Consider the following 57,671-nt stretch of genomic DNA (forward strand, 5'->3'; position numbering starts at 1 on the left):
CAATGATTAGAGGGTATTCATATGGAGATTCGTCAGATGGAAAATTTCATTACGGTATGTGAAGAGCTTCATTTTACACGAGCAGCTGAAAAACTTGGTATTTCACAACCTACATTGAGTCAACAAATACGTGCGTTGGAGGATGAACTCGCTGTTCCCTTATTTGACCGAGTCGGCAAAAAGATTGTGATGACCCAGGCAGGAAATCTGTTCCTGGAGCACTGTGTACAGATGATTCGGCATTTACAAAATACCCAGGATGCGTTAGCTGAATTCCGCAATGATCAACGAGGTAAGTTGGTGATTGGTGTTCTCCCTTCCGATCTGGACTACAGGCTCACCCCATTGCTCGTGAATTTTCATACACGATTTCCCAAGGTACAGCTGAAGGTTGTCTCCTCGATCTATGTCTTGAATCAAGTGCTGGATAATGAAGTAGACATCGGCATCGAGATCACGTCTGCTCCTGATGATCGGCTAGTACGCATTCCATTGTGCAGTGAAGAATATGTACTCGTCGTTTCCGAGAATCATGATTGGGCTGAACGAAGCACGATCGGAATCCAGGATCTGCGTAATATCCAAACCGTGATGTTCCCCGAAGGATTTACAGGCAGAGAATTGGTTGATGGCTATTGCCGTAAATATGGATTCAGTTTAAATACGATCATGGAGACCAGTTCAGCTACTTCCATTATTAGCTTGGTTAAAGCCAACGTCGGAGGAACATTGCTGCCATATCGTTTGATCCAAGCGATGAATGAACCAACTCTGCGCTGCATCCGAATTACAGACGATCCGCCATACCGTCACTTTGAGATCATTCATCGGTCCGAGCGTTTCCTCACAAAATCGGCCAAGGCATTTATTGAGAAAACTATCGAGTATTTCAATAAAGGGTGAGTTGCGATAGAGAGAAGTTACTAAGGAAACCGCATAATGCTTGACAGAAATGTCACTGCGAATTCTTTTGTAAGATTCGCTTCTGCTGCCAGAAGTAGAGTATAGTTGGAGTGGGTAAAAATATATTCCAGGAGGCAACAGCCATGTCACAAGAGATCTGGATTAACCTTCCAGTTAAAGATGTTGAGAGGTCAACTGCCTTTTTCAATGAGATTGGATTCCATGCAGTGAGCGTTGGTAATGAGAGAGCCAAGCTTGACATAGGCCAAACAACGATTCTGCTATTCCCGGATGCGGCGTTCGAGAAATTCACAGGTTCTAAAACCGCAGATACTTCCCATAGCGCAGAAGTAATATTTTCCATTGGAGCTAAAAGCCGAGAAGAAGTAGATGCCTTTATTCAAAAAGCAGAGTCTGCCGGAGGAAACATCTTTGGCAAGCCGAGTGAAATTGACGGCTGGATGTACGGCGCAGGATTTGCCGACCTGGACGGTCACCGCTGGAACCTGCTGTACATGGATGAGAGTAGAATGCCGAAACGCTAATATAAAAACGCCGGTCACCAGCTTAAGGGTACCGGCGTTTTTTTTTACCCACTATTTCATATCAGTAATTCAATTCAAAATCGTTGATTAGAAGGAAAAATTCGAGGGTTAAACTTATACAAGTCACCTGGGTTAGCCCAAACGCATATTTGAACTAACATGCCTGATCATTGAACAAACTACTCCCAGTAAGGAGTACCACTAAAAAGAAATTCTTCTTTATTTACATCGCTTAAATTCCCGTCTTGCTAATTTACTAATGTGACTGGGTAACCACTCATTAGCTTCAGGCAGCCCAAGCCAAAAATTCATTGTTTCGAGTTGGGCTGCTACAAAGAAGCCTTCCAAACGTTGAACATAGTTATGAGGCAGGTCGAATTGTTGTGTGTAAGATTCTAGCAACTGGTCTCTGAATGCTGGGTGGATATAAGAAAGTGTCCAACCTAAATCGAATAAATAATATCCGAACCCACAAGCTCCAAAATCAATAGCTCTAGCTTCTTGTTCATGAAACACAAAATTACTTGGTATCAAATCTGCGTTATCTTAGTAACGTATTCACCAATGTTATTTTTTATAGGTGATGGCAACACCAGATCTGTATCATTTGTTAATGATTCCAGCCAAATCATTTCTGAATGGATGACTTTTTCATCAGACCAAATACTTTCGATCGAATCATTTTTTGATAGATGTATTCGCAAACTATAGCAGTTACTTTCCTTATCTGTCACTTTATAGATGGTGTTTGCATTTTGGCCAATATGAGCTATTGATTGATAAGTAATTGAATAACAAGTTAATGCTTCTATAGCAATATCCTGAGTATCTAGCACGGTATCTTCCCTCCCCTTGAAACGACCGAATAAGGACATCGAACCATAATATTTTCTAATAATTTGAGAGAGAGCTCTTATATTTATATTTTATCCATTACTTAGTTTATAAAGGTAACCTGCTCATCAATGTGTATTGTTCAACTATCTTTCCTGTTACCTTAAAAACCTAAATCGAACTGAATGCAAACATTATTTCAGATTCGCATACCAATTCATTATTTACTGTGGCGACTCCCTTTCCTTTGACGATTTGTCCCTTAATTCGAATTACTTCAAATTCAAGAAGGAGTTGGTCTCCTGGTTTTACTTGTCGTTTAAAACGACAACTATCAATACCCGTCAGTAAGCCTATTTTATGATTGTTGCTCTCAACGTTGGACATTGCGATTCCACCGACCTGTGCCAGTGCTTCTACAATTAAGACTCCAGGCATTACGGGATAGTCAGGGAAATGACCGAGAAAATAAGGTTCATTAATGGTTACATTTTTAATTCCAACAGCTCTCTTCCCCTCATTAATCTCCAATATTCTATCGACCAAGAGAAATGGATTTCGATGAGGAATAATCTCTTTAATTCTTTCAATATCAAGCATGGATTTGCCTCCTAATCGGTTTAATATCATTTTATCGCCTTTGAGTTAAACCAGCCCGAAAATAACTCAACGTAACTCTAGTTAAACTAACCTATCCGTTAGCGTAATAACTGCTCCAAATCAATAACAGGGTATATACTCTCCATTAAAATGATAATGATAGCTGTTATCTATTCGGACATATCCGAGTATACAATGATCTCTATCCCTGTATGAGACACTAGAGTAGTTTTTATTGTCTTTATTGCCTTCAGCAATTAAAATTTCATTGTCATCACAAGCTAAAACAATGCCGATATGATCGTGAGAATGATCGGAGAGAAGCTTATCAAAAATAACAATATCACCACGTGCCGGATTAAATTCTTCTTGTTTAGCGTCATAGAAAAATCTTGTATCGGGCAGCTGAGCCCAATCCAACCACGCACCAACCCCAGCTAGCCGATACATTCGGTTAGGATATCTAATTGGAAGAAGTATTCCAACCTGCATACAGCAGTAGTATACAAATGCAGCACACCAATTACCTTCTAGTACTTTATAGATATCAGAGTCCGGCCAATACTTGCAAATTTCCCGATAACGTTCATCTTCCGGTACCCCGATTATGTTTTGCCCTGCGAGCTTTTCCGCAAAATCAGCCAGCATAAGTCGCCTGTCTTTAGTTTCTCTATTGAATGCTTCCACATCTACGTTAAATTCCGTATCTACATTTCCCTCCGGAATCCCTAATTCAATAAATACTTTTTGTAGTCTATGTATATCGGTCTTAAGCATATTATTACCTGTATTTTGAAAGTACATCTGCAATAAAATAGCGTCTTTAATAACTTCCTCATCTGGTCCATGAACCCGATGTCTATCTTCTTGATGAAAGATTGATCTAAGAATTACTGACATCTCTTCGTCGGTAAAGATTTGGGTGCTACGTATTATAGGTCTTACCGCGTCTGCACTGTTGTGACCAGGAAAGGTATTTATTCCAGTTTTATAGAAATAAAAATCGTGTAGCACCCCCGCGATCGCAGCGATTTCCGAATCTAGTCCTCTTCTCATAGCGAGCATCGAAGCGAAGGTAGACACTCCTGAAAGATGAGCCCAAGCTTTCTGATTTTTGAAGTTGCTCTGCTTTTCAGAAACATGGAATCGAACAACTTCAAGTCGCTTAGATTTCTTCTCACATATCATAATTAATTCCCCAATCCCTGAACTAACTCAGGACAGAAACCTATCGAACGTTCTACTGCTACGTTTTGGAAAAGTATTTTATCCGCCTTTTCCAAAAGTGTGCCACCGATGCCCATTCTTCTGTATTCTTCGTTAACAAACATCGACGTCAACGCGCTTCTCTTAAAACCACCAAAAGAGAGAAAACCTTCCGTCAAGTCGTTGTAACGAGCAACAAATATATCATCTGAGAGCATTTCGTTACTCTGTTGAGACACATTAAACTGTTCATTTTTACACAACATGGCTGTGATTGAAGCTTCGTCCCTTTCGGGTTTATAGGGTTCAATAATTAGTTGTTCCATCGGCAGTTCACCTTTCAAATTAGGCATTTAATACTGTAACATTTTACCACAATATTCACATATAAGCGTTACACGTACTACCCAAGATTCGAATATGACTGGGGCAATAAAACCGAGAATTGTAAATGTTGATTGCAAAGCAGTTCTCCAATGTTCTATCCCTACTAAGCCCATCACACTTAATAAAAAACGATAATCGACGTACTCAAAATTGTGTAATGTCGATTAAACATGTTCTTGTAGTCTGACATCGGAGGAAATATATCGTTATTAATGCTTATTAATGCGAAAAACATGCTAAACTTAGGATCACCAAAAATCCCCTCGACCTGAGGGGATTTTTCCTATTGCGATGCATTACGTCTCTCCTAACATTTCCTACAAACGCTAATGATAGATGAAGATGACGGAGAGAACGGAGTCTTATCCCAGTCAGCATATTGATGTTCGACGCGAAAGCCGTGAAGGGTTAATAAAGATTGCAGCGTAGCCTGATCTGTGAACCGACAAGCAATTCGGGAATTCGTTCGTTTATCCCCCCAATCACGCATCGTGACCCAATGCATGATATGCTGGCTAGCATCGTAACTTTGTGTACCTGATACCTTGACGTTTTTCCCCTCCTTATCAATAAATGATCCCCATTCTGTCTCCTCTTGATCAGATAAATCCGTTCCCTCCGGATTACGGGTCTCGAATGCAAAGATTCCATGGGCTTGTAAATGTTTGTGAACGGTAGTAAGCAAATCGTTTTGATCTTGATCACGTAAGAATGCCTGAAATGCATTGCCAGTCAAATAAATCATTGAAAATCGCTTGTCCGATTCAAAGGTACGTGCATCGCCTTCCATAAAAGTAGCAGTCAACCCTTCCGCCTTCAACTGCGCATATGCAATCATCGCTGAAGAGATATCTACACCGGTCATCTTTATACCGGCTTTCGACAGGGGTATAGTTGTTAATCCTGTACCACAAGCAAGTTCTAACACTTCACCAGGACTCGATCTAGCAAGCTCAAGATAAAACTGATATTTGTCCATTTCACCGTCAAATTCAAGATCATAATTTACCGGATCCAGATATTCTTCAAGATTGCTATGTTCAATCAACGCCATCCCCTTCTTTCATTTCAATGTTACATTGGAGAAAAATAATTTTCATAAGAAAAACATGTGCTTAGTTAGACGCAGAAAGGATAATCTAAAAAATAAAAAGCCTATCGACATTCGTGCTTAACATTATTTTACTGTTTTTTTTATAAACCGTTTGGTAATTCATAGTTATAATCAATTTTTATCGCACCTTAAATAACTACTCTTTAAGTTGATAATCATTACTTTATTCTGCCTGTTGCCTTACAATCAGTAGTTTGTGTACTGAGAAGAAAAACAAATAATTTTCACTTCGAAAACCAACAGGTTCTAAAGAAGTGCTTCTTTGGAAATTTGTCAGTTCTTTCTTATGGACACACTTTTCAAAATCGGAGCTATCAGGGTTTGTCCAAAGTAAAGCAAGTAAGACTATACCCACCACAAGAATCAGCAGTCTCAAACTGAGCCCCCCTACTAGAAAGATCAGTTATAATATGTATGTCGATCACAATATGGAGATGACTTGTTTTCTCATTCCATATTGGTATTTAAATTCATCTAAACTACCCGTTAGTTGAATAAAGGCAGCTGATCGCATTGATTACCGGGCTGCCAAATTGTATTTGAGCTAACGTTACCCAATAGCTTAACCGTTATTTATTTTATGATACGGTTCTCCGCGCTGTCTGTAACGGCAAGTTTTAGGGCCATCCTTTTGTGGGATGGCCCTTTCATTTTTTTCATTATGTTGAACTATGTTCCCCGTTAACGAGCCGCCTCATAAAAACAGAGCATCTGAGGTCGCGCATCAGATGCTCTGTTTTTAGTATTGTTTTATGACCTTGTTCAAATTTATAAATCTTCTACACCGGTGGGTCGGTTTTTACTCGATACATTTGGCTTCGTGTACATTTTATTGAGAATGGTCGTTTGCACGATAATGAATATACCGCCAACCGCCCAATATAATGGTAATGCGGCGGGCATCTGAAAAGAAAACACACCCATCATGATAGGTGACAACAATCCGATGAAAGCCATTTGGTTATTTGAATTTTGCTGAACCTGCGCTGAAACGGATTGAGACACGCGGAATTGAAAGTAATACACCGCAGCAGCAATAAGCGGCAAAATCATATCAGTTTTCCCCAAGCTAAACCACAGAAAATTGTCAGCTGCAATCTCTGGGGTACGACGAATGGCGTAGTAAAATGCGAGGGTGATCGGCCATTGGAGAAGCATCGGTAAACACCCCATGTTTAAGGGATTAAATTGATGCTTCTGATAGAGCTGCATCATCTCGACTTGCTCTTGTTTTTTTGCATCCGCACTGAAGTCGTTCTTATACTTCTCCTTAAGTGCAGTTAACTCCGGCTGGAGGACGACCATCTTTTCTTTCATATCCATTTGTTTCTTGGTTTGATTCATCATGAGCGGCATGATCGCAAGTCTGATGATGAAAGTCATCAGCACGATCGATAATCCGTAGTTTCCATGAAATGTATTCGCAAAGAATTTGATCAAGATCGAAAATGGATAAATAAAAAAGTGGTTAAATATCCCTGATGAATCGGCATTAATCGAGTTTGATTGGGATGCTGTCGAACACCCGCTGAGCACAATGATCGGAATAACTCCAATCAACATGACGAGAATGGGCTTCGCCCATTTTTGAAGCAATAAAATCTTTTTCATCATTGTCCTCCCTAATTGAAAGTATGGAATATCAATGTGGGGAAGGACCATTGTCGTCTTCATCAGGTGCTTCTCTTCGTCTGGCGTTACGTACTATCCACCGCTGAATGCTGCTCGGTTGCGACAGTCTGACAGACACAAACCAAGTTGAAACGGCTGGAGCAATTTCATAACCCCAGTGTATCTCTTGTAAAGAAATATAGGTGAATGGAATTGACACTAAGGAATAGATGAGAGCGATCGAAAATGCCAATTGAACCAAGTCATAAAAATGCTCCAGTCAAGTTCACCTCCGCATGAGCCATGTTGGAAAAATTTGAATAATGATTATACGTTAGAGAAAACGGTGTGGTTTCACTAACCTGCCCATGGGACTTGATCCGAACACTATAATGTCCACCCCTACTTGTCATGACCATGATTGAGGCTGGTTGGGACGTGAGATCCCGTATAACAAGCGATACTATGGAGCAACAAAAAAGAAATCATAGGGGCTACCAGTAAATCTAAATTAGGAAGGTGCATTGAATGAATTCAATGATTGGTCAGCGTGGTAAACCGTACAAAGGAACGTTTAAATTCGAACATATAGTTCTTAGAGGAGCATGCTGATGCCTATCTATTGAGAGAGTTGTACTACAATGAAGAATTTGAGCCCTTTAAAAAATAGGTGTTCAACTGCTTAATCTGCGTTATCCAAAGCGACAATACGAGTCTCTTTCAAAGAGAGTGCGAGTTAAGCGTCTATTAAACGCGAAAAAAAAATCCTTTTCAGCAGACTATGTACTCTAGTCACTTGGTTAACCTGAGAGTTTTGATTTCGCTCATTCTTCAGTACCAAGAGCATCTATCTCGATTGGAAAAGAACATAGATGCTCTCGCTGAAGAAATGGAAGAATATGATTTAATTCAGTCGATTCCCGGTATTGGTCCTAAAATTGCTGCAACCATTTTATCGAAAATTGGAGAAGTAGACCGTTTTGATCATCCAAAGAAACTAGTAGCCTTTGCAGGCATAGACCAGATTGTATTCGCATCCGGAGAGTTTGCGGCAACACGAAATCGAATTACCAAACGTGGTTCTCGGCAACTTCGTTATGCGCTAATTATGGCCGTCCATGTGGACTCATCCGTTCTTCATCCATCTCATAAAATATTCGAGAAACGCTTGAACTATCCTGCCTATTAGCTTAGTCGTGTCCCTTTTGTAAGATCCAGATTGTTACTATCTCTTAACCTGATCACTTTCTCATTGTATCTATTCAACTTGGCATCAAAACTGTTTCTACTTTGTTCAAAATCCCTCGTCCATTTGTACATCATCTTCAACATCATGATATCTGGTTTATAGTGACACTTTTCAATCCCAAGTTTCTGCTTGATAAATCGTGTTAAGATTCTGACCCTTCGCTTCCACAATGGAGTATCAAGGAATATGATCGTATCTGCCATTTGATACAAACATTGATAGGAATCTCTATCTGTTCCTTCGAATATCCACGCTCCTTTAATATCGATCTCCTTTATAATTTCGAATTGTTCTTCTGCGGAACGTTTGTACCGTCCCGTAGCTGTATTATGATGGACTATGGAATCAAGTTCATACCAGGGTAGACTGAATTTCTGGGATAATCGTTTAGCGAATGTCGTTTTACCACTAGCAACAATTCCAATAATGAGGATTTTTTTCATTCCTGTTCAAGCTCCCTAGATCGGCGAAATGTTTGACTAATTATCTATTCGCAATAGTCGCAGATTCCCCTTTTGCTGTCCTTCGTTTTAACATTACTTATTAAAGTAGCCTGCCCGTTAGTTGAATAAAGGTACTTGATCGCGTTAACTGAACGGCTGCCTTATCGTGTTTATTGAGCTATTGCCTCACGTTAGATTAATTCCGAATTCCCTCGAGCTATCTAGGAAACACAAACATTTCTTTTACTTAATTTTTTAAATGCGAGATATTCCTTATTGGACTTAATAAAACTTAATGTCTTTTCGGCACACTCTATTGGATTCATCTTTTCTGTATTTACTTTGAGATCATATTCATCAATGCAATATACTGTATTGAACTGTGAAGCTGCTAATCCAATCTTTCTATCTCCTCTTATTTGCTCTCTTCTTATGAGTTCTTCTTTCGAGCATATTATACCTATAGATAATGTAGGCTGATCAAAAAATACATCAAGACACTCATTAAACCACTTGTCATTTTCGATTGCGGTATCTACTATTACATTCAAACCCATTTTTGAAAACAATTTAACTGTCGAATAGTACATTGAGACTAAGGAATCAAACATTATTTGTGCGATAACATGCTCATCTACTTCTCTTGTAGGTTCAATATCTGAAAATTTATGTTTAAAAAAGTTCTTGATAAAAACATCTATTGATAAATGATGAAATAGAATCTCTTTCTGATTTATCAGTTCATTAGAAATACTAGTCTTTCTATCACCCTCACCTATAAGTTTTGCGTATCTTTCAGATAACGTTATATTCATAAATTTTATAAAATTATCCAACTCAGATAATATTCGAGAAGCAATTGAACTATCCTGCCTATCGTATTACGTTCAACATCCGCCTCTGATTTCACAAAATCATAATAAACAGCGACATCACAATGTAGGTCATTCCTTTCCTTCACAACAAAAAACCTCCCCAAACCCCTAAGGGTGAGGAAGGCTTAAACGCGTCACTTCCGAAAACATAGCCAGCTATATTTTCAGCTCAACAACTGCTTGTAAACGGCCTTTAAATAGAAGATGATAATTGACTATCATTTCCCATTAATTCACCGATAAAAGTTCCTATTTATATTTTATAAAATATACTTTCACCATTAAGAAATGGACGACAATACTCTGCGCATAATTTAGGCATTTTTTCACGCATCCAGGCATGGACATGTTCATTCTCCAACTGGAAGACGTAATACCCGATAATAGCGACCAGCATAAAACCTTCCAGCTGCAGTAGATCATTCGCTGTATTTTCGTGCTCTCTGTAATATCCCTTAAGGAAAGTATCTCTTCGATCGGATGGCAGCATCATAGCTCCCATGGCTACATCAAGCAAGGCATACCCGGTTCCGAAAAAGCCAAAATCAATAAAGCGCGCCTCTCCTTCGGTTGTGATGATGATGTTCCCCATACACAAGTCCCCATGAATAAGATCAGGGCCAGCCTCCCCGCCATGGTCAACCAACCGGAAGTTAATCAATTGCAGCGTTTGTTCAATGACATTGGCATCAGAAGACGTAAATAGATTCTTTTTCACACCCGAATGGATCACACGGATCATCCGTTCATTATAGGCTCTGCCTTGACTCGGACGAATCTTTATATCTGAATATTTGTACTGCCGAAAAAAAGTATGCAGCTCTGCTAATTGCAATCCCAGTTTTTTTACCAGTTCAAGATTGTTAACATCATTCTTAATCATGTCTCTTCCATCCAGCCAGGTTAGGACAGAGCAGTTCAAAAGCTCACCTTCGTATTCGACGATCGTAATTAATTCACCATCTTTGTTTCTTATAGGAGTCTGTATTTCGTTGATGCTCCAGCTTCCCAGCTCCTCAAGCATTTGCAATTCTCCAAGAATGCCGTCGTATGTATGCTGCAGACCTTTCATGTCATCTATAAAAGGGTCATGAATGCGAAGTAAATATGATTTTCCCATTCTGTCATTAACACGATATGTTCTGTTCTCGTTATGCCTTAAAAAAATAATCTCAGGTTGTTGGATATCGTCGTATCTACCTAGTAAGTCCAAAAGTTTCTCGTTCATCATAAGGACTCCTTTAAAAAAGAAGGATTTTTTATTCAATTTTGGTATAAAGTATAAAAGAGATATCTTTCTTTTCATTTCAAGTCTCCTTGGAGATATTATACGCGTCAGTTGAATCGATGTTGTACCAAGGTTCTGTTCCCCATACGGATTCTCGGGCAACATATACTAGCTCTTTATCCTTACAAATAAAAATATCTTTTGGAATATCCTTATACGAATCAAACAGGTGATCAGGTAAAATTGCAGCATCAAATGCCCAAAGTCCCTCTTGCTGACCTGACACTAACGCCTCCCAAGGCGCTCCATCCATAGCTTCATTTGTGAAAAACACTCCAGTTTGTCTAAACTCCTCAGAGAACTTAGTCATAATCCGTCAAATCAAGGATTGATATTGACTTCGTACTTGTCCTATTCTCCAATCGTGTTCTATCTCTTCTGTCCAAAACAAGATACTAATTTCCAGATATGATTCTTTTAATTCCTCAATAACTTTAGGTGTCCAGCCTAGTACATATGGCCGTAAATGGAGTTGGAACCCGTTATTTTGGTACAACTGAGGCTCAGCATCGCCACCAACGTACATAAAACCATTTTCTGAAACTTCCCATTCCAGCTCACTATTAAAGTATCTAGAATCAAGTCCCAGCGAGTTTATTACTCCTGAAAAGAGCCTGATAACGTCTTGGAAATTGAATTGATCACATATTATATAAGTTTGGATTTGAGAATATTCTGGCATGAGAACACACCTCTTGGGATCAATGGTCTTTATTACCATTATACTCCATTGTGTTCGCCTTCGGCACTGCTAAACTGCCCATTAGTTGAATAGCCGCAGATTTCTAAAAAGGGATTTACCGCAATAATATGCTAAAAAATCGTCGATACATTTCTCTCTTGCTCTCGCCGCGGAGTTGTGCGTTTATTTGCGTGTTTGAGGCTTTCTCATGATTCAGCATACCTTGATGAAATCCAATGAGGCACCGTTATCAAGGAGTTTACACACATAGGTATGTCGAATGCGATGCCCTAGACTGCTTGGCTTCAAACGATCTGCTTGTTTCATCAAATATTCCTTCAGTATAGTCAACGTAATCTCCATTATCTCGGTATCGCCTAGTTCCGTCATTAGCATTTTTGTTCTGAAGAGTGTAGGCGTTCAATGTTCTCGGACTATAGCGTGTCCCTTTAGTTCAATCATATCAACTCTGAGATAAACATTGGTGTAGCTCCATCCTCTGTATTAAAGCCAAATTTATTATAGAAATCCACTGCATGAGGATATGAAATTAATACTTTTGTTTTACATCCTTTATATCTTTCAAGCATTATCTTCATCATTTCCTTACCTATACCTATACTCTGATAACTCGGATTAATAAGCATATAATGAAAATATACCGTTAAAACACCATCTGACAAAGCATTTATTAAACCGACAAGCTTTCCTCCTTCCCAAGCAGTAACAAGTGAATGAGACCCTCGTATTGCTTGTAAAAGCTCGTTTGGATACTTGCCAGACTCCCATTCTACCGAAAGAAATAACTCTTGGAGTGCATCCTTAGTGATATCCTCTTTGCTTGAAGCGTAATAAATACTCACCCCTATACCTTCCTTTCATAAAACTAACTACGGCACAACATCTGTTTTAAACTCCCATATTTCGATGGTTTTGCAATCCTTACGAAGCCATAAAATAAAACCGACAAAGCAATTTCGGATTTCTCAAAATGAACAATCACTTTATTTACCTCAATATACTATTAAAAATATGTATAGAAAATGGATTAACTGAAGTGGAATTTGCATTTAATTACATTAGAGAATTCATGAGAATACTTCTTTTACTTAAGCATAAGAGGCTTATATCGTTAATTTTCCCGTTAGTTGAACAAAAGGCAGACTGTCGTGTTTGAGCTATCGTTCCCGTTAGCGTAATTGACAGCTATACGCTCAACGCTTTAAGTGGTTTGTCTAAATACTTGTAAATTCCTTACTCCATTCTTCGAATGTCGTTAATCGAGTCTTCCTTTATTTCGGCTGAGGTCCCATCCCCGTTAACCTCCCGTTAGCTTAATAGAAAAGAAGAGCTACCTTATAGGAAGCTCCTCCACTAACGTTCTCCGTAAGCTCAATGACTTATCTAAAATCGGAATAAAATGCTGCTAACGTTACAAATATCAGAATTGGTGGACTCCGCCTCTACCGGAAATTCTCTACACACTCATGTAGAAAGGCGTCTAGCGTTCGTGGCTCTCTGCCGAGCAAGCGCTTCACAGTGTCATTTGGACTTTCTGGCACCATCCTAGACATAGTTTGAATTTCCACAACGTGGTTCGCGAGCCAAGGAGGCATATTCCCGTGCTCGATAAGATTACGGAGCAGTACTTGGGGTTCCATGTTGATGTAACTTATCGGTCGATTAAGCAGGGCCGATAGTCGACTCGCAATCTGGGGATAACTGAAAATCTCCGAACCAGTAAGAGTATATATATGGCCTGATACCTCGTGGTTGGTCAGAACTTCTGCAGCAACGTCTGCAATATCGCGACAGTCAATGAAGTTACATGGTGAATCACCCATGGAGCCGAAGAAAATATTTTGGGTTGTGATCGTTGGTGCAAAGCGCATTAAATTTTGCATGAACGCATAGGGGCGCAATACGGTGTGGGTGAGACCCGATTCTCTCAGCGTTTTCTCAATTTCTTGATGCCAGCCCGCTACGGCCACTGGAGAGCTCTGCTCAAAGGTTGGACTTGATATTTTTACGATGTGTTTGATTCCAGATTCGACGGCAATCTGAATGATTGAATTTTCCAATTCAATTTGTCTTGGACTGTTGGACATGGCAAGGAAGAGCTGGGTAGCATCATTAAACGCACGGCGCAGCGATGTGGGGTCGGAAGCATCCACCCTTGCGACCTCGGTAGTCGATCGGCCTTTTTCTCCGATCTGATCGCGCAACTTCTCTGGCTCTCTGCTTAGAGCCCTCACAGGTATGCCAAGATCAACCAAACGTTCCAAAAGTGCACTACCTATCGTACCTGTTGCTCCCATAATAACTATCATTTCTCACTTCTCCTTTTAGATGAAAAATTAGTTGTGACTGCAAGTCGCCACCGCCATGTCACTATCGTGCTTGCTATGAATCCTGACAACGGGAAATCGATCCAGACACGATTTACCCAGGCCAAGTGATTACTCGGAATCATACTTTCAACAGAAACAGATGTCACCCATGCAGCGTATAGTCCAAATGAGGACCCGGCCATTGCGAATACCCCTACCACAACCAAGTGAGGTGCACCGATGACCCATTTCAAATGGCCCACTCGGCTACGCAACAAAAGGCCAATCATCAAGGCCATCAAAGCTGATGCACCACCAATAGTGGTCAATGCCGCTATTTGAAGCCCCCTATCTGCAGTAACCAATCCCCCGATACCTGCCATAATAGCGGGAGCCATATAGGCCATTACAACTTCACGCCATAGTACAAAAGTCTTTTTCTTGGAACCGACAGCCTTGATGTCATAAACACCATCTGTCCGCTTCGGGTATTTCATCTGGTTCATTTACTTGCTCCTTTCTTCTTTGAAGTAGTCCAACGATTACGTTCAGCGAGATATAATTAGGCACCTAACTATATAAGAATAAAAATAGGCTAGCTTCACTAGCCCATTCTACTCATTACTGATGTTTCCCTTTGGTTTCGAGCCTAGTTCACCCGTAAGTGCTGAGATGCCTTGTGTAACTCGGTCTAGCAAGTCAAGAAATACGCTGCGCTCTTCGATATTGAGTAAGCCCACCATTGCTTCCAGCCGAGCGAAATGCTCAGGTGCCATTTCGCGTAGCTTTTTCGCTCCTTCTTCCGTTAAAATGACTGATTTCTGACGCCCATCGTCTGAGCTTGATCTCCGAGATACTAGCCCATCTCGTTCAAGAATATCGATAAGACCAGTCACTGTTGCACGTGTAACGCCTAAATGCTCCGCTAATTGCGAAGGCAACTCTTCTCCTTCGTTATCTTCAAGATCAGCCAATAAACGATAACGCCCTGTTGATAAACCAAATCTAGAGAAATGAATTTCCGAGGCGTGTCCAAGCATGGCTCCCGCTGCCATTAGCCTTGACGCGACGAGTATAGCTTGTGCGTCTATGTCTAGGTTATAACGATCAATCTGACGCTTGGATTGTACAAGCGAGGGAATAGCCTCAATGTCACTTACTTTTTTATTATTGTTGTTCATATGTGTAGTATGGTTCCTAACTACTTTTGTGTCAACTCATTTTTTATAACTCATCAACTCTGAAGTTATACCGTTGGATTTGGTTAGAACTCTTTATTTCTCCCAAAGCTCGATCAGTCGACCTTCAGGATCTTCAATCCAAACAAACTTTCCAAATTCACTAATTTCTTTTTTCTTTGCAAATGGTATACCAATATGCTCAAGATGCTTAATAGTCTCGTCTAGATTATGTACTTGGAAATTTAACATCACTTGTTGTTCTGTTGGAAAATAACTGTCATCCTCGGTAAAAAAAGAAAAGATAGTCTCATTTCCTGATTGGGGCTTTATCACAGTCCCATTCCAATGATCTATTTCAATCTTCAAGACCTCACTGTACCATTTTTTATAACTTCAAGATTCTTAGTTCTCCAAAAAATTCCTCCGAAACCATTTATCCTCGTATTTATCTCCTGTCTGTCATCAATTGTTTAGCTATCCGTTCTCAATAAATATTCGAGATTTAAATTTGAGTTCCTTTTTCAGCTATCTTGCCCACTAATTGAACAAATAAAAACTACTACCGTGGCAACCGCTACTCCACTATCGTGTCCCGTTAGCGCAATGAGTCTACTAGATCAAATGGATGCTATATGGAAGATTTGAGGTAGATGTATTCATAGAAAAATGGTACATTATTTGGGAATTAATAGTACGAAAGTCAGGATATTTAGGCTAATATTTTTATATTGGGGGATGGTACTGGCATGGACAAGAATTCTGTTTATAGAACAAATATTATAGGCGCTGGGGAGGTTGGTAGCGCTATCTCGGTCGATATGGACAAGAATGTTATTCATGAAACTAACAGTTTATTTTGGGATACAAAAGGAAATGATATTTTAGGAGCAACCGCACTTCCTTTATATGGAGCATTCGTCTCAGAAGAAAAATGCCAACTTTTTGGCGATATTTCAGGAAAAAAGATGCTAGAGATAGGCTGTGGAAGCGGTCAATCATTGCAATATCTCGGGGAACGTAAAGCATCTGAACTATGGGGTATAGATATATCAGAAAACCAAATCGAAATAACAAGAGAATACTTATCAGATCACGGACTTTCAGCAAAATTAATCTGTTCACCCATGGAAGAAAAATGTGGCTTACCTGAAGATTATTTTGACTTTGTTTATTCGATTTATGCTATAGGCTGGACAACCGACCTTGAGGGTACTTTTAGCAGGATTGCATCTTACCTAAAAAAAGACGGCGTATTTATTTTCAGTTGGTCTCACCCTATACACAAATGTGTTGTTGCAGAAAATGATATGCTTGTTTTTAAAAAATGTTATTTCGATGAATCTTGGTATTCGGTAACTCTTAACGAAAGTACGCTAACATTATCTGACCGTAAACTATCAACCTATGTCAATGCGCTCTCAAAAGCGGGATTTATCATTGAGGAAATGATTGAGCAATCTGATGATGAACTTATTCAACCCCGGAACGATAACGACGATTTTGCGAAAAAAGCAAAGATGCTTCCTGTAACTTTCGTAATTAAAGCAAGAAAACTATAATTAGTAGTTGAAGATAAATGCCCGTTAATTGAATAAAGGCAGCCTTTCATCTTGACTGATTGGCTGCCTTATCGTGTTTATATTGAACTATCGTCGCCTGTCGCCTGTTAGCTTAATTATGATTCCCGAAAGTCCATACATTCATCAAGTACGTCTCGATTCCTTCATTCCTCTAATATTTGCACATTCTTAGCTGTCCTGCGCTGAGAATCAACTATATCCGGAAACTCGAATAGGTCGAATGCAACTTTTTGACCCTCTTTAAGGAACCGAAAGCCGTCCGGTAACCTAATAGGGTCTGGTAGTATTTCGCTGAAGTGTACAAAAACATGGTTATCTTCCTGCCCGTCTAGCATTATCCGTCCGTAGCCTTGATCTTCTTTGTACCATTTGACAATTCCATATCTTCTTTCCGCCATCTAAGCACCTCCTCTGTAACTTTATGGTACAATCCATAATGTGCTCACATCGTGTTGAACAAGTTATCTTATTTGATTTTTTTCGGAAACCCATATACGAAAAGTATCATACTGAGGAACGCAAGGATTGGCACAAAGATATTATCGAAGAAGCTTGTAATTTGAGTACTTTTCCCATCATTCCACTTTACCACATCGTTCCAATTTTTTACATAATATTATTACTTAACCTAATGCTAATAATGGAACGCTATAGCCCCACAAATTGTAAGGATTCTGCTGGCTATTTGAACAATAAAAAACAGCTGCCGAAGCAGCCGCTATTCTACTGTAGTTCTCCGCTAGCTTAATGATTTACTTTGCTTCGGACGAATCATATTGCTCTTTATTGAGAACTTCATGAATTATATTTGTTATGTCGTTAATTTTGCGGGAACAATATTTCAAAATAGGGTTAGCCCAATATTCGGGTCCAGTTTCTTCATCACCTATTTTCACTAAATTCAATGTATACGCACCCTCTGAACGCATAGCTGGATACCATCCTAAATCCAAAATCAAACCTGTCTTTTCATTTCTAAAATAGAATATATCCTCATGTAGCTCCCATACATAAGGAAATGAGTCGTCATGAAAGTCATCGGGATTAATTTCATAAAAATGATTCCATACGACAGTCCAATCTGATGGAATATTTAATGGCACCAATTGTAGACTAATTTTAATAACACATCCCTTAACAATCTTCATATTCAAATCTCCGTGACTTGTCCAAGTTATCCTGCCCGTTACTTCAATGAAAACAGCAGGCTACCGTAGCGGCTGCTCTTTAATGTGTATCATTCAGCTAAAGTTCCCCGTTACTTCAATAGTCTTATGTTTTAATTAGAGTCGCTGCTTATAGTTGTGAGGCTTGCCGAACACCTAATGCAGTGACGTCCCGACGGGCTTAGGGGGCTGGATGTGGTCACTCACTTCTCAGAGTTACCCGGAGCGTCAATATGGTGTTAGCCGAAGGAAGTTCTGGAAGCAGCCATTGCATTTAATGCGTTCTCAAAATAGCTATATACTTCATCTGCAATTCCCAGAAACTCTTCAACAAGTACATTACTATCCAAGTAACAAGCATACAGATAATTAACTAAAGCGGAGTCAATCTCACAATAGTTTAATATGGCATTCTTCATCTTAATAATGTCATCTTGCCATACACCTGTATCTTCTAAAACCAAAGAGTATAATGCACGAATTAATCTCTTAGAGTAACCTTTAATATATCTAGTTTTCATTGTGTTCTCATTAGCATTAGAAAGTAAACTATGTATACGATCTACTTCCTCCTTGGTCTCTGTATTTAAGTCTAAAATGAATTCAGGAGAAATAATTATCGGTGGTACTTTTTCACCAACGTCATGACCATATATGCAAACACAAATTATCTTTACCCAAAAACCCCACTCATTTGGTTTACTTAATACATCGTCAATCGAGCAAATTATCGTATCAATCTTAGTTACTACTGGATATTCTTCCAAAAGCCCGTCTTTAATATTTGACAATCTTTCGTAATCAATATCTTTGGGATTTACACATACAATAGTAAAGTCTGCATCTGACTTAAAAGGTTTAGCAGTTCCTTTTGGAATCGAGCCACACATATAAATGCTATGAATCTTACCTTTAAATTCGCTAAGTATATTATCTATATATTTATCAACAAAATCCTTATATTCACTTTGTATTACAATTCTATTTATAACTTTTTCTAATATCATATAGACACCTCCTAAACTAAGAACTTCTTTCGGCTAACGTCTTTTTTGCGAACTTCGTAAATTCGTCATGACTTAAGTTATTCGCGAAATCATTCAACTATCCTGCCCGTTAGTTGAACAAGCGCGCTTTCTTTTTGTTACACAATATCTTCGTACTGTGCAACAATCACTACGACTCTCGACTCGATGAAAAAACTTCTAAACTAACTGCCTATAATATTTATCAAGAGGAAATTCAACCACATAAGTCGAATATGCTTTTGAAACATGTGGGTGGAGGGTGTTGAATATGAATCGTAAAGAATTAATTCTCGATGTGGCAGGAGTGCTTTCCACCAATTTTTCTCCTTATTTTTGGGAAGACCTTTCGGAAAAGTCGAATATTCCTTATGAAGTGCTTTTTCATTTTAGAAACGAAATGCGTGAAAAATTATGGACTGGGAAGATATCGGAGAAGGGGTTCTGGGAGCAGCTGTACATTAAATTTCCTGCAATTAATATAGATAAGGCAAAGCAACTCCTTATTTCAAATATTCGTCCATTACCAGCTTTTGAAAAAGTTCAGCATTGGAGTAAATACGCAAACATCCACTTATTAAGTAACCATCGCATCGAGTGGATTGAGTCCATTATAAAACCAATTGAACCCTTTGTACGCAGTATAACTATATCCAGCGAAGTAGGTTATTGTAAGCCTAATTCTGAAATATACGCTCTTGTTCATCAACATTTAAGTCACCAGGCAGATGTATGGTTTGTTGATGACCAGGACAAAAATTTTAATGAAGCAATATTGCTCGGGTGGAATGCCTTATTAGCTGACAAAAATGGAGACTGGATTCATAAAATCACTTCACTATTGTCAACTGCTGAGGTTTAATTTAAAGCAATACAGTGACTAATAGGCTGAGTTTTCTCGCCGTATAATCCATCCCTTCCTGCACAGTTTGCGTTATATGTGATATAAAACATCCACTTAACTTGTTCAACTAAACTGCCCGTTAGTTGAACAAATAAAAAACGACTGCCGAAGCAACCGCTATTCCACTATAGTGTCCCGTTAGCGCAACGACTTACTCTGTTGAATTTCGTGTTCCTCAACATAAAGCGGCATCAGAGAAGGCGGATCGTACCTTATCGAGGCCTTTAAACGACAAAATGGTGCCGATAGCCATAGCCCCATAGCCGCAACGAAATAATGAGCCTAATCCGACAGTGCCCGCATGATGTTGGATTTAGCCTCTGCCGCAATCGCTTCATTCCTGTCATCGACCGCTTGCATTAAGATCAGTATGGGGATGTATACCGCGATCAGCCGCGCCAGCAGCTTCGTTTCCTCGTCCGCTCCTCCGTACGTTTCGAAAAACACGCCACGAGCGTAAGGTGGTAAAAAGCTATAAGCAACGCTCAAATCGCAAGCCGGATGGCCTACGCTCAGATCGCCCCAATCAATGATGCCGGAAACGATCCCGTTCTCATTCACAAGCATATTTTTGAAATGAAGATCGCCATGTAGCAGTGCATTCACCGCCTCGACACGGTCCTTTTGAAGCCTGCTAATATACGCTTCGATCACACCGTACTCCTCCGGCGACAAGTGTTCAACCACCTTCGATAGAAAGCCCTCCAATTTCACTTTGCGCGATGCTATGTCCGTCAAGTTTCGATGATCTTGCTGAACTCCGCACTTCAGCGCCGCCTGCACCGGAAACTCATGCAATTTCCGTAAAAATTTCGCCAGCGTCTCTGCCGATAAAGCCCGGCGTTCTTCCGTCAAACCGATTGGGAAATCTCCTGGCACGTAGGCATAGCCAAGAAATGGTGCCGGGTATTCATCACTTGCTTCGCCATAAAACAACGGTTTCGGATAGGGGATGGTCATATATGCCTCCAGCTTCGGCAGCAGCTTCCCTTCCATACGAATCGAGCCAACTGCAATCGTTCTTCTTGGAAACCGGAACACGTACTCGTCACCGATGAGAAAAACCGTATTGTCCCAGCCCCAGCCCAATCGCTTCACTTGCTTCGATGACAGCTGAGGGAATTGTCTGCCGATCAGCGTCCGCGCCTGCTCTTCGTTAACCTCCCACTCCGCATCCCATACATTCGTTCCTCCCATGAATTGTCTGCCTCCTCGTTCCTTACGTTATTTAGATGTTTACATTCCCTGGAAGTTACGCATAACTGCCCGTTAGTTGATTGCATATCAGTATTATTCTACATATAACCAGTCGAAATCATTATGCAAAATGTACTCTTCTGGTTCCAATTCTATTGCAAAACTTTCGCAGATTATATCTTGTTCTGCATATTCATTACCATTGTCTATACCCAAATAGATATGTAGGAGTTCTTTATGTTTTTGTGCTCGTTCGGGAACTCTTTGTAGGATACTTGAAGTTTTGATAACTGCGGAGCGGTAAAATTCACTCCATTCATCAAATTCCATCCAATATGGTAGTTTCGCATATACCACACCTGAAAATTTCAGCCTTGCTTCCCTTACTTTATAAGTAAAGCTATGCTCACTTCTGTCTACTCGCTCAATTACCTTAAGAAAGTAAAACTCAACGGTCTTGTTTTGGTGGTCAATAACGAATTTCTTTATGACTGAATCATACAGTTGTAAATCATCATTACCTTTGTAATCTTCAGTGTTCATATTTTCTCCTTATTTATCCATTTGATAAAAATGTTTATACTGTTTTGATTATACAACCCAAATCTATATTCCACTATACTGCCAGTTAGCCGAACAAAGGGCTTCCTCTCGGAGCCACCATCTCATTATTGAACTATAGTTTCCCAAGTTGAAGAATTGATTATTTATATTATCATGTCAATTAGATGTCGCTCTGTAAGGATAATAGAATGATATGTATTTTCTAAAAAGGTAATGCCCTCTATAATCACCCCTTTGAATTCCGCACCATCGAGCGAATTACCTAACAAGACTGCACCTTTAAAAACACAATTGGAGAAATCACACGCTTTAAAATTAGAGTTCATCAGTGTAGAGTTTTCAAAATTAGAGCCCGAAAAGTCAACCGAAAACAAACACTCATCGAAGATTAAACCCGAAAAGTCAAATTCATGATAAGTACCTGCTTCGACGCAAATTTTGTGAAAGTGTCTGTGCCCATTTTGAAGCATATCTAAAAATTCGGCTTCCGTAACTTCTCTTTCCATTGATATTCCCCCACACCAACTTTATACAATAAAAGTTCTACATGGCTTCCATATTAACCTGCCCGTTAGTTCAATTAGAATGGGTTTTCTCCTTTTACAAATGGAATAGAGATTATGTAAATTGAACCAATAAAAAGAAACCAAAAAAATTTTGATTTCAGACGTTGCTTAAAGTAGATAGTATTCTTCATAATAAATAGTCTAGTAATAACCGTGTATAGTACAAAAAGAAAGTAAGAAACTCCGAACCAATTAACCCAAACATTACCTATAAATTCAATTCCAAAACTCTCATAAATTTTACTTGCTACATTTACAGTAAGTAACAAGCCAATAGCCAAAAAAACAATTGATTCAAGCAATATAACAACATCTTTTTTTAAGCCTTGCATAACCTCATCTCCTTTTAAAAACACAGTATTCCACATCGACAGCCTTCTCCTGATCTCTATTGAGCTATCGTGTCCCGTTAGCTTAACATGTTGATGGTCTGTACTATTTGATTATCTTATTGGCTATCTGAACGCATTCTTCTTGCGATTTCTCAAACAGGTTCCCGCAGCATTTCTGAAAAACAACATAGATGTACTGTCCAAGGTCACCAATTCCGCATTTTCTCTGGTTTTCATTGATGAAGTTGTATATTTGTTTGACCTCATCATTGTATTCATCGTCCAATAGTGGATGAATCTCGTTGGGATTCCACTCCTTAATCATGTCCTGAATTTTTTGATACAGCAACAATTTAGCCCTCCGTTCTTTTCACTAAAATTCTTCGTTGTTTAATCTCGGTTTTTATTTTACTTTATTTTCGTTGGGAATAATTCCGAAAAATTCGTATACCAATCAGTTCCTTTGGATTTAATCAGTGCAAATGCTTCTTTAAAAGCTATCTCTGTATTCTCCTACACTGGCTCGTATCATGTCATCGTCATCTAATTTAGATAAATCCATTACGGCATCGTCTATTTCGTCATCTCGTGAAGTTTTGTCATAAACAACGGTTATCAATTTTTCTTTTTCAGTTCCTGTAAAAATTATACAATACTAATTGCATAGGTTTGAACTAAACTACCCGTTCGTATTATGAGATCAACCAGTTCTTTCTGGTTGATCCTTTTTTCATTTGCTTTAAGAATTAAGGTAGCCGGGTCGAACGTACCTGCCCGTGGGACTTGATCCCGAGCGCTATAATGTTCACCCCTACTTGTCATGACCATGATTGAGGCTGGTTGGGACATGAGATCCCGTATAACAAGCGATGCTATGGAGCGACAAGAGGAAATCACAGGGGCTGCCGGTAAATCTAAATTAGAAAGGTGAATCGAATTTCAAACTGTTCTTGTTCAAGTTTTCCCTACGTACAAAGGTGTTTTCGGGGACATCTATTCTAACATTTCACTTCGATTTTTAAATGAGTTTCCAACTTCAAATTTGGTATTGCAATCGGACGAAGAAATGCTAAAGTCCAAATTCACAGAACTACTTTCCTCATGACGAGGGCGGTCAGAGAATTGGATCTGTGTGCGAGTTAAGCGTCTATTAAACGCGGCAAAACAAAATCCTTTTCTGCAGACTATGTACTCTAGTCACTTGGTTAACCTGAGAGTTTTGATTTCGCTCATTCTTCAGTACCAAGAGCATCTATCTCGATTGGAAGAGAACATAGATGCTCTCGCTGAAGAAATGGAAGAATATGATTTAATCCAGTCGATTCCCGGTATTGGTCCTAAAATTGCTGCAACCATTTTATCGGAAATTGGAGAAGTCGACCGTTTTGATCATCCAAAGAAACTAGTAGCCTTTGCAGGCATTGAACCCGAGTGTATTCGCATCTGGAAAGTTTACGGCAACACGGAATCGAATTACCAAACGTGGTTCTCAGCAATTTTCGTTATGCGCTAGTTATGGCCGTCCAGTGTGGACTCATCCGTTCTCGTAATCTGCGACTTAAAGATTTTTATGATCGCAAAAGAGGCGAAGGAAAGCCACATAAAGTAGCTTTAATTGCATGCGCAAATAAGCTGGTTCATTGGCTTTATGTCCTTAAAAGTAAAAAATCCTTCCGTACTGCCTGACCATTTTATATTGGTATAACCTTCCAAAATAAAGAGATTGGAGGGTTATTTGTCATGCCTATTTTTTACTATACCACATGACTTAAGTTCATTTTACTGGTAATCTCGACAAGCTATTAGCTGGTATAGCTGAATGATGAATTATTAGTATTCAATGAGTATCTTGTCGATTTCTGCAATTTCGCTGATCTTTGATATACCATCGCCCTTTCCTTCAAACAGCTTGAGGAAGCGTTCACACTGACTTTTAATGTTCGCGGGTTCTTGATGAACGGCAGACTCGATGAAGCAGGCCGACAAACTGGGCTGTCATGCATTGATTTTTTTTCCATAATAGGTTATTTTATAGAAAGCTTAGCGATAAGCAAGTTCCTGACACGAAGGGAGATGTGTTTTAATGGCAACTACTTATATGGTGGTTTGGTCTTAAAACTGAATAGTAGGCATACGCGGAAAAAGCGGGGAAACGCCCCCTATTATTTGGTATGCCATCCGAAGTAACCTTTCGTGAATATTGCTGTTTGCAGGATACGATGAAGGTCGTGTCTTTTTTGCGTCCTGATGCCGCGTGACAGCAGCTTCTTTAGAGGCTGCTTGTCCGTGGCATTTTTGCGTCCAAAAACAACATTAAAGGAGCTAACAAAAAAACTATGATGAATCTGAAAACCTATGGCTATACAGAAATAGAAGCAATTCCCGACGGATTATTGCCCGGCAGGGTGACAGAGCTTCGGCGCGAGCGCTTCACGCTCATGACCGAGCGCGGCGAAGTAACGGCGGTGCTCAAAGGAGCATTCTATCGCAACGTGGAAACACGCGTAGATTTTCCGTGCGTCGGTGATTTCGTCTTGCTGCACTACAACGAGAGCGGAGATTCGCTCATCGTTACTGTACTGCCCCGCCGTTCCAAGTTCTCACGCGCAGATTACTCAGGGCATGCCGTAGGTTACGCCAAAACCGTACGGGAACAGGTCGTTGCAACCAACTTTGACTATGTGTTCATTCTTTCTTCTCTGAATTGGGATTTCAAGGTTACCCGCATCATGCGGTACCTGACACAAGTCAGGCAGAGCGGCAGTCAGCCAGTCGTCATTCTGACCAAGGCTGATCTCGTTGAAGATTATAATCTCCCGCTCGCAGAAGTTACACAAAGTATCCCTGATGTGCCAGTCCATGCGATCAGTAGTCATACCGGCCTGGGGCTGAACGAACTCGCTAACTACTTGATGCCTGGTAAAACAGTCGTCTTTCTCGGCATGTCCGGCGTCGGTAAATCGTCTCTGCTTAATGCATTGATAGAACAGGACGTAATGAGAGTTCAGGAGATCCGGGAGGTTGATAGCCGGGGGCGGCATACGACAACGCACCGTCAGCTATTCATGCTCCCCTCCGGTACGATGGTCATCAATACGCCGGGAATGCGTGAGCTCGGGCTTTTTGATGCCGGCGAAGGCATACGCGCAAGCTTTACCGATGTGGAGGAATGGTTCCCGCAATGCCGGTTCGCAGATTGCCGCCATCAGAGCGAGCCGGGCTGTGCCGTTCTCGCAGCGCTTGCCGACGGCTCATTGCCGCTTGAACGGTGGGAGTATTATGTTGCCCAGCAGCATGAGCACAAGTATGTCCAGGATAAAACAAGCTACCTCATCGACAAGAGGGCTCGAAATAAAACGATAGCTATGTCAAGCAAGCAAACGAAGAAAAATGGAGGATGGAAAAAATGAATATTAAATTTGAAACGCTGATCTATGCCTTAAGCCGACAGTTCAAGAAGGATATTAACTCGGCTGACTTCCAAACTATGTCGTTACAGGGTGGAACTGTAGGAAATGTGCACCTGGTAAACGGGATCGCCGAAACAGCGGATGGTGAAAAAATGCCGTACCATATCGTGCTGAAAATTCAAAAGAAATGGGAACGTTACAACGATCCGAATTCCTGGCGCCGGGAATATGATCTCTATATGTCTGACTTGGGAACGACGTTCTCGGATACCTTCCGCTGGCCAACATGTTACCATGCGGAGATGAACGCCGAAGAAAATGAATTTCAGCTGTGGGTGGAATATATCGATGGCGTAACCGGTTTAGACTTAACCGGTGACATGTATGAACAGGCCGCGCTGGAGTTAGGCCGTTATCAAGGCAAGCTGTATGCGGAGAAGCCCGCTGTGCTGCAGAGCCTGACAAACCTAAGCCATGCGGATCTCATGAAGAATACGTATTTGCATTACCGGTCGTGGCCAGTCGTCTACGATTATATACGCTCGGAGGACTGTGAATTCCCGCAGCACATGCGGCAAGTGCTCATCGACATCGATGAGCACGCAGATGAGATACTCGCCCGCATCGAGCAGTTGCCCATAGTGCTATGCCACCGGGACTTCTGGGTGACCAACCTGATCTATGCCGACGGGAAAATCGCGCTCATCGACTGGGATACATGCGGATGGGGCTACCTGGGTGAGGATCTCGCAAGCTTGATTGCGGATGAAGCGGATATCGAACACATGGTCGAATACTACCAACGATGTATCCCTGCGTATTACAAAGGTTTTTCGGAGTATGCAGATGCATCCCCTATCGCCGATAATTGCGTCTTCGAAATGATCCTTCTCATATTCGGGTACAGGCTTGTAGAGTGGTATCTCCACACAGAGGACGATGACGAGAAAACAAAGTGTCTTCATACACTCCAAAAAATCCATGAAATGAAGACCAGCCCTACGCAGGGTTGACTCTAAAAAAAGAACTCCGAAACCCCTTATATATAATGGGTTTTCGGAGTTTCTTTCATTACTCTCATTCGGTGAATCGACAATGGAAAAACAGTCTCTTTCCATCCGCTATTAAGATGTAAAAGCCCCCAATCTGCTGCATGGCTTTTAGACAAGATGACACCTTCCTGCCACCAAGCTATAAATTTAGAAGCTAATAGGAGCCAGTCGATGGAATGTAGACTATTCCCCTTGCCAAACTTCCGCATGCACTTGGCATATTCCTAAAAAAACTAATGAACTCTTCCTTCGAGTACGATGGAATATTGTCTAGATGGGACTCACCATACAACAAGATACTCTGCTCCTTGATCGTGTACAGGGTGAACAGGTCTAATTGATTTTCCGTCCAGACGGATTCGCGCTTTGTTCCCACCATAAGCCACTGCCCTTTTCACCATTCAACATATTAATCGTAAGAAAGGCACCTTCAAGCATATCGTTATAGAGGTTGGGGATTTGTCTATCGACGGATCTTCTAAGAAGGGATGATCTATAATTGGATCTTTGTTTGTTTAAAAGTTCGATGTGTATGGCCGAAACTATAATACTACATAAATGCAATCCTATAGCTATCAGTATAATACTAGCGTTTCCGTACTTATATATCTGCGATCACTCACAATAGCCCATGTAATGCTTATGGGTTGGTATCCGCTAAACTTTCGCCTTCTTTAGATTGTAATAGCATGACATGAGCCTCTGCTACGGCATTACGAAACAACTTGTCTGTCAATTCGATGCGATCCACTATATCTTCTACGGTTTTTACACCATATAGCTTTTCCAAGGTTAGTACCACTTCGACAGGAAAATCCCGAGATGCATGAACCAAGAAGCTGTCAGCTTGGAATGGTGTATAGATTATCCGAAGTACATCTACAAGTGGATTCACAACATACTTATGATAGTAAATCAACGACTCTAGAAAAAGCCCGCGTTTTGTATATTTAACAGCTCGGTTCCTTTGACTGTAAATACCCTGAGCATGTAACAATTGTGATTGAAGTTGTGAATGGTGAGTCGTATGATCAACGTTTTGATACTTCACGATACCTGTCTTATCTATCAATATAACTGGTACGACGGTTTTGTCTTCGTTAATGAATAAAACAGGGACACTCTCACTTTGGATCGTCACGTCAACTAAGAGACTATCTGCTGACTCCTGTAGGTGGTAAACCTTGTAGCGGTTATTTGTGGGTCGACCGGTTTCTTCATAAGCAATATCTACTTCTCCTAATTGACGCATGCAGGCATCCAATCGGGTGAATGCAGCATCTATGTAGCCTTCTTTCGCATAGCACACCAAATCGATATCAGAATACTCGTCCAAAGTTTTAGTACCATCTGAACCCTCTAGCCAAATAGCTAAAATATATTCTTCAATTCCAAGGTCTGATACAATTGCGTTTAGAATGGTCTCACGGTTAATCGTCATAGCTAAACCTCCCCTGTATTTTCATCTAATAATAGTTTTATCACGGGTTCACTTCTGTCATTTTGGAAAGTTTAATAATTGAATCTTTTCAAATAATCACTAATTATACTCTGATCCTGATGCCACCATAACATTGGAAAATCATATTTTTTTGCAAACCCTAACTTTTTCGCTAGCTGTATCGATCGTTCATTGCCAGCGTCACAATTATAATTCGGCACTAGATTATGGTTCAGGCAATGTTCGATAAATGCTACACTCGTGAGTGTTGCTAGCCCTTTATTCTGGTATTCATCCACGGTTACGATATCGATATCTGCATACCCTCCACCTACAAAATAAGAATTACAAACACTTGCAAAATCATCATTCACCATAAGACAGTAACCAAATCCTCGATCCGCAAATTGTTGTGCCGAACTCCATAGCGAATCATAAGAAGCGTCCATTTCATTCTTGTATTTATCGAATAGCGCTTTATCCATCCGTTTCATAACAAATTGTTCTGGCAATGCGTTTAGTTTTTTTAGATGTTGGAATTTGGATAGCTGGAATGTAAAAGAAGATCGGTGCAATAATACAGTCTTTCCCGCTAAACTTTCGCTAATTTGAAACAGTAGTTCCGGTGTTGAAGCATAAAGATCGTAGTATTTTGAATGATTTTGATCATTCCGCAAAAATTCAACTACATCACTCATGAAGCATTCATTGTCGCCCCTCTTAACCAAAAGATATTGTCCATATGAATTGATAATAAGACTGCAGGTAGGATTTTCGTTATGATCAACGAACACTTTTCCAGATTGATTTCGCTCAATTACGGAATATGCAAACACAGGTTCATATGCTAGATTTTTCAACAGTGGCAGAACGTGAGCGTAGTTTTCTTTAGATAATTCTATCATTTCATCTCTCCCTTCAAATTTCATCTTTAAATAAGCTCCTTGTTAAATTAACCTGAACACAGTTGAACAAATAAAAACGGCTGCCGAAGCAACCGCTATCATACTAACCTTCCCCGTTACCGGAATGTGTCACCTCGGGCATAGTAATTCAAACTTCATCTTCAAATATACTTTTTAAAATCAAATCTGCGCATTCTTCGGAAGTGTTTAAATGTGTGTTGACTTTACAATTATACTGGATATCTTTTGCCATGATTTTGTGTTGCCAATCAGACTGGTCTTCGGTTCTATTTTCTCGTGCAATATTTCTTTGACGGCAAATGTCTAAAGGGCAAAACACATCAACAATGTATAATGGGTACCCGGAAAATATATTGTTCACTTTTTCATAATGTGGTTTCAACTCAGGTCTATCTACCATAATGCCATCAATAAGCACATTTTTACCAAGGTCAGAAAATAATTTGGCTGTATGATACATCATGATAATTGCTTCACTTAAATACTTCCAATAATCTTCACGAAGATAACGTTCACCTATCATTTCTTCAAAAAGGTCATTGGCAACAACATAAAAAAATTCATGTGATTTTAACTGTAAAGCATCTACTATTGATGTTTTTCCAGAACTCGTAACACCGTTTAAAAATACGATTCTACCCTTGTTCATCCTGTTAATACCCCTTATCAATTCAATTAGTTCCATTTTAATATTCAAACTTCAAATATGGAAATAAAAAACAACTATAATTGAACTATACTACCGTTAGTGAACAAATAAAAAACGGCTGCCGAAGCAACCGCTATTCCTCTATCGAGTCCTGTTAGCACAACGAAACAGAGTTACTGCACTAAACTGAACAATTATTATTCATTTCAAAAAATACTAAGCACCAAATTGTCTTAAATGATGGTCTAGATGTTTATAAATCCCTTTACCCCATTGCTCAGGAGTGAACTTTCCAAAAAAAGGATGAGGATGGGACGAACATTTCTCTGGACCGTTACTTTGGAAAGTTAAAATCTTTTGTTTCAGTTCTTCTTTTTCTGTCATAAAGTCTCTTTCATCTAAAATAAGTATGCTCGGAATTGTTGACATATTATGTGGTACCGGCTTCTCATTATAGAAAATAGAATTCACAAACCTTCCTATTAGCCTTCCTAGCCAATATCTAGGGGGAAAGGAATTTCCTAATGCGATGTCTTGAAATGCTGAGCAGTGAGCCAACATTTGAGCAACGTTCATTGTTCCCCATTGTGGTTTTGAATTTGGACTCAAATTCTCGATACGATTCAGTATTTCCGCTGTATGCAATTCATTATATATATTTTTCATAGGCACGCTCCATTAAATTTAATCCTTCATAATCTAGAATCTTCTAGCTTGTCTATTATATTCATGATTGCATCCGCATAACTCGACAATATGCTGTCAATCTAATACTTACCATTTTCCATCAATCTATCCTTTGCTCACTATCCTGCCCATTACTTGAACAAATAATAAACCGCTATTCTACTAATGTGTTCCTATACACAATAAGAAAGGACCAAAGAATGGTCCTTTTGAAATACTATCCATCTGTCACTCGGTTATATTTTTAATAACCGCCATTTCCTTACCGAACCTGTCACCATTATCAATAAATCCCAAACTCGAGTATAAATTATGTGCTCCCAAATTTTCAGGATGATAACCAACAACAATTTTTTTTGAATTCGATAATTTAACCATCTCTGAGATCATTAACTTAGTTGCAGTTTTACCTATACCCTTGCCTTGGAATTTCTTATCCACCATTATTCTATAAACCCAATAACCATCAAGTTCTTCTTGAACAGAATTGTACATTAAAAAACCAACCACTATGTCTTTAAAATAAATAGCGTATGGCTTTAAAGTAGGCTCAAACTTTGACTGAGCTATTGATATGGCATTAGGTTCCATGTATTCTTTTTGTTCTGTTGATACCTCTAATTTACAACAGTCGTACCAGTTTTCTGCATTTAATTCTACGATTTTTACATTTTCTTTAACCATAATTTTCCCCTTTCAAAATTCGGGGAAACACTAAACAACTTTGTTAATTAGTTGTTATCCCCTTGAAGTCATTAATAATATAAATTCTTTTATCTTTCATAATGAACGCCTCCTCTAACAACTATTGCCTAAAATTATATCAATGAATTTTAGACTTTTTAATTATACCATTTTCTCTATTAAATTCCTTCTTAAAATAAATTGTGCATTCTTCAACTATCGTATCCCGTTAGTTCAATCAATTTCTACTTTCTTCTTCAAATTCCTTGATTAACTCTTGAGACCTTTTCATTGCTTCTTGCCTATCATTTGCTGGTGCTGTAATCATATGTCCGTTTGATGGGGACCACTGGTCATTATCATCCATAACTTTAATTGTAAATCCAGAAAATTCATCATCAGTATATACCCAACCGTAAGTGAAAATATTAGGCTCTATTCTACCTTTATCATCTATGATTCGAAAACCGGAGAAAATGGTTGTGAAATTATGACCATCGTAATGCAATTTTAATTCTGTTCTATCTTTAGGAATTTGAGGAACCTTACTTCCTTCAAAATTAATAACGCCTGTAAAGGTTTTTTTGCCATTTATATGATTTTGCAATTTCCCATCAAGATGTACTTTTATGCGCTCGATTATGCCTTCCGTCCCTAGTTGATAATAAACACCATTTACTGTCTCTGAGTACCGCTTAGGTGTGAAGTACCAAATAGAAAAGATACTTACGAACATTGAAATCATCATAAGTAAAATAGCAATTTTCCGCTTCATTACACACCTCCTTTATCTCCCCAGTATCTTCCTTTAATAAACGTAATCCTACTAACTAAGTTGCACTATCCTGCTCTTTAGCTTAATGCCGTTCCCAATCTAGTTAGTTCTATATAAACGACTAAGAGCGTTGAGTGCTTTGCTTAAAAATTAAATTTTCTCGGTTGTATTCTAACCCTTTAAAACTCTTATTTTAGTGAAGGCAAGAATAGAAGGTTTGATTAGGGATACTCAGATCTTCTCATTTTACCCCCTTGCCTAATAATTTATTTTAGAAAAGGAGTTTATTAATATGGCAGTTAACTTTAACATTCGATTGGTAACATTTATCCCTCATGACAAAGTAGATTCTCCAGTACAGTATGGTTTACCCGCCTACGTTGCATCATTTAAAGGAAATAATCGAGGTTTTGACAAGAATACTGCAAACACCGAAAACTTTCGTACCGCACAGCAGATAAATGTACAATTTACGAATACTGGTGGAAGCTGGACCTCCTTTAAGAATATCGGAACAACTACTGCATATCACTTTAATAATACGACTTTAACCACAACGACTCACACTGCAAAAGCTTCTGATGCAGGTTTGACTGTCACGCGAACTTTGAACTAAGCTGCCCGTTAGTTGAACAAATAAAAAAACGCTGCCGAAGCAATCGCTATTCCACTAACGTGTCTCGTTAGCTTAATATTCTCCCTTACTTATACCTACTTAATATTTCTTCTGGAATATGACAATAATCATTTGGCTAAGAAACGCCTTCGCCTCTTTTAAGTGTTCAAGCTTTTCACTATATACTCCTGTTCTATATTTCTCGCCAACGTCCTGTCCTTGTTTATTCAAACTGTATGGATCAATGATTTCAAATAAATACCCCATTAATTCCCTGATCGTTACAACTGTCGGATCAAATCCTGTTTTTACAGATTCGGCGTACCCATCATAATCACCCTCAAGTGTATGACTTGTTCCATTAGCTCTTCCTGCTTCTGTAAACTTAACTCCAGGTAAAGTTTTTATAAAAGCTTGTACTTCCCATAAACATCCACCTGCAAAATATACTACTTCCATATTGATTCTCCTCTTCGTTTAAAAAACAAAAAATTCATTCCAACTAAATAGGAAGAAAAAACTGTAGTTACTAAGTCTACTACACATTAAAATAATGACAAATTTTCTTATTCCACATTATGTACCGATTGATGAACACAAATTAAACAACACTGTTTAACTACCCTGCCCGTTAGTTGAACAAATAAAAAACGGCTGCCGAAGCAACCGCTATTCCACTAACGTTTCCCGTTAGCTCAACGTAATTCATTATGTAAGAATAGTTTTTTCTCTCGGTACTGTCGTTTCTATAAATTCCTCTTTTATCTTGTCCTTTATAAATCTCCTTATGTTCTCACGCCCGATTTTATCGAACCAAGCCTGCACTCGCTTTACGTGTTCTTCATCACTTTTCACTAGTGATTCAATCTTCTCATAATCTTCGTAACTGTCATATTCCCAAATAGCAAATACCTCCACCACACCGTCTATTTCCTTGGTTGACCATCTGCCAACTAATCTTGAACCATATTTTAACTGTGCAGGTAAGAGTGTTTGATTAAAATGTTCATTAAAATCATGTACTATCTGAGGGTCAATTTTGTATGTCTTTCTACGATAAATCACGCATCCATCATCTCCAATAATCAAGTATTATTAAGCTTCTATTATAATAATAGCAATCCATAAATTCCATCTTTTTCCGTTATCCTGCCCGTTAGCGTAATGGGACGTTACCAGTCTAATACTTTATTATCTTTTGACAATAACATCTATAGTGCGAATTCAAAAGGCACCCTAAACGGGTGCCCTTCAATAATCCTTATCACTGTTTCATTTCGATCTGCTTGTAAAAATGACCGAAACTCGCCAAAACTATAGTCCGATCTGACCGCCCGGAAATCCAAACCTTGCGTTATAGCTCGCGTCGTGTGCCGGCATGGTTGCTCCTTCTGGCGTCTCCAACGACGGCGTATCATTTTCCAACGGGTCCCAAGTTATTAGTACAAAGCCTGGGGGATAAAAGTCTGAAGGTGTTACATCAGCAGGCGGTACGATCGTCGCCCCATACTTGACTTGAGCTGTCGAATAGTTAGTACTCGTCACTGAATCAATGAATGATAACGTGTAGCTGTTACGTGTGTAATATAGCTTAAGGGTGAGCGTTCCGTCAGCGGTTACCGTACCCGAGGTAACGTTGTTAGGATTGCTGCTGTCATAGGTAAAGCCGGTATAATCCTTCGGAGTTGCCGTAGCTGTTGATCCAATTCCACCGCTGCCGGCAACGGCTTCCACTTCTGTGGAGCCGTCATCGTCCAGATTCTGCTGATAATACAATACCTGATAGCCCGTGGCCTCCCAAACGGCCGTGAAGGTCAGATCGTTACCGGGCATTGTACTTGGAACGGACTGTGACCAACCTTCAAACGTATAGCCTGGCTTTGTCACCGTAGGCGGAATTATCGGCGACCCATATGCAAGCTGTGATACCGTGCCGCCCACGCCTCCATTGGCATCGAATGTCAGGTTAAACAAATAAGGAACGAAGTACAACTTGATACGAAGATCCAGGGTTGGGTCTACGTAAATCGATAAAGGCGAAGGTACTGTTGTTGTGAGTTTCGAGTAGGGTGACATCCATCTCGCATCCATTGTCCCTATATCTCTACTATCGAATCCTAAAAATGCAGTTCCATACTTGGTTTTTGCCTCCATTAGCTGGAAATTAGAACCTGTGGTATCGCCAAGATAATACTCCACTGTAATAGGCACATGTGAATCTAAGCTATATTTCCCTTTATAAGTCGTGTCGATAGCCGGCATCGTAGGCGCAACAACATTGGCTGACGCAGGAACGTTCTCGCTCAGATTCGTGTCGCGCCAAGAAGTAAACACATAGCCCGGCATGTTCACGATAGGTGCGGTAATAGGGGCACCAAACTTAAGCGAAGATGTGATTGGCGTTCTGCCATGGCCTGGATCAAAGGTCAGATTGTACACATTGCGAGCGTAATAATACTTTACGACAGTGCTCCCGTCGCCTTTAACCGCAGTGAACTGTTCGGCAGGTGTAGCAAAACCTGCATAGGCAGGGGGCCGCGCGGTTGCAGGCCAATCTGTTGTGCCCTTATAGGTGAATTCGCCGCTAAGCGTGTAGGAATCATTGGAGACATTTTGCAAGTAAACTTCCACCTTATAAGGGGTGTCCGTCTTCGGAGTCCATCTTGCAACCCACATGCTGTCGTAAGACGGCATTCTACCCGGTAGGACAGTTGGCCCAGCATCGGAATCATTCTTATACCAATTATCGAATTTATATCCTTTTCTTGTAGGAACGGGCTCTACCGGAATCGGATCATTGTACTTCCCGCTAATTGTCTTTAATAGCGTAAGCTTTCCATCATTCGTTTCATGCGAGTACAAGTAGAGACTATAACTATCCTTGAGATCGTCCCAGTGTAATGGAATCGTACGCGCAATCGGAGCAGAACCGAAAGTTAAAGGTGCCCTTCTCCAAGTGATCGTCATGGTGGCATCCATGCCAGTCGGATCGTAATTATAGTTCTGTAAGAGCACTTGGTTGGTCTTAGCATCGTATATGAAATTTTTGTTGGATATGCTTACCGTGAAATCCTTGGATCTGTCATAAGATTGTTCCGTAACCTCGCCTGTCTGCAGATCCATCGTGCTCATATCAAAGATGCTATACGGTAAAATGGCCGATTTTGTTGACTGACCGTGCAGATTAACTCTAGGCGCATCACCCTGTGAATAGGCAAAATCAAGAATGTTCTGCCGGGAACCTACCGTATAGAGTGGCCATTCATCCTCATACAGGGTTGGCTCGTACGAGAAGGTACCCTTAAACAGCTGTGCCTTGAATTTGACTTCCGTGTACACGCCGAATTCCAGATCTATGGCTCCGGCATAATGGGAGGTCTTGCCCTGAGAAGATAGATAGGTCAGCTGGTAATAGAAGTAGCCCCACAACTTCGCGTAAGCGCCAACGTCCGCTTGCACACCTACGCTATTCGCCTCAGTAGAGAATAGACCTACTGCCAACTCCAGCCGAAGACCTGCCCGTAAGCCCAAAGTGCCCATGATGTAGAATGTAAATTGATACTTCTCATCTAGCAGACTTACGGTCTTGTTCGTCGCTTCTCTAGCAAAAAGTTTCACATTGAATATATATCTCTTCCCATTCTCATAACTGAACGTACTACCGATAGAGAGATTCGCATTTGCGCTTACAACAAAATCCCCTTTAAACTTTACTTGAATGACACCCATCAAAAGACGCATTTTGATATCAACAAGATTTACATCAAAGAGGTCAACCCAGTCCGTCTCGTTACTCAGCATATTCTGATATAAGGCCGGCAATGAGTTGTCTAATGAATCTACGCCACTGAGAGTTTCATCCAAAGCATCCTTTGCGTCCATTAGAGCTTTTATTTGTTTGGCGATGTTCTGTACTTTGCTTTTATCATTCCAATTCCATTCTTCATCCTTCTCAAATGTGCCGATTTCAGCGTCGAAATTAATCGCTGTATAGGTATAGGCATCTACGGTTGGGGAAACCTCGTATTCTCTCAAGTAAGGGATGAACCCCAGAAATAGTCCCCAATCGGTATTGGCATCGGCAGAAAGCGAAACTCGTACTTCTTGCTCGAAGGTGCCGGTCAAATGAATCACAATGTTGCGCTGGCCGCCTGCATCAACTACAATATCGCAACTCACTTGAAGAGAAGCGCTTAAACCGGACATATCAACAAAATGTTGCAGTTCTGTACCTATATCGGCTTTAACACTCACATTTTCTACTTGCACTCTATTTCCGTTCAACCGCATAACATTGTGATCGGAGACAGATGAGCCATTGGCATACGTAATAGAGTAATTTTTCATATCGAATTCGCTATCTAGTTCTTTGAAGCTATCCGTATCGATTGCCAAAGCTGCTAAATACTGCGTAGCTTTATTCACAAATCCGCTTTCCAGAGCTTGCTCCTCGATTTGAGCTTCCATAGCCGCTACATCGGTGTTCTGCAGCAACTGATTTCCTTCTATATTTTGCTGTGTATAGTAATCCATCGAAGCCGTTATTTGCTCTAGCGTTACATCTGTATAAGTAATGACTTCGTTAGTTCCCGAAGAACTGACTCCGGTAATTTGAGCATAGCCGGCAAGCTGGGACGAAGCATCACCGAATACACCTGTGTAGAAGGCGATGAAGTCACCTGCTTGTACAACGGTGCTTGCAGCAAGACCCAATTGTGCATATTTGCTGTCGCTATAGTTCATCGTATTCTCGCTTACCGTGATGGAGTGATTGCTTAAATCCCCATCCATATCTGCTGTATCGCTGACCGGCAAGACGTCTGGCGTAAAGAGAACTTTTTTGGCGTCTGCCGTTTCGTATGTATATGTGCTGCCGTCGATCGCCCGAATCGTTACATAAACCACTTCACCGTCATCGTCGACGCTTGTTGCCAGATTACGCTGATTCGGTGCAACTCCGTTATAAATAGCAACGGTATTGCCGACTTGTATATTCTGTTTCCCATTATATTGGAATGTACCCTCTGTAGCGTTACCCACCGATTGAACGGCTCCGTCATCGCCGGTATTCAAGTCTATAACAGGAATCGCACCAGGGGTAACAGCCTTACCATTCTGGGTCATATTCGTGACTTCCGAAGAAGGAATATAAATCAAGTCAGGATTCAGAGTCACATGCTGAACTTCTTGTTTAGCAATGGTAAATACGTATGTTCTAGTGGATTTATCTTGGCCTGTAAAAGAAAGATTGGCGTTATTCAGCTTGAGCTGATAGGTGCCGCCTTCTTCAAATGCACCACCATTTGCACCTACTGTAAATTCGCCATTGGAGCCCTTTACTCGAATACCCACATGAGTTGCAAAATCAGGATGAGTTAGCGCTTCAAAGGTCATTTCAGCTTTAACTCTATCTGCTGTCATGCTTCCTGTACCATCGATTACTTCAATCGTAAAGCTTTTGTCCTGATCCAACATGGTTACACTAGGAATAGTTTGAGTTTCGAATGGTTCTTCATATCTTGCGTATAACGTCATATTTCTGTTGACGATAGCATCTGTATATACTGGCTCCGACAAAGCGCTATCTTTATACCAGCCAACGAAAATAGAGCCTGACTTCATTGGATCCGGAAGATTATTCAGCGTCGCTCCTTGCTTGAGAGAAAGGCTGTTAATGGCCGAACCGCCGTTTGTTTCAAAAGTAATAATATATGGACCTGCGTTCGTGTCGCCTGGGTTAGCGCCATTACCGCTGCCAGAGTCGGGAGTTGATGTTGATGTTGATGTTGATGGTGTTGGTGTTGGTGTTGATGGTGTTGGTGTTGGTGTTGGTGTTGGTGTTGGTGTTGGAACTACTCGATTCTGGGTAGTCCATGTCTTCACAACTTCGTTGTTTCGCATGAAGAAAACAGCTGCTTCCGCGCGAGATGCATTTGACTTTGGATTGGAATTACCGCTTGCATCTCCATGAAGCAAGCCTGCCCACCAAAGCTTTACGACCGCATCCACCGCCCAAGGCGAAATATCGGCTGTGTCGTTAGGTTTAGAGGTCAGGCTGGCGTTCGTCTGATAAGGTATTTTATAGCTTTCAAAATACCTCAAAGTCAGCGTTGCCATCTGTTCCCTTGATATAGCAGCGTTCGGCGAAAAATTATGGTCACCTGTACCGCTTGTAATGCCTTTTTCAATTGCCCATTGCACATAAGGTGCATACCAAGTGCCTGCTTGTACATCTGAGAAGGAGGAAATTGAATATTGGCTGATGTCCACTCCTGCCATTCGCCCAAGTGCAGTTACATACATGGCACGAGTCATTGTGCCTTTGGGCGAGAAGCTGTCATTATCCGTACCGCCGAATATTCCGTTTTGTTTCACATACGTCACAGCATTATAGAACCAGTCCGTCGTTTTAACATCTTGAAATGAATTTATCGGAGGACTCGATGAGTTTAGAGATCCTTGCTCTTGTACTGCTGCAGGTGCGTTAGTACTCCGTTCAGCGGCCGCGAACCCTGGTGATACTAAGGATACGAGCATACAAATCAAAAGTGATAAATTTATAATACGTTTATACAAGCGTGTTTCCCCTCCCGCAATTTGTCTAAACTTTCCGCAGAATAATGTCGATTTCTGCTTCACCATATCACAGTCAGTCTAAACAAATCCTAAACAAATGCTAGTGAAAAGGGAGCATCCCTCCGTTATTTTTCATAACCTTGGGACACTCCCTTTATGGAGGAATATGCGTCAATTTATATCCAGCAATCTCCTGACCGTTTCCTTCGGCTTAATCCCGAACTCCGTCAGAAGCAGCATTCTTAATACCTCGTACTGCTTGATCGCCGAGATGCGGTCATCCGCCATAACCAGCACGCGAATGAGCCGTTCATGAATGGACTCATTTAGCGGATCATGTACAAGCGCCTTCCGCAGCAGTTCCGCAGCCGCATCATATTGCCCCTTCTTCTCCTCACGTTCATGAAGGCGAAGCAAGGTTGCGACGTACTCGCTTTCCAGGCGAACTCGCGTCGGCTCTGCCCATTCGTACGAAGTGCCAGCCATAAAGCCCTCTCCGTATAATTGGACAAGCTCACCGGCATAGTCACGCAGCTTTAAGTCGTCGATTTGCGCCTGTGCGGCCAGCAAACGATCCCACTCATCGAGATCACAGTACAACTGGCTTATATCGATTCGATAACCGCCTTCCACATGCTGGACGATACCGTCAATTCCGATTTGACTTAAAGCTTTTCGCAAATAGTGAGTCGTTGTATTAAACTGGGCCCCTGCCCGGTCTACCTCCACCTCTCCCCACAAACGATCGAGAATTTGATCTCTACTTACTGCCTCGCCGCGATGGTAAATGAGGAATGCCATCAATTCCTCAGTTTTGGAAGTCCGCCATTTGACCACAGAGCCATTCTCTGTCTCTACGCGCAACCGTCCGAAACATCGGATATTAACTCGTGGATGTGCGTCATAAACATGGAACGCTTGCAGCACGAGACGCGCATAACTTAATGCATCCTTCGATCCCGCACCTTTGTCTCCATACGACTGCACATAAATAGACAACAGCTCTGCCATCGCCGAGCCTTCGTCCACGAAACTGCGAATAAACCCTTGAGGTTTGGCGAGACGCAAAGCTTCAGCCAGCTTCGCAAGCGCCGGCTCCATTTGATTGTCGCCATATAACATCATGCTTTGTAAATTCAGAATGTGAATGCGGTCCCGCAGACGGTCTTCCTTCGTCAACAGATGATACAATCTTGCTGCGAGAGATAGCGCTGATTCGAATTGTCCGCATGCAGCCAGCACGCGAACGAGCACCAATTGTTCGGAAACTTGGTCCAGCGTTGCTTCGTCCGAGTGCGACATCCCGCAGTGCTCCAACCATCGCTGAGCAGACGCAATGTCTCCTTGACGCACCGCTAAGCTCACCTGTTCCGCTTCGATTTTGCGTATGAATATCTCATAATCGGGTGAATCGATCATCAGCTTAAGTTGTTCTAGCAGTGTCGCTGCTTCTAGTGAGTTCCCCTTTGCTTGCTGAATTCTAGAAGCTGCCACAAAGAGCTGATACCGATTGCGAGACACCGGCGCGAATCCGTCTACATGCATAATGCGGTTTAGCCAGTCCTCCGCTTCCTCCAGCCGATTCCACTCGTACAATACCTTGGCATAGGAAGCATACATCGGTGTCGCATACGGATGGTTAACACGATCTCTCCAATACTCTATCATCCGAATGAAAAATTGTGCTGCACCATGGTAATCGTTAATGTAGCCCAGATGGTCTTCAAACTCTTCGACCGAATAATGCTTATTGTTGCCTCCTTGAATAAATAAGCTTTGTTCGAGTGCAAACGTATCTCCACGGATAAAATAGTCAGCAGTGCTCAGAAGGTCTTTCTTCACATAGGCAGCAGTACCGCAGAGATAATAGATGTCCCCCATGGTCATGCGCCATACGTCAGCATCTATATGATCCTTCAAAGCTTGGTAACGAACACGAAGCCGTTCCGCTCGATCCGGAATGTTATGAAACTGCCGAACGCCGACCATCACGAGCAAATAAAAAAGTTCAACAAGCGGTCGGCTCGCTACATATTGCTCAGGCACTTGCATCACCCAACGAGCAACGACGGTGTTCTTGCCTCCAAGAAGTTCGTACAGATGCGCTTCAATCAGGCGAGCTACATCTTCATACTGCCGTCCCGCCAAATAATGTTCCGCCGCTTCTACAATAAACCCGTTATGTTCGTGCCATTGCGCGGCACGCGCATTCGCCTGAATCCATAGCTCAGGCCATGTTCGAGCAAGCATCGACTGCAGGAAATCAGACAGCAGATGGTGATAGCGATACCAGTTGCGTTGATCGTCCATAGGAATGATGAATAGCTGAAGCTGTTCCAGTTGTTCCAACTGCTGCTGACCTCTCGCTTGACCGGTCACCGCCTCGCACAATGCATAATTCATTTGGCTTAACACGGAAGTTTGCAACAAAAAATCGCGCATCGCCTCTGGCAGATCGCGAATGACTTCCTCGAGCAAGTAATCGGATATGTGCTGCTGATGGCCGCTGAATTGACGGATCGATTCAGTCACATTGCCGCTTCGTTTCAGTGAGATGGCCGCAAGTCGCAAGCCGCAAATCCAACCCTCGGTTTGGTCATACAGCATATTGAGCTGCTCAGTCGACAGCTTCAACTCCGTCGTCTCTCGGAAGAAATAGTTTACTTCTTCTGGTCGGAACCTCAATTGCTCGATCGTAATCCGCCGCATCTCGCCTTTTGCAAATAATCTTGCTGTCGGAAATGGGAGGTCGTTGCGACTTGCGATATATAAATGAATGTGGTTTGGAAGGTGTTCAAGCAAATAGCTCATCGAATTCTGGATTGCTGGCATCGTCGCCAGATGATAATCGTCAACCATGACGACCAGCTCACCCGGCAGTTGATTCAACTCGTTTAGTAGCACGTTCATCGCCGACTCCATCGATGTGGAAGATGCAGAGGACCCCTCCACCAGCAAAGGCAAAATGGTCAGGCCAAAGTCCTCGATATGATTCTGGATCGAAACGATGACCATGTTCCAGAAGGTACTCCAATCATCGTCCTGCTTGCTCAGTGACACCCATGCAACAAGCTTGCCGCTTTGTTTGGCCCATTCGCTTAGCGCCGTCGTTTTCCCATAACCAGATGGAGCGAATAAGAGCGTAAGCTTCGCGTCCATACCCTCATCAAGCAGACGAAGCAGATCCGTACGAGCAACCAAGGTGTGCCGTACATAAGGGATGTGCATTTTAGTTGCGGTAATCATCGAAAGCCCTCCATAAGACAAAAAATGAGTAATTAGGAGTAACTTCGACATTCAAGTCGTAAATTCCTGTGCTTTCGGCTGTACAACACATGCCCCATAGACGAATTTGCGTGGGATGACAATTGGGAAGAAGGTTGACTCGTTATTAATGACCGTTATAATTCGCCCTACTTGTGATACGGTTCACCGCTCTGTCTGTAACGGCAAGTTTTAAGGCCATCCTTTGCGGTATGTCCTTAATTTTATGAACATAGTCTCTATACTATTTTTTCGTAACCGGTATCCAAATCTCGCTCCTGAAATTGGGGGAAGATACATCCTTGCCTTCATTCCATAATATTTCCGGTCCCCTTGCTACCTCATAACTTGCGGAAGGGAACCATTCCGAATAGATGCGCCCCCAGACATTTTGTAAAGTATCGGGAAACGGTCCGACAGCTTCGAAAACGGCCCAGGTCAATGCGGGAACCTCTAATTTCGCAAAATTTTCAGGACACTCCTCGGATGTAGCTGCACCTATATAATGGTCAAGCTCTCCCTTCTCCTCCATTCGCCCTTCAGAAAAATTTGTCGATGCTGAAATCAACCCCTGTGGTTCAACATTAGAGAGCTTTTTCAATTGGTCGATGTCTAGGCTGGTTAAGCCTTTCCACATCGATGCAATTTCTGAACTCACGCCATTAAATTGGATAGGCACCTTTTTCGTAATACCTACAATACGGAACGATTCTTTCTCAACGATACGATAATTCATTTCGCATCCTCCCTGAATAGTTAATTGGAAGGTCATTCGAGGATAGGCTTTTAAAGATGGGGCATGAGACCTAACCGAAGAGGGCGGAACCCCATGCAAGACTTGGAAGGCCCTAGAAAAGGCATCTGCCGAGCTATAACCGTATTTCACTGCGACGTCCACAATTCTTAAATCACCGGCTTGAAGCTCGAATGCCGCAAGGGTCAGGCGTCTCCGGCGGATGTACTCCGATAGCGTAATGCCTGCAAGGAAGGAGAACATTCTTGAAAAATGATAGTCCGAACAACAAGCCAGCCTCGCTGCTTCCTTCAGATCTATGTCTTCATCAAGATTCTCTTCAATATAGTGTAAAGCTCTATTCAGATTTGCAAGCCAATCCATTCAAATGACCTCCCTTCAGGTACAGAATAACAAGATTCGGAAGTACCCATCCGACATCTCATGCACAGTTTTGTTGGGTTACCCTTCTCATACCTATACCGTTAGCATATGATCCTTCAATATCAGAATAACTGACTGTTATATCCTGTTGAAACAGTCACTCATAAGTATATTTCTTCTTGATTGATAGGCATCTTGCTCTCAATCCACCAAGTTACTAAACTAAGCACGGCTCCGATGTACGCCTCTATTTTAATTTGCTGTACTATTCCACATATTCGTACTTTTCAATAAAAACCCGCACTTGATTTCGACCAGCTCTTTTGGCAGCATAAAGTGCTTCATCAGCTTTAAGAAGAAGTTGATGGATTGTTTCCTCCACAGCTCCTGTCGTTACGGATACCCCAAAACTAGAGGTAATCGTTACCAATTTTTCATTTTCAACTAGAGGCTTCTGTTCAATGCAAAATCTAAGGTAATTAGCGAAGTTTTCCCCTTCCGCTAGTGTATAACCAGGTAAAGCGAGTACAAATTCTTCACCACCATATCTAGCAAATAGTATATGTTCTCCCATCTCAGCCTTACATATTTGAGCCACATGTACTAGCATTTGATCTCCGGTTTGATGCCCATAAGTGTCGTTCACTTTTTTGAAAAAATCAATATCAAATAGAATAATCACAAAGGATGATAATTCACCCTTTGCTTTCATTAAGCTTTGCTCACTTTTCTGGAAAAAGGCACGACGATTGTATATTTGTGTAAGATCATCATAATAGGCTTGATGCTCTAACTTTTGTTGTAATGTATGTAGCTCTGTTATATCCGTAAATATAATTAGTAAGCCAGAGTTATTATTAGATTGTTGAAGCATAGAAATACGTAGCTGATATATATAATTACCTTGATGAATCGTAACATTCAATTTATCTGAGATCGTATCTAATTGAACAGGGAATGATTGATCCGTTAGCATATACCAAACTTGATCAAATGGCTGCCCTAACGTTGATCGATCCAATTCACTAAACATACTTTTACAAGCTTGATTATATTCGATTAATTGATAGGTATCATTAAGCACAATGACACCATCGTTCATACTATTAAAGATCGTTTCCTTCGCAATTGGCATTATGGATAACATTCGAGAGGAGGTAATAGACCAAAGGTACAAAACAGAAGAAAACCAAATAACCATGGGTACAGGATCGATACCATCGGGTGTCACTCCTATGAATAATAAAAATGCAGTCATTATTGGAAGCAATTGACCGCAGATGAGGGCAAATAATTGAGATCGATATACACTAACGGTTTCCTTCCAGCGTGAAAGCAGCAATAAGAGCGCAGCTAACATACAACAGAAAATGTAAATATTATGTACGGCAAACCATGCCCCATACTCAATCTCACTATATGGAGCCCCAAGCACCGAATGGATATCATATATTCTATAGTAAAAATGATGGGATTCATTAGTTACATTGATGAGAAATGTAATACAAGGCATTGTAAGTAGAGCGATTATTCTTTTTCTCGTTATTTTATAACCCAAATATTGCATGACAAACATTAATCCTAACGGAGGGAAAAATGGCATCCCTGCATACTGTACAATATTCCAAAATCTAAGCTGTTCTAACGAAGTCGATGTTAAGCTAAAGGCATAACCAAAGCAATAAATCATTGAAGTTAATGTATTCCACATGAACAAATTAGCGATATTTGTATAATAATGTCTCCTCCAATAAGTAAAGACAAGTATAGACAAATTCAGAACAGCCGAAGTACAAACTAATGTTATATATGCTGCTAGCTTCGAATCCAATAGGTATACCCACTTTCATACAATACATATATTTACGTTAACACGATTAATATAAGATGTTGATTTGTGCCTTGAACCATTTACAGGATTCCGTCCACATCACTATTATGTCTGTACTACCCACATCGTATTGATTATTGCTTCATGAAATAGATTGTTTTTAACTTAGCATGACACTCATGACAGTAGCAACACATTTAGCCAATCAGTAATGCTATGATTACTATTTCGTCTATACCGATCACCAAATAGTTAGTACAACATTACGTAATTCATCACTTCTATTGCATTGCAAACAAGTACCCATCGATTGGATGGGTACTTGTTTTTATTTCTAATTATAAAGGCTTCCCCATGTACGACATAAGTCAACTAAATCCATTTAGAATTTTGTAAGGCGCTTGCAGATCTATTCGTATTGTACAGAACGTGCAAGTGCCGCAACAGAGCCGCGAAAATCAGGTCTGCCGTCATCCGTCCACAACAGCTCCGCTACAAATGTATGGCGATTCGGATCGTATAGCGGATCTCCTACAATATGCTTATACGTTCTTGCGTGGAACACAAACAGCGTCTTCTCGCCAGTTTCTGACACCGTAAAACTATTATGACCAGGACCATACATCGAGATGCTCTCATCAGTCGTGAGAACCGGTACTTTCGACTTGCGCCATGAGGCAGCATCGAGCAAATCCGAGTCCGCATCGGCTTCAAGCAAGCCCATGCAATAATTGAAATCAGTAGCGCTAGCAGAGTAAGTAAGGAATACCCGATTATCTTTGCGAACAAATGCCGCGCCTTCGTTCACTTTATACCCGATTATCTCCCAGTCATATTCGGGCATCGTAATCATCGTTTGCGCCCCAATCAACGTCCACGGATTGCTCATTTTAGATATGTAGAGATTAGAGTTGCCTTCGATTTCCGGATCCTTTTGTGCCCATACGTAATAGAGGCTACCATTGTGCTCAAAGGTAGTGGCATCGAGGGAGAAGCTTTCCCACGCGGTACGAACCTGTCCTCTTTCCGTCCAGCTGCCTTCGAGCGGATTTGTATTTTCATTCTCCAGTACATACATCCGATGGTCGAACAAGCCTTCTGTCGTTTCCGACGTATGCGCGGCAGCGAAATATACGTACCATTTTCCATCAATAAAATGCAGCTCTGGCGCCCAAATATTGGCGCTAAAAATGCCAGTCTCTCTCTTTCTCCAGATCACTATAGGAGCTGATGTAATAAGCCCTTCAAGGTCCTGTGCCCTACGGATTTCAATCCGATTATACTCTGGAACCGAGGCCACGAAATAATAATAACCATCTGAATGTCGGCATATAAAAGGATCAGCTCGTTGCTCGATCAATGGTTTAATGACGCGTAACTCCTCTTGTTGGACTCCCATCTTATCACCTATTTCATAAGTAATAGATACTAACCTTTAACAGCACCCGCAGTCATACCATCAATGAAATATTTCTGGAAAGCGATAAACAATATGAAGATTGGAATGATAGAGAAGAAGGAGCCCACGATCAGAAGGTCATAGTTATTCCCATAAGGAGTTAACAATGTTTTTAAACCGATTGGCAGTGTATATTTATTTTGATCTCCCAACACCATGAATGGCCACAATAGATTATTCCAGCTATTCATACCATTCAGAATGGCCATTGCCGCAAAGGAAGGCTTCATAATCGGCATAATCACTCTGAAATATATCGCATATTCGTTTGCTCCATCAACTCGCCCAGATTGAATAATTTCTTTGGGTATGCTTCTGAGATATTGCCTAAAGAAGAATATCGTCCCGGCATTAGCTATACCCGGCAGAATGATTGCCGAATAGCTATTCACCATTTGCAAATCATTTATTAAGCTGTACAAAGGAACCAGCAATATTTCAAATGGCACCATCATAATGAGCAACACACATATAAAGAGGAAGTTCTTACCTTTGAAATCATACGCTGCAAAACCATATGCAACAAAAGCGCTTACAAACAGTGTTAAAGCAACCTGAATGATTGTTAACGTCATACTGTTCCAAAACCATACAAAATAATCATGTTGTCCAGTAAATAAATAGATAAAATTATCAAAACTCATTATTTCAAAATTCAAACTTAAGTTAAGACCATATCTTATTAAAGCTTCACCTGGTTTAAAGGAAGAGAGGGCCACTGCATAGAATGGAACCATAATTATAACGAATAGTATAATAAAGATACTAATTATGACTATTCTAGCAATTAAGTTGTTCTTCATCTGATTAGTGTCCATTTTAATCCTCCTCCTTTTTGAACATTCCACTAAATTTCAATTGCGTTAAATTGATAATCATAGCAATGACTAATAGAACGATACCAACTGCTGCAGCGTAACCGAGCTTATTCTTCTCAATTCCTTGTCTATACAAATATCCCACTATAGTTAGGCCAATATTTTTCGGTGAATTGTTACCGTTAAACATCATTAAGCTCTCGGTAAACATTGCCAAACCTGCATAAACACTAATTGTCGTAACATATATCGTGGTCGGCTTCAATAATGGCATTGTAATCGATCTGAACTTCTGCCAAGCAGATGCCCCGTCAATTGAAGCAGCCTCATAATAATCATTGTCAATGTTTTTCAAACCAGATAGATAGTACAGCATATTAACACCTGTCCATCGCCAACATGCAAGAATTAATAGTGCAGCCATACTCCATTCTGCATCTTTCAAGAATTTAGTAGGCTCTACACCAAATAGACCTAGAAAACTGTTCATTAATGAACCATCCATTTCGCCGAATGTTAGGCGAAAAATAGTACCCGCCACTGCGACAGATGTCAATGCAGGAAGAAAGAACGAAGATTTAAAAAACTCCCTCCCCAGCATTAACTTACTGTTTATCATAACTGCAAATAACATTGGGAAAGGGATTAACAGCACTAAGGTTCCTAGCATGTATACAACGCTATTTTTAATAGCCGTCAAAAACACTTTATCTGTGAATAACTTCGAATAATTCGCTTCACCAACCCATTTTGGGTCCTGTCCCAACATCCTATCTTGAAAACTCATTACAAATGAATTTACAAGTGGATAAGACCAGAATATCAAGAATATGATTATGAATGGCAACACAAATACATAAGGTGCAACCTTTTGAGAGTATACAAATTTCTTTATCATAATCCCACTCTCCCTTGACTATGACTAAACCTGCCGAGCACCATTCTTGCCGACAGGCTTAATCATAACCATTTACTTATTATTTTTATTTCAATTCTTGTTCAATTGCTGCCTGTGCTTCATCGAGAGCTTCCTTCACGTCTTGGCCATCTTCAAAGATCGCATTCAGAGTAACCGTATTGAGCACATTGCCAATCGTCGGTGAAGCTTTTACGGATTTGATAGCTCTAATTTCGTCTTTGATTTCATTCAAAGTATCAAATGCATTTGTTTTAAAATACTGGACGTATTCGTTATCTGGGTTTTTCGTTACAGCCTCATCTTTCCATACTTCCATATTGATCGGGTCAAATCCAAGTGTATTCCAGATTTCAGTAGTAGCTTCTTTCGAAAGCTTAGCAAAAGCTACAAACTCTTTTGCCAACTGAACGTCTTTACCAGTCTTAGTAACAACTGTGCCAGTACCGCCTAAGCCAACGGAACGAGGATTACCTTCTTCGAATACAGGCAATGGAGCAATTGCATACTTACCTTTAAGGTCCTTCATTTCGTTTACAAAGCGGGACATGTACCACTCAGGCATCAATGCGCTTGCGTAGTTGCCTTTGTTGTATTCGCCTTTTGCTTCTTCTGTGTCGGGTTGTCCGCCTGGGATCGTATGAATAACATTATTCTTCTGCAGGTCGACTAACATTTCAAACGCTTTAATCATCTCAGGTGAGTTAACTTTTGGATTGCCATTTTCATCTGTAAAATCAGCGTTTTGCTGAGCAAGTAACAGCGAGGCTTGCCACGTAGCGGATGTATCAGCAGTACCTAAGTACTTACCAGTCTTTTCATAAACCTTGATACCTGCTTGTTTGTAATCTTCCCAAGTTTTGATTGTCTTGTAGTCAACACCTGCTTGTTCGAGAATTTCCGTGTTGTAGAAAGCAAGCGTAGCACCTACGTGATAATCAAAGCCATAAACCTGGTCTGCTTTGGTGTAAATATCGACACGTGAGGGAACGACAACGTCTTTGTATGGTGCAAATACATCATTCAAAGATTCCAGTGGAACGTTGTCCCCTTCCAAGAATTTAGGGAATTGACCAAGCTCGATATCCGCAATATCAGGAGCACCTTTTCCGCTTGTAACTGCCAATAAGAGCTTGTTGTGCATATCATCGTAAGGCATAACCGTTACATTCAACTTAATCTGTTTGTCTGGATTCTGTTGGTTCCATAACCCCAGCATTTTATCCAAATGCTTGCCATGCAAATCTACGAATGTCCAAAATGACATTTCTGTTGCATTCTCACCGGCATCAGCGCCTAACTGCTGTGTTTCCGTTGATGAACTGGAAGACTTACTACATGCCGACAAAACTAGTGACATCATAAGGATTGTAACGATGGAGAGTAATGTAATGCGTTTTTTCATTTGTTCGTCATCCTCTCTTTTTTTGTTACTCATTTGAGATGCTGGGTGACTGGTCACTTCTGTTAATTTAAGCGGTTTCAATACGACTCGTTACCAACCTTCTTAACATGATTCTAACCTTTCAATGAAAAGACCCCTTCGTAAAAAATTTCCTAATTCTGTATTGTAAGCGCTCTATAAATTGCATTATAATATATACGTAATATATTTTATATAACCAATTGATTATAAAAATCATTAAATTTTAAGGGAGATGTACTTATTTGAAAAAGCTGGTGCTCTACAAGCAAATTCAAGAAGATATTGTACAGAAAATTAAATCTGGGCAGCTTCGGCCAACGGACCGCGTCCCTTCTGAACAAGAATTAATGGACGAATTCAAAGTAAGTAAAATAACCGTCAAAAACGCCTTAACCCAGCTAGCTGATGAAGGATTAATTATACGCGTACAAGGCAAAGGCACATTCGTCGCTTCTAGTCTTGATGTTTCTAGCATTGATTCTCCATTATCTCCACACAGCGCGTCGTCCTTGCCGCTCATCGGCTTCATTATTCCGACGATGGTAACCCGTGTCATTCAGAAGCTCGTCGACTACACGGAACAATTCCTGTCTGAAGCTGGCCTCAGCATGGTACTAAGCATCACGCGAGAGTCCTCCTCTATCGAATCGAACGCCATTCGTACACTAACGGGGCTCGGTGTGAAGGGACTGATCGTTTTTCCAACAGAAGATGAGAAGTACAACGAATCACTACTGCGTCTGTCGCTCGATAAATTCCCATGTGTGTTCATCGACCGCTACCTGCGCAACATTGAGACATACACGATTACATCAGACAATTACGGCGGTGCGTATAAGGCTGTCTCTCATTTGCTATCCAAGGGTCATCATCAAATTGCGCTCATCTCACCTGAGAATGCCAATACAGCCATCGAGGATCGCACGCTCGGCTTCGAGAAGGCGTACACAGATCGAGGTATATCAATCGACAAGAGCTTGTGGTGTCACATCCCTCTCGACATTCTACGCGGTAAGCAAGCATTGGAGTATGTAAGCGACTTCTTGCAGGGGCATAGTGGAATTTCGGCAGCTTTCTCCTTAACCGAAGAAACCGCACGCCTTACATCGGCTGCTATCAGCCGTCTGAACAATCACTCAAATATCGATTTGCTATCTTTCGATAATCCACATCTTTCATTCGTAGCTTATGTACAGCAGGATGAACAGGAAATGGCACGAACAGCCGTAAAGCTGTTACTTGAACAGATAGAGAATATTTATTCACCTAAGAACGCCGTCATTCCCGTGCAGCTCATCTTCCCCTAACTATTTCATTGGACTTTATCGACACTCTAGGAGCACCTTCAGTAGAAGTTGTCTTCTTTTGCGTTCCAGCGCATAGAGTATAACAATATATCATAAAGGTGCTAGCGGCCAAAATGGGAGATTCGCTCCACTTTGTTACGAAAACCGCTGATTCATACGGATGAAACCGATCTTCGGGTCGGGGAGTGAGTGTCAAGGAATCTCAGAGCATGACGATCATGAAGGAATATTCAAATGTCTCCAGGAACTCAATGAGGAAATAAATATGAAAATGTTTATATGAGCAAATAATTTTCTAGGCGCTGGATGGAGTAAGATCGAGTAGGGATGACATGCCGAGTGTACCGACTTGTACATCGACCGAGCCCCCACCATAGTAGATTGTAAGATATTCATACTGATTTGAGACCATATTTTATTCACGATTTTTAACTATTTTATTGAAAGGTATCGACTAACAAAAAAAGCCTTCTTTCGAAGGCGTTGATTAGGCTTCTCATCAAATAAAAAAAGACCATTTCGGTCTTTTGTGCAACTTCGAACACCCCAACTCATGTTACAATACAACCTGAACTCATACTTTACGAAGGCGGTTGATACTGTTGATTTACATCATCAAATTTGTATACAGCTTTGTGCTTCCTCCAGGACTTTTCATCCTACTTCAGCTCGGTCTTGTCATTTGGTTATGGAAAAAGAACCGTCGTCCTGCGCTTGTCTTGCTTGGCATTACACTGCTTATGTATTTCTCCATGACTTCCTTAGTCAGCGATGCGTTAATCGGAGGTTTAGAACGAAAATATCCTCAACCGGATACATTGCAAGGAGATGTTATCGTTGTGCTTGGTGGAGGTGCAAGCTCCGGGACACCGGATATGGATGGCGAGGGCAACTTATATGGATCAGCAGCAAATCGGCTAATTACAGCTGTACGACTACATCATGCGAGTGGTTTACCCATCCTATTCTCTGGTGGACAAGTCTTCTCCGACAGCGGCAATGAAGCGGATATCGCCAAAAGACAACTCCTTGGACTCGGTGTCCCCGAAGAGGATATCCTGACCGACAATCAATCTCTTAATACGGAGCAGAATGCTGTAAATACCGCCGCAATCCTACAAGAGAAGGGACTTAAGCGTCCTGTACTAGTCACATCAGGGTTTCATATGCCCCGCTCGATGCAGCATTTCAAGAATGCAGGGCTAACAGCGCAAGCTTTTCCTACAGATTATATCGCCAGCGCTGAATTTTCGTTGCAACCCTCAAAGTTCACTCCTTCGCCAGGAGCCATCTCCACTACAGGCACAGCCTTGAAGGAGTATTTAGGTCTTCTTGTTGCTCATCTATTTAATTAGATCTGTGAATTTTGCATTGGTTACCCCTGCAAGAAGCTGCGGTGATACATCCATTTGTTGACCAATTTTCCCGGCGCTAACGGCTATCGTTTCCTGACTTTCTGCACCGCTATCAATGAACGTTGGATATAGCTTTTTCATACCGACTGGTGAACATCCACCACGGATATAACCCGTCCACTTCTGTAAGTCTTTCACTGGCAGCATCTCAATCTTTTTCTCTCCGGCGGCCTTGGCCGCCTTTTTGAGATCCAGCTCCTCAGCAACCGGTATAACAAATACATAAAGATTTGCTCCGCTATGAGCGACCAAAGTTTTAAAAACCGTCTCAGCCGCCTTTCCAATCTTCTCCGCAACTGCCGTACCATGGATTAGTCCATCCTCGTTGTCATAAACAAACACTTCATATCCAATTTTCTTCGCATCTAGCATTCGCATCGCATTGGTTTTAGTTACTGTCATATCTGATCTACCTCTCTTTAATCTATTCGATACTATATGGTCAAAGAGGCCCCAAAGCCAACATGGCTCACAGGACCTCTTATTGCTGCGTTCCCATTAATCTCTGGGATAATTAATTTGCATAATATCCATAAACGGAACTTTTTCGATACCTTCATTTTTACTGATGTGTACTTTTCCAGTCCGCGAATCCATTTCTGCAATCGTTCCGCGCACCTGTTCTTCTTTTCCCCATACGGTTAATAAGATCTCAGAACCTTCTTGCTTGGCTTCAACTAACTGATTGCCTAGCTCCTCAAGTACAAATTCATCTCTCGTGGGCCGTTTGGCCACTTTTGCTTTTGCCACTCTACTCCTCCAATAAGCGATTACGGGTATTAAGTATTATAAAATACTAAGTATGAATGCTCCCGTTTATTATAACATGTTTCAGTTTAAGGCTCGAACCCCTTCTGGCTCAAGAACAGCTCATCTTCAGAAAAAACATTCCGGAGTCCATCGTACACCCTACGATATGCCGCTGGATCATACCAATCTTCCAGTTGCAGCTCTTCATAAAGGGAATAAATACCTAATCTCCGTGTACGTTTCCCTCCACTGCCATCTCCCATAAAATAATCGTCGATACAGACTCTATTCACCAAGCTCCTTAGGATCTCTGGAAAAGACGTACTGCTCGGCAATACCGGAGCGATGGTAGCTTGAACAGGAACGCCCGCTTCACGCAGTAATTGCAGTGTCTTTAATCTTGCAGATATGGGCGGAGCACTTGGTGTGAATTTTTTGCGAATATCTTCACGATCCGTCTCTACAGTCATACTCACGCGAACCTTATCTTCTAAGCGTAATAATAAATCTATATCTCTGCGTACGAGCGGACTGCGCGTCTGCACGAACAGAAAATCGGGCGGGGTCTCCACCATAACCTCCAGCAAAGCTCTGGTTACCTGCTCCTTATGCTCTATCGGTTGGTAAGGATCTGTGCTAGAGGACATAAAGATGGAGACCGGTCCTTTAGATTTTGCTTTCTGGAGTTCTTTGCGCAAAATAGCTGCGGCTTCTTGTTTGACATCTACCCACGTTCCCCATTCCTCTTGACGAAACAGTGAAACGGGCATTTGACGCACATAACAATAAGAACAGCCATAAGTACAGCCGGTATATGGATTTAAAGAATGACTGTATCCGTTCAGATAACCCGTCCCTTTATTTAGTAAGGTCTTTGGGGTCTTGTACTGGATCTCATTGTTCATAATGTTTGAGCAGTCTTTCCACTTTCCAAATGAAGCAGCCTAGTCTTCATCTCTAATCCCCCGCGGTAGCCAGTTAATGTTCCATTCTTGCCAATCACTCGGTGGCAGGGCACCGTAATTAGTATCGGATTTGCACCTATGGCTGTCCCTACCGCGCGTACTGCAGCAGGCTTTTGAATATATGTGGCGATGTCCGAATAAGACCACGTTTGTCCATATGGAATTTCACATAACGCTTTCCACACCGCGAGTTGAAATGGAGTCCCACGATAGTCAAAAGGAATGCTGAATGCTTGCCGTACCCCTTGCAAATATTCGATCAGTTCCTGTACAAATGGAACCATTTTCTCATCGTCCTGCACCAGTTCACTTTCAGGAAATCTACGGCTGATCCAGTCACTCATCTCTTCGAATGGCTTCTGCTGCGACCCCACATAACTTAATCCTTTCTCCGACGCTGCGATATAGAAACTCCATTCCTTATAAGTTAGCAATGTCCAGTATATGATTGCACTTGGTCTACTCTCCATTTTTCTGTACCCCCAAGAATAATTCAGAATGATTCGTTAATTCTAATTTGTTAAGCTGTCGATACTTCGTTGGGGTAAGCCCCGTCTTTTTCTTAAATAAGGTAATAAAATACGACGTATTTGGCAGACCCACATGTAATCCAATATCAGCTATATCCCGATCCGTGGTAACCAAATATTCAGATGCCTGAACGATTCTCTTTTGCTGTATATAATCCACTGGCGTGATTCCCGTTACTTTCTTGAAGGTTCGATGCAGATGATAAGGGCTTCCATGACAGACTTCTGCCAGCGTTTCAAGAGTAAGAGGTTCATGATAATGTTTGTCGATATATTCAGTCATTACAGCCACCCACTCCTTATCCGGCAGCCGCTCACCCGTCGGTTTGCATCTTTTACAGGGACGAAATCCAGATTCTAATGCTTGTTCTGCATTTTGAAAGATACGTGCATTCTCCCGGTTAGGTGCTTTGGACTTGCAGGAAGGTCGGCAAAAGATTCCCGTAGTCTTCACAGCATAAAAGAATTTTTCGTTATAAGCTGCATCATTTTGCAAAATAGCCTGCCATTGCTCCTCAGTCATCTTTTCCACTTCTCCACTCTTATCCATACGCTTCACCTCTAAACCAAGTATACCCCGCTTCAGGATCATCTGTACTCATTCTAGAATGTAAAAGCAAGATAGTGAAATCCAAGAATGGTGAGATTGCTCGTAATTACACTTTGTTTATCGAATCCGCACTTCCTTTGTCAACCGTGCAGGGAGCAGCAATTGAACAACGAATTACTCATAACATGACTACCTGAACTGGAGGAATCAAAATGGAAATTTTGAAAACAAAGGATGCCGCAGAGCTGTTGTCTGTTAGCCAAACAACGATCAAACGTTGGGCTGCTATGTTCCCTGATTTTTTTCCAAAGGACCGATTTGGCCACTATACTTTCTCAGAGCAGCAAATCAGCTTGCTCACACATATTAAAGAATGTATTAATCACGGAGAACCACTGGAAGGTATTCAATTACCTGTCTCGAATGAAAATCAAATATCCAAGTCACCGCAAGATCCACTACATTCCACAGACACTGAGCCTATGCAAGATATATTGTCCCGGATTCATTATATTGAACGCACCCTTGATCAAAAAGCCGACGAAGTAGTCATGATACAGTTACTTCAGCAGCGTGAGGAGCTTGAGGATCTGCGGATAATGATCAAACAATTAGCGGCAACCCTAGAACCCATGCAAGCTACAAAAGTCAACGTCTTCACGTCAAATGAAGCTTCCCATCCCGTTACTAGTACAAGAATACCCTCTCCACCGAGGAAGCGCGGGCTATTACGTTCATTCTTTTTCCTGTAAGCCTGAAACACAAAAGAACCTACTTCTAACTAACGTTGAAGTAGGTTCTTATTAAATATCGTAGCACATGGATGACAAAGTCAGCGATTAACGGTTAGGTAATCCCCTATTGCTTCTGCAATAAAGCTGAGCCTGCGATTCCTGGATGCGTCATTTCGTATGGGTCCAGAATCAGATTGAGCTCTTCCTCGGATAGCACATTATACTTAAGGCACAAATCACGAACAGATTCTCCTGTCAAAATCGCCTCACGAGCAATACGAGAAACCACTTCGTAGCCCAAATGTGGGTTAACTGCGGTAATGATTCCGACACTCCGCTCCACATCCCGCTCTAGCTTCTCTTTATTGGCTTCAATACCAGCCAGACAGAAATCTGTGAAGACTTGGAAGGAGTTGTTCATGATGCTGATGGACTGAATGAGATTAAACACTAGAACTGGCTCCATAACATTCAGTTCCAGTTGACCCGCTTGGGAAGCCAGACAGATTGTATGGTCATTTCCTATCACTTGAAAAGCCACCTGATTGATGACCTCCGCCATTACTGGATTGACTTTACCTGGCATAATGGAGGAACCTGGCTGACGTGCAGGGAGTGAAATTTCATTAAATCCTGTCCGCGGACCAGAAGCCATGAGCCGAAGATCATTAGCAATCTTGGACATGTTCATCATACAGACTTTTAGGGCAGCAGATACTTCTGTGTATGCATCTGTATTTTGCGTAGCATCCACAAGATGATCTGCAGTAACTAGCGGCAATCCACTTATTTCAGCCAAATGCTCTACAACCACTTCGATATATCGAGGGTCAGCATTTAATCCAGTTCCTACAGCCGTTGCCCCCATATTCACTTCATACAAATGATGACGTGTATGTTCAATACGTTTGATATCTCTCTCAAGTACTCTGCGATAAGCCTCGAACTCTTGGCCCAGACGAATCGGCACTGCATCTTGTAGATGCGTGCGTCCCATTTTTATAACCGGATCGAATTCCTTGGCTTTGTCTGCAAATACCTCATGCATTCTGCGCATAGTAATAAGCAGTTGTTCCAGAAGAGAAAGCGTCGCAATATGAATAGCCGTAGGGAATGCATCATTTGTAGACTGTGCCATATTCACATGAGAGTTGGGACTTAAATGACGATAGTCTCCTTTTTCATGACCAA

At 41.1% G+C, this 57,671-nt stretch carries 56 protein-coding genes and 4 pseudogenes (1 of these 60 only partly in view); 12 read left to right on the forward strand and 48 right to left on the reverse strand.

The features are described from left to right. Positions 1-36: 36 nt before the first annotated feature. Complete coding sequence (locus ACN6KS_RS17310) at positions 37-903, forward strand: LysR family transcriptional regulator (RefSeq protein ID WP_280789023.1); 867 nt, start codon at positions 37-39, stop codon at positions 901-903. Between the two features lie 143 nt (positions 904-1,046). Continuing rightward, positions 1,047-1,448, forward strand: a complete 402-nt coding sequence (locus ACN6KS_RS17315) for a VOC family protein (protein WP_094874246.1) — start codon at positions 1,047-1,049, stop codon at positions 1,446-1,448. A gap of 219 nt (positions 1,449-1,667) precedes the next feature. On the opposite strand, the gene ACN6KS_RS17320 is transcribed toward ACN6KS_RS17315, so the two are convergent. The 8 genes from ACN6KS_RS17320 to yidC all read right to left on the reverse strand — a co-directional run bounded on the left by ACN6KS_RS17320 (position 1,668) and on the right by yidC (position 7,263). Further along, positions 1,668-1,964, reverse strand: a complete 297-nt coding sequence (locus tag ACN6KS_RS17320; RefSeq protein ID WP_256990037.1) for a hypothetical protein — start codon at positions 1,962-1,964, stop codon at positions 1,668-1,670. 14 nt (positions 1,965-1,978) lie between these two features. Then, on the reverse strand, positions 1,979-2,284 hold the full coding sequence (locus tag ACN6KS_RS17325) for a hypothetical protein (RefSeq protein WP_440960136.1): 306 nt from the start codon (positions 2,282-2,284) through the stop codon (positions 1,979-1,981). A 169-nt stretch (positions 2,285-2,453) separates the two neighbouring features. After that, positions 2,454-2,882, reverse strand: a complete 429-nt coding sequence (gene fabZ, locus ACN6KS_RS17330) for a 3-hydroxyacyl-ACP dehydratase FabZ (protein ID WP_094878948.1) — start codon at positions 2,880-2,882, stop codon at positions 2,454-2,456. A gap of 120 nt (positions 2,883-3,002) precedes the next feature. Continuing rightward, positions 3,003-4,070 (reverse strand): CHAP domain-containing protein, encoded by a 1,068-nt coding sequence (locus tag ACN6KS_RS17335; protein WP_440960137.1) that lies wholly within the window; start codon positions 4,068-4,070, stop codon positions 3,003-3,005. A gap of 2 nt (positions 4,071-4,072) precedes the next feature. Then, positions 4,073-4,414 (reverse strand): GNAT family N-acetyltransferase, encoded by a 342-nt coding sequence (locus tag ACN6KS_RS17340; RefSeq protein WP_280786346.1) that lies wholly within the window; start codon positions 4,412-4,414, stop codon positions 4,073-4,075. 368 nt (positions 4,415-4,782) lie between these two features. Beyond that, on the reverse strand, positions 4,783-5,523 hold the full coding sequence (locus ACN6KS_RS17345; RefSeq protein ID WP_440960138.1) for a class I SAM-dependent DNA methyltransferase: 741 nt from the start codon (positions 5,521-5,523) through the stop codon (positions 4,783-4,785). A gap of 229 nt (positions 5,524-5,752) precedes the next feature. Then, positions 5,753-5,965, reverse strand: a complete 213-nt coding sequence (locus tag ACN6KS_RS17350) for a hypothetical protein (RefSeq protein WP_341135091.1) — start codon at positions 5,963-5,965, stop codon at positions 5,753-5,755. A gap of 392 nt (positions 5,966-6,357) precedes the next feature. Then, positions 6,358-7,263, reverse strand: coding sequence for a membrane protein insertase YidC (yidC, locus tag ACN6KS_RS17355; RefSeq protein WP_440960139.1), 906 nt, complete (start codon positions 7,261-7,263; stop codon positions 6,358-6,360). Between the two features lie 697 nt (positions 7,264-7,960). Between yidC and ACN6KS_RS17360 the strand changes: the two are divergent. Next, positions 7,961-8,317, forward strand: a pseudogene (locus tag ACN6KS_RS17360) (transposase); the annotation flags it as partial. A 68-nt stretch (positions 8,318-8,385) separates the two neighbouring features. On the opposite strand, the gene ACN6KS_RS17365 reads toward ACN6KS_RS17360, so the two are convergent. From ACN6KS_RS17365 to ACN6KS_RS17410, 10 genes and pseudogenes are all read right to left on the reverse strand, one after another. Continuing rightward, positions 8,386-8,892, reverse strand: a complete 507-nt coding sequence (locus ACN6KS_RS17365) for a hypothetical protein (protein WP_094874798.1) — start codon at positions 8,890-8,892, stop codon at positions 8,386-8,388. 221 nt (positions 8,893-9,113) lie between these two features. Further along, positions 9,114-9,707 (reverse strand): chloramphenicol phosphotransferase CPT family protein, encoded by a 594-nt coding sequence (locus ACN6KS_RS17370; RefSeq protein ID WP_094879045.1) that lies wholly within the window; start codon positions 9,705-9,707, stop codon positions 9,114-9,116. Positions 9,708-10,020: 313 nt separating this feature from the next. After that, positions 10,021-10,998, reverse strand: coding sequence for a phosphotransferase enzyme family protein (locus ACN6KS_RS17375; RefSeq protein ID WP_440960140.1), 978 nt, complete (start codon positions 10,996-10,998; stop codon positions 10,021-10,023). 76 nt (positions 10,999-11,074) lie between these two features. After that, a complete protein-coding gene (locus ACN6KS_RS17380; RefSeq protein WP_440960141.1) occupies positions 11,075-11,329 on the reverse strand; it encodes a hypothetical protein in 255 nt (84 codons plus the stop codon). Positions 11,330-11,371: 42 nt separating this feature from the next. Further along, on the reverse strand, positions 11,372-11,737 hold the full coding sequence (locus tag ACN6KS_RS17385) for a hypothetical protein (RefSeq protein ID WP_440960142.1): 366 nt from the start codon (positions 11,735-11,737) through the stop codon (positions 11,372-11,374). A gap of 458 nt (positions 11,738-12,195) precedes the next feature. Next, a complete protein-coding gene (locus ACN6KS_RS17390; RefSeq protein WP_094874801.1) occupies positions 12,196-12,600 on the reverse strand; it encodes a GNAT family N-acetyltransferase in 405 nt (134 codons plus the stop codon). A gap of 600 nt (positions 12,601-13,200) precedes the next feature. Further along, on the reverse strand, positions 13,201-14,067 hold the full coding sequence (locus ACN6KS_RS17395; protein WP_440960143.1) for an SDR family oxidoreductase: 867 nt from the start codon (positions 14,065-14,067) through the stop codon (positions 13,201-13,203). Continuing rightward, entirely contained in the window at positions 14,064-14,573 is a 510-nt protein-coding gene (locus ACN6KS_RS17400) for a hypothetical protein (RefSeq protein WP_440960144.1), read from the reverse strand. The genes ACN6KS_RS17395 and ACN6KS_RS17400 overlap by 4 nt, the downstream gene beginning before the upstream one ends. A 108-nt stretch (positions 14,574-14,681) precedes the next feature. Continuing rightward, complete coding sequence (locus ACN6KS_RS17405) at positions 14,682-15,248, reverse strand: MarR family winged helix-turn-helix transcriptional regulator (protein ID WP_094878850.1); 567 nt, start codon at positions 15,246-15,248, stop codon at positions 14,682-14,684. A 93-nt stretch (positions 15,249-15,341) separates the two neighbouring features. Beyond that, positions 15,342-15,685 (reverse strand): annotated as a pseudogene (locus ACN6KS_RS17410) (VOC family protein). A gap of 309 nt (positions 15,686-15,994) precedes the next feature. On the opposite strand from ACN6KS_RS17410, the gene ACN6KS_RS17415 reads away from it, so the two are divergent. After that, the gene (locus tag ACN6KS_RS17415; protein WP_440960145.1) at positions 15,995-16,807 is read left to right on the forward strand and encodes a class I SAM-dependent methyltransferase; all 813 of its coding nucleotides are present in this window, start codon (positions 15,995-15,997) and stop codon (positions 16,805-16,807) included. 164 nt (positions 16,808-16,971) lie between these two features. On the opposite strand, the gene ACN6KS_RS17420 is transcribed toward ACN6KS_RS17415, so the two are convergent. The 3 genes from ACN6KS_RS17420 to ACN6KS_RS17430 all read right to left on the reverse strand — a co-directional run bounded on the left by ACN6KS_RS17420 (position 16,972) and on the right by ACN6KS_RS17430 (position 19,001). Beyond that, positions 16,972-17,226 (reverse strand): cold shock domain-containing protein, encoded by a 255-nt coding sequence (locus ACN6KS_RS17420; protein ID WP_341135100.1) that lies wholly within the window; start codon positions 17,224-17,226, stop codon positions 16,972-16,974. Positions 17,227-17,580: 354 nt separating this feature from the next. Further along, on the reverse strand, positions 17,581-17,976 hold the full coding sequence (locus ACN6KS_RS17425) for a hypothetical protein (RefSeq protein WP_094878852.1): 396 nt from the start codon (positions 17,974-17,976) through the stop codon (positions 17,581-17,583). A 257-nt stretch (positions 17,977-18,233) separates the two neighbouring features. Further along, positions 18,234-19,001 (reverse strand): nucleotidyltransferase domain-containing protein, encoded by a 768-nt coding sequence (locus tag ACN6KS_RS17430; protein WP_094874698.1) that lies wholly within the window; start codon positions 18,999-19,001, stop codon positions 18,234-18,236. Between the two features lie 289 nt (positions 19,002-19,290). Between ACN6KS_RS17430 and ACN6KS_RS17435 the strand changes: the two genes are divergently transcribed. Beyond that, positions 19,291-19,881 carry an HAD family hydrolase gene (locus tag ACN6KS_RS17435; RefSeq protein ID WP_440960146.1) on the forward strand — a complete coding sequence of 197 codons (591 nt, stop codon included), beginning with the start codon at positions 19,291-19,293 and terminating at the stop codon, positions 19,879-19,881. A 324-nt stretch (positions 19,882-20,205) separates the two neighbouring features. On the opposite strand, the gene ACN6KS_RS17440 is transcribed toward ACN6KS_RS17435, so the two are convergent. From ACN6KS_RS17440 to ACN6KS_RS17460, 5 genes are all read right to left on the reverse strand, one after another. After that, a complete protein-coding gene (locus tag ACN6KS_RS17440) occupies positions 20,206-21,120 on the reverse strand; it encodes a phosphotransferase (protein ID WP_094874696.1) in 915 nt (304 codons plus the stop codon). A 93-nt stretch (positions 21,121-21,213) separates the two neighbouring features. Next, the gene (locus ACN6KS_RS17445) at positions 21,214-21,663 is read right to left on the reverse strand and encodes a hypothetical protein (RefSeq protein ID WP_094874695.1); all 450 of its coding nucleotides are present in this window, start codon (positions 21,661-21,663) and stop codon (positions 21,214-21,216) included. Between the two features lie 164 nt (positions 21,664-21,827). After that, entirely contained in the window at positions 21,828-22,190 is a 363-nt protein-coding gene (locus ACN6KS_RS17450) for a pentapeptide repeat-containing protein (RefSeq protein ID WP_440960147.1), read from the reverse strand. Positions 22,191-22,264: 74 nt separating this feature from the next. Next, the gene (locus ACN6KS_RS17455) at positions 22,265-22,618 is read right to left on the reverse strand and encodes a hypothetical protein (RefSeq protein ID WP_280786359.1); all 354 of its coding nucleotides are present in this window, start codon (positions 22,616-22,618) and stop codon (positions 22,265-22,267) included. Positions 22,619-22,685: 67 nt separating this feature from the next. Next, on the reverse strand, positions 22,686-22,931 hold the full coding sequence (locus ACN6KS_RS17460) for a hypothetical protein (protein WP_440960148.1): 246 nt from the start codon (positions 22,929-22,931) through the stop codon (positions 22,686-22,688). 582 nt (positions 22,932-23,513) lie between these two features. On the opposite strand from ACN6KS_RS17460, the pseudogene ACN6KS_RS17465 reads away from it, so the two are divergent. From ACN6KS_RS17465 to ACN6KS_RS17475, 3 genes and pseudogenes are all read left to right on the forward strand, one after another. Beyond that, positions 23,514-24,268 (forward strand): annotated as a pseudogene (locus ACN6KS_RS17465) (IS110 family transposase); the annotation flags it as partial. 650 nt (positions 24,269-24,918) lie between these two features. Continuing rightward, positions 24,919-25,992 (forward strand): ribosome small subunit-dependent GTPase A, encoded by a 1,074-nt coding sequence (gene rsgA, locus ACN6KS_RS17470; RefSeq protein ID WP_440960149.1) that lies wholly within the window; start codon positions 24,919-24,921, stop codon positions 25,990-25,992. Next, positions 25,989-27,005, forward strand: coding sequence for a phosphotransferase family protein (locus tag ACN6KS_RS17475; protein WP_440960150.1), 1,017 nt, complete (start codon positions 25,989-25,991; stop codon positions 27,003-27,005). The genes rsgA and ACN6KS_RS17475 overlap by 4 nt, the downstream gene beginning before the upstream one ends. Before the next feature lie 679 nt (positions 27,006-27,684). Here the strand turns inward: ACN6KS_RS17475 and ACN6KS_RS17480 are convergent. The 6 genes from ACN6KS_RS17480 to ACN6KS_RS17505 all read right to left on the reverse strand — a co-directional run bounded on the left by ACN6KS_RS17480 (position 27,685) and on the right by ACN6KS_RS17505 (position 32,206). After that, positions 27,685-28,485 (reverse strand): aminoglycoside 6-adenylyltransferase, encoded by an 801-nt coding sequence (locus tag ACN6KS_RS17480; protein WP_280786363.1) that lies wholly within the window; start codon positions 28,483-28,485, stop codon positions 27,685-27,687. A gap of 71 nt (positions 28,486-28,556) precedes the next feature. Beyond that, positions 28,557-29,414, reverse strand: coding sequence for a GNAT family N-acetyltransferase (locus tag ACN6KS_RS17485; RefSeq protein ID WP_341135109.1), 858 nt, complete (start codon positions 29,412-29,414; stop codon positions 28,557-28,559). Positions 29,415-29,538: 124 nt separating this feature from the next. Continuing rightward, positions 29,539-30,060 (reverse strand): phosphotransferase-like protein, encoded by a 522-nt coding sequence (locus ACN6KS_RS17490; protein ID WP_440960151.1) that lies wholly within the window; start codon positions 30,058-30,060, stop codon positions 29,539-29,541. Between the two features lie 216 nt (positions 30,061-30,276). Continuing rightward, entirely contained in the window at positions 30,277-30,726 is a 450-nt protein-coding gene (locus ACN6KS_RS17495; RefSeq protein ID WP_440960152.1) for a DUF1569 domain-containing protein, read from the reverse strand. Positions 30,727-30,975: 249 nt separating this feature from the next. Beyond that, positions 30,976-31,431, reverse strand: a complete 456-nt coding sequence (locus tag ACN6KS_RS17500; RefSeq protein WP_440960153.1) for a GNAT family N-acetyltransferase — start codon at positions 31,429-31,431, stop codon at positions 30,976-30,978. A gap of 238 nt (positions 31,432-31,669) precedes the next feature. Further along, a complete protein-coding gene (locus ACN6KS_RS17505; protein ID WP_341135112.1) occupies positions 31,670-32,206 on the reverse strand; it encodes a hypothetical protein in 537 nt (178 codons plus the stop codon). Positions 32,207-32,498: 292 nt separating this feature from the next. Here ACN6KS_RS17505 and ACN6KS_RS17510 point away from each other — a divergent pair, with 292 nt between their 5' ends. Then, complete coding sequence (locus ACN6KS_RS17510; RefSeq protein WP_440960154.1) at positions 32,499-32,822, forward strand: hypothetical protein; 324 nt, start codon at positions 32,499-32,501, stop codon at positions 32,820-32,822. Between the two features lie 85 nt (positions 32,823-32,907). Here ACN6KS_RS17510 and ACN6KS_RS17515 read toward each other — a convergent pair. From ACN6KS_RS17515 to ACN6KS_RS17560, 10 genes and pseudogenes are all read right to left on the reverse strand, one after another. Next, positions 32,908-33,281, reverse strand: a pseudogene (locus ACN6KS_RS17515) (peptide-methionine (S)-S-oxide reductase). 249 nt (positions 33,282-33,530) lie between these two features. Further along, the gene (locus tag ACN6KS_RS17520) at positions 33,531-33,887 is read right to left on the reverse strand and encodes an NIPSNAP family protein (RefSeq protein ID WP_094873028.1); all 357 of its coding nucleotides are present in this window, start codon (positions 33,885-33,887) and stop codon (positions 33,531-33,533) included. A gap of 249 nt (positions 33,888-34,136) precedes the next feature. After that, a complete protein-coding gene (locus tag ACN6KS_RS17525) occupies positions 34,137-39,398 on the reverse strand; it encodes an InlB B-repeat-containing protein (protein WP_440960155.1) in 5,262 nt (1,753 codons plus the stop codon). Between the two features lie 171 nt (positions 39,399-39,569). Next, positions 39,570-42,644: a BTAD domain-containing putative transcriptional regulator gene (locus ACN6KS_RS17530; RefSeq protein WP_440960156.1), complete on the reverse strand. Its 3,075-nt coding sequence runs from the start codon at positions 42,642-42,644 to the stop codon at positions 39,570-39,572. Between the two features lie 262 nt (positions 42,645-42,906). Next, a complete protein-coding gene (locus ACN6KS_RS17535; RefSeq protein WP_094873025.1) occupies positions 42,907-43,779 on the reverse strand; it encodes an AraC family transcriptional regulator in 873 nt (290 codons plus the stop codon). Between the two features lie 265 nt (positions 43,780-44,044). After that, positions 44,045-45,610: a histidine kinase N-terminal 7TM domain-containing protein gene (locus ACN6KS_RS17540; protein ID WP_440960157.1), complete on the reverse strand. Its 1,566-nt coding sequence runs from the start codon at positions 45,608-45,610 to the stop codon at positions 44,045-44,047. A gap of 409 nt (positions 45,611-46,019) precedes the next feature. Then, positions 46,020-47,009, reverse strand: a complete 990-nt coding sequence (locus tag ACN6KS_RS17545; protein ID WP_440960158.1) for a glycoside hydrolase family 43 protein — start codon at positions 47,007-47,009, stop codon at positions 46,020-46,022. A gap of 29 nt (positions 47,010-47,038) precedes the next feature. Further along, positions 47,039-47,872 (reverse strand): carbohydrate ABC transporter permease, encoded by an 834-nt coding sequence (locus ACN6KS_RS17550; protein WP_076120625.1) that lies wholly within the window; start codon positions 47,870-47,872, stop codon positions 47,039-47,041. Between the two features lie 16 nt (positions 47,873-47,888). Beyond that, entirely contained in the window at positions 47,889-48,785 is an 897-nt protein-coding gene (locus ACN6KS_RS17555; RefSeq protein ID WP_042185833.1) for a carbohydrate ABC transporter permease, read from the reverse strand. Positions 48,786-48,870: 85 nt separating this feature from the next. Further along, on the reverse strand, positions 48,871-50,208 hold the full coding sequence (locus ACN6KS_RS17560) for an ABC transporter substrate-binding protein (RefSeq protein WP_094873022.1): 1,338 nt from the start codon (positions 50,206-50,208) through the stop codon (positions 48,871-48,873). 263 nt (positions 50,209-50,471) lie between these two features. Here ACN6KS_RS17560 and ACN6KS_RS17565 point away from each other — a divergent pair, with 263 nt between their 5' ends. Then, the gene (locus tag ACN6KS_RS17565) at positions 50,472-51,536 is read left to right on the forward strand and encodes a GntR family transcriptional regulator (protein WP_440960159.1); all 1,065 of its coding nucleotides are present in this window, start codon (positions 50,472-50,474) and stop codon (positions 51,534-51,536) included. 602 nt (positions 51,537-52,138) lie between these two features. Continuing rightward, entirely contained in the window at positions 52,139-52,891 is a 753-nt protein-coding gene (locus tag ACN6KS_RS17570) for a YdcF family protein (RefSeq protein WP_440960160.1), read from the forward strand. Here the strand turns inward: ACN6KS_RS17570 and ybaK are convergent. From ybaK to ACN6KS_RS17595, 5 genes are all read right to left on the reverse strand, one after another. Beyond that, the gene (gene ybaK / locus ACN6KS_RS17575) at positions 52,880-53,353 is read right to left on the reverse strand and encodes a Cys-tRNA(Pro) deacylase (RefSeq protein ID WP_280786368.1); all 474 of its coding nucleotides are present in this window, start codon (positions 53,351-53,353) and stop codon (positions 52,880-52,882) included. The genes ACN6KS_RS17570 and ybaK overlap by 12 nt on opposite strands. Before the next feature lie 96 nt (positions 53,354-53,449). Beyond that, on the reverse strand, positions 53,450-53,701 hold the full coding sequence (locus ACN6KS_RS17580) for a YolD-like family protein (protein WP_440960161.1): 252 nt from the start codon (positions 53,699-53,701) through the stop codon (positions 53,450-53,452). Between the two features lie 86 nt (positions 53,702-53,787). Then, positions 53,788-54,606 (reverse strand): SPL family radical SAM protein, encoded by an 819-nt coding sequence (locus ACN6KS_RS17585; protein WP_280786370.1) that lies wholly within the window; start codon positions 54,604-54,606, stop codon positions 53,788-53,790. Further along, complete coding sequence (locus tag ACN6KS_RS17590; protein WP_094873016.1) at positions 54,603-55,136, reverse strand: methylated-DNA--[protein]-cysteine S-methyltransferase; 534 nt, start codon at positions 55,134-55,136, stop codon at positions 54,603-54,605. Before ACN6KS_RS17590 ends, ACN6KS_RS17585 begins: the two co-directional genes overlap by 4 nt. After that, positions 55,126-55,788, reverse strand: a complete 663-nt coding sequence (locus tag ACN6KS_RS17595) for a bifunctional transcriptional activator/DNA repair enzyme AdaA (RefSeq protein ID WP_440960162.1) — start codon at positions 55,786-55,788, stop codon at positions 55,126-55,128. The genes ACN6KS_RS17590 and ACN6KS_RS17595 overlap by 11 nt, the downstream gene beginning before the upstream one ends. 170 nt (positions 55,789-55,958) lie before the next feature. On the opposite strand from ACN6KS_RS17595, the gene ACN6KS_RS17600 reads away from it, so the two are divergent. Further along, complete coding sequence (locus ACN6KS_RS17600; RefSeq protein WP_341135123.1) at positions 55,959-56,498, forward strand: MerR family transcriptional regulator; 540 nt, start codon at positions 55,959-55,961, stop codon at positions 56,496-56,498. A 106-nt stretch (positions 56,499-56,604) separates the two neighbouring features. Here ACN6KS_RS17600 and aspA read toward each other — a convergent pair whose 3' ends face one another. Continuing rightward, positions 56,605-57,671, reverse strand: the 3' portion of a protein-coding gene (gene aspA, locus ACN6KS_RS17605; RefSeq protein WP_094873012.1) for an aspartate ammonia-lyase. 358 nt of this gene lie beyond the right edge of the window; only the last 1,067 of its 1,425 coding nucleotides appear in the window; its start codon lies beyond the right edge, outside the window; its stop codon occupies positions 56,605-56,607.

Origin of the sequence: Paenibacillus nitricinens (assembly GCF_052056485.1) — a bacterium.
In the GTDB taxonomy this organism is placed as follows: Bacteria; Bacillota; Bacilli; order Paenibacillales; family Paenibacillaceae; genus Paenibacillus_AQ; species Paenibacillus_AQ nitricinens.

What these genes read in the sequence shown, in the direction of transcription:
- ACN6KS_RS17445 (WP_094874695.1), bottom strand. Translation starts at nt 21,663, where the DNA reads ATGAACACTGAAGATTACAAAGGTAATGATGATTTACAACTGTATGAT.
- ACN6KS_RS17405 (WP_094878850.1), bottom strand. Translation starts at nt 15,248, where the DNA reads ATGAACAACAATAATAAAAAAGTAAGTGACATTGAGGCTATTCCCTCG.
- ACN6KS_RS17480 (WP_280786363.1), bottom strand. Translation starts at nt 28,485, where the DNA reads ATGACGATTAACCGTGAGACCATTCTAAACGCAATTGTATCAGACCTT.
- rsgA (WP_440960149.1), top strand. Translation starts at nt 24,919, where the DNA reads ATGATGAATCTGAAAACCTATGGCTATACAGAAATAGAAGCAATTCCC.
- ACN6KS_RS17440 (WP_094874696.1), bottom strand. Translation starts at nt 21,120, where the DNA reads ATGGGAGGAACGAATGTATGGGATGCGGAGTGGGAGGTTAACGAAGAG.
- ACN6KS_RS17505 (WP_341135112.1), bottom strand. Translation starts at nt 32,206, where the DNA reads ATGAAGCGGAAAATTGCTATTTTACTTATGATGATTTCAATGTTCGTA.
- ACN6KS_RS17375 (WP_440960140.1), bottom strand. Translation starts at nt 10,998, where the DNA reads ATGATGAACGAGAAACTTTTGGACTTACTAGGTAGATACGACGATATC.
- ACN6KS_RS17535 (WP_094873025.1), bottom strand. Translation starts at nt 43,779, where the DNA reads ATGGATTGGCTTGCAAATCTGAATAGAGCTTTACACTATATTGAAGAG.
- ACN6KS_RS17490 (WP_440960151.1), bottom strand. Translation starts at nt 30,060, where the DNA reads ATGAACAAGGGTAGAATCGTATTTTTAAACGGTGTTACGAGTTCTGGA.
- ACN6KS_RS17315 (WP_094874246.1), top strand. Translation starts at nt 1,047, where the DNA reads ATGTCACAAGAGATCTGGATTAACCTTCCAGTTAAAGATGTTGAGAGG.
- ACN6KS_RS17595 (WP_440960162.1), bottom strand. Translation starts at nt 55,788, where the DNA reads ATGATCCTGAAGCGGGGTATACTTGGTTTAGAGGTGAAGCGTATGGAT.
- ACN6KS_RS17510 (WP_440960154.1), top strand. Translation starts at nt 32,499, where the DNA reads ATGGCAGTTAACTTTAACATTCGATTGGTAACATTTATCCCTCATGAC.
- ACN6KS_RS17455 (WP_280786359.1), bottom strand. Translation starts at nt 22,618, where the DNA reads ATGTGGAATACTGTGTTTTTAAAAGGAGATGAGGTTATGCAAGGCTTA.
- ACN6KS_RS17560 (WP_094873022.1), bottom strand. Translation starts at nt 50,208, where the DNA reads ATGAAAAAACGCATTACATTACTCTCCATCGTTACAATCCTTATGATG.
- ACN6KS_RS17340 (WP_280786346.1), bottom strand. Translation starts at nt 4,414, where the DNA reads ATGGAACAACTAATTATTGAACCCTATAAACCCGAAAGGGACGAAGCT.
- ACN6KS_RS17550 (WP_076120625.1), bottom strand. Translation starts at nt 47,872, where the DNA reads ATGAAGAACAACTTAATTGCTAGAATAGTCATAATTAGTATCTTTATT.
- ACN6KS_RS17555 (WP_042185833.1), bottom strand. Translation starts at nt 48,785, where the DNA reads ATGATAAAGAAATTTGTATACTCTCAAAAGGTTGCACCTTATGTATTT.
- ACN6KS_RS17590 (WP_094873016.1), bottom strand. Translation starts at nt 55,136, where the DNA reads ATGGAGAGTAGACCAAGTGCAATCATATACTGGACATTGCTAACTTAT.
- ACN6KS_RS17415 (WP_440960145.1), top strand. Translation starts at nt 15,995, where the DNA reads ATGGACAAGAATTCTGTTTATAGAACAAATATTATAGGCGCTGGGGAG.
- ybaK (WP_280786368.1), bottom strand. Translation starts at nt 53,353, where the DNA reads ATGACAGTAACTAAAACCAATGCGATGCGAATGCTAGATGCGAAGAAA.
- ACN6KS_RS17335 (WP_440960137.1), bottom strand. Translation starts at nt 4,070, where the DNA reads ATGATATGTGAGAAGAAATCTAAGCGACTTGAAGTTGTTCGATTCCAT.
- ACN6KS_RS17395 (WP_440960143.1), bottom strand. Translation starts at nt 14,067, where the DNA reads ATGATAGTTATTATGGGAGCAACAGGTACGATAGGTAGTGCACTTTTG.
- ACN6KS_RS17370 (WP_094879045.1), bottom strand. Translation starts at nt 9,707, where the DNA reads ATGAATATAACGTTATCTGAAAGATACGCAAAACTTATAGGTGAGGGT.
- fabZ (WP_094878948.1), bottom strand. Translation starts at nt 2,882, where the DNA reads ATGCTTGATATTGAAAGAATTAAAGAGATTATTCCTCATCGAAATCCA.
- ACN6KS_RS17430 (WP_094874698.1), bottom strand. Translation starts at nt 19,001, where the DNA reads ATGATATTAGAAAAAGTTATAAATAGAATTGTAATACAAAGTGAATAT.
- ACN6KS_RS17495 (WP_440960152.1), bottom strand. Translation starts at nt 30,726, where the DNA reads ATGAAAAATATATATAATGAATTGCATACAGCGGAAATACTGAATCGT.
- ACN6KS_RS17475 (WP_440960150.1), top strand. Translation starts at nt 25,989, where the DNA reads ATGAATATTAAATTTGAAACGCTGATCTATGCCTTAAGCCGACAGTTC.
- ACN6KS_RS17425 (WP_094878852.1), bottom strand. Translation starts at nt 17,976, where the DNA reads ATGAAGATTGTTAAGGGATGTGTTATTAAAATTAGTCTACAATTGGTG.
- ACN6KS_RS17545 (WP_440960158.1), bottom strand. Translation starts at nt 47,009, where the DNA reads ATGGGAGTCCAACAAGAGGAGTTACGCGTCATTAAACCATTGATCGAG.
- ACN6KS_RS17365 (WP_094874798.1), bottom strand. Translation starts at nt 8,892, where the DNA reads ATGAAAAAAATCCTCATTATTGGAATTGTTGCTAGTGGTAAAACGACA.
- ACN6KS_RS17420 (WP_341135100.1), bottom strand. Translation starts at nt 17,226, where the DNA reads ATGGCGGAAAGAAGATATGGAATTGTCAAATGGTACAAAGAAGATCAA.
- ACN6KS_RS17500 (WP_440960153.1), bottom strand. Translation starts at nt 31,431, where the DNA reads ATGGTTAAAGAAAATGTAAAAATCGTAGAATTAAATGCAGAAAACTGG.
- ACN6KS_RS17400 (WP_440960144.1), bottom strand. Translation starts at nt 14,573, where the DNA reads ATGAACCAGATGAAATACCCGAAGCGGACAGATGGTGTTTATGACATC.
- ACN6KS_RS17485 (WP_341135109.1), bottom strand. Translation starts at nt 29,414, where the DNA reads ATGAAATTTGAAGGGAGAGATGAAATGATAGAATTATCTAAAGAAAAC.
- ACN6KS_RS17450 (WP_440960147.1), bottom strand. Translation starts at nt 22,190, where the DNA reads ATGGAAAGAGAAGTTACGGAAGCCGAATTTTTAGATATGCTTCAAAAT.
- ACN6KS_RS17530 (WP_440960156.1), bottom strand. Translation starts at nt 42,644, where the DNA reads ATGATTACCGCAACTAAAATGCACATCCCTTATGTACGGCACACCTTG.
- ACN6KS_RS17435 (WP_440960146.1), top strand. Translation starts at nt 19,291, where the DNA reads ATGAATCGTAAAGAATTAATTCTCGATGTGGCAGGAGTGCTTTCCACC.
- ACN6KS_RS17600 (WP_341135123.1), top strand. Translation starts at nt 55,959, where the DNA reads ATGGAAATTTTGAAAACAAAGGATGCCGCAGAGCTGTTGTCTGTTAGC.
- ACN6KS_RS17385 (WP_440960142.1), bottom strand. Translation starts at nt 11,737, where the DNA reads ATGCCAGAATATTCTCAAATCCAAACTTATATAATATGTGATCAATTC.
- ACN6KS_RS17310 (WP_280789023.1), top strand. Translation starts at nt 37, where the DNA reads ATGGAAAATTTCATTACGGTATGTGAAGAGCTTCATTTTACACGAGCA.
- ACN6KS_RS17585 (WP_280786370.1), bottom strand. Translation starts at nt 54,606, where the DNA reads ATGAACAATGAGATCCAGTACAAGACCCCAAAGACCTTACTAAATAAA.
- yidC (WP_440960139.1), bottom strand. Translation starts at nt 7,263, where the DNA reads ATGAAGACGACAATGGTCCTTCCCCACATTGATATTCCATACTTTCAA.